The organism is Cryobacterium sp. TMB1-7 (genome assembly GCF_004402435.1).
GTDB lineage: Bacteria > Actinomycetota > Actinomycetes > Actinomycetales > Microbacteriaceae > Cryobacterium > Cryobacterium zongtaii.
In genome coordinates this window covers 229,748-285,524 of the sequence record NZ_SOFZ01000007.1, presented here as the reverse complement: position 1 = coordinate 285,524, position 55,777 = coordinate 229,748, and the positions used below count along the sequence as shown (strand labels likewise).

General features: G+C 68.1%; 55 protein-coding genes and 2 tRNA genes (1 of these 57 only partly in view). 30 read left to right on the top strand and 27 right to left on the bottom strand.

Features of this window, described 5'->3' with window-relative positions; genetic code table 11:
• The first annotated feature begins 128 nt into the window (after positions 1 to 128).
• Positions 129 to 202: transfer RNA gene (locus E3O60_RS02455), tRNA-Met, on the top strand.
• A 44-nt stretch (positions 203 to 246) separates the two neighbouring features.
• On the opposite strand, the gene arsA is transcribed toward E3O60_RS02455, so the two are convergent.
• The gene (gene arsA / locus E3O60_RS02450; protein WP_134497061.1) at positions 247 to 2,136 is read right to left on the bottom strand and encodes an arsenical pump-driving ATPase; all 1,890 of its coding nucleotides are present in this window, start codon (positions 2,134 to 2,136) and stop codon (positions 247 to 249) included.
• Positions 2,136 to 2,540, bottom strand: a complete 405-nt coding sequence (gene arsD / locus E3O60_RS02445) for an arsenite efflux transporter metallochaperone ArsD (RefSeq protein ID WP_088457904.1) — start codon at positions 2,538 to 2,540, stop codon at positions 2,136 to 2,138. Before arsD ends, arsA begins: the two co-directional genes overlap by 1 nt.
• Before the next feature lie 228 nt (positions 2,541 to 2,768).
• Here arsD and E3O60_RS02440 point away from each other — a divergent pair, with 228 nt between their 5' ends.
• Entirely contained in the window at positions 2,769 to 3,203 is a 435-nt protein-coding gene (locus E3O60_RS02440) for an arsenate reductase ArsC (protein WP_088455521.1), read from the top strand.
• A 28-nt stretch (positions 3,204 to 3,231) separates the two neighbouring features.
• Positions 3,232 to 3,900: a phosphatase gene (locus E3O60_RS02435; RefSeq protein WP_088455522.1), complete on the top strand. Its 669-nt coding sequence runs from the start codon at positions 3,232 to 3,234 to the stop codon at positions 3,898 to 3,900.
• A gap of 50 nt (positions 3,901 to 3,950) precedes the next feature.
• On the opposite strand, the gene E3O60_RS02430 is transcribed toward E3O60_RS02435, so the two are convergent.
• From E3O60_RS02430 to E3O60_RS02385, 10 genes are all read right to left on the bottom strand, one after another.
• A complete protein-coding gene (locus E3O60_RS02430; protein WP_134497059.1) occupies positions 3,951 to 4,328 on the bottom strand; it encodes a hypothetical protein in 378 nt (125 codons plus the stop codon).
• Positions 4,329 to 4,476: 148 nt separating this feature from the next.
• Entirely contained in the window at positions 4,477 to 7,230 is a 2,754-nt protein-coding gene (adhE, locus tag E3O60_RS02425; RefSeq protein WP_174776223.1) for a bifunctional acetaldehyde-CoA/alcohol dehydrogenase, read from the bottom strand.
• Between the two features lie 234 nt (positions 7,231 to 7,464).
• Positions 7,465 to 8,607 (bottom strand): cysteine desulfurase family protein, encoded by a 1,143-nt coding sequence (locus E3O60_RS02420; RefSeq protein WP_088455524.1) that lies wholly within the window; start codon positions 8,605 to 8,607, stop codon positions 7,465 to 7,467.
• 28 nt (positions 8,608 to 8,635) lie between these two features.
• Positions 8,636 to 9,496: a carboxylating nicotinate-nucleotide diphosphorylase gene (gene nadC / locus E3O60_RS02415; RefSeq protein ID WP_088455525.1), complete on the bottom strand. Its 861-nt coding sequence runs from the start codon at positions 9,494 to 9,496 to the stop codon at positions 8,636 to 8,638.
• A complete protein-coding gene (nadB, locus tag E3O60_RS02410; RefSeq protein ID WP_088455526.1) occupies positions 9,490 to 11,112 on the bottom strand; it encodes an L-aspartate oxidase in 1,623 nt (540 codons plus the stop codon). The genes nadC and nadB overlap by 7 nt, the downstream gene beginning before the upstream one ends.
• Before the next feature lie 2 nt (positions 11,113 to 11,114).
• Positions 11,115 to 12,446 carry a quinolinate synthase NadA gene (gene nadA / locus E3O60_RS02405; RefSeq protein ID WP_088455527.1) on the bottom strand — a complete coding sequence of 444 codons (1,332 nt, stop codon included), beginning with the start codon at positions 12,444 to 12,446 and terminating at the stop codon, positions 11,115 to 11,117.
• Positions 12,443 to 13,183, bottom strand: coding sequence for an NUDIX domain-containing protein (locus E3O60_RS02400; protein WP_088455528.1), 741 nt, complete (start codon positions 13,181 to 13,183; stop codon positions 12,443 to 12,445). Before E3O60_RS02400 ends, nadA begins: the two co-directional genes overlap by 4 nt.
• Positions 13,184 to 13,267: 84 nt before the next feature.
• Positions 13,268 to 14,827: a glycosyltransferase family 39 protein gene (locus tag E3O60_RS02395; protein ID WP_134497057.1), complete on the bottom strand. Its 1,560-nt coding sequence runs from the start codon at positions 14,825 to 14,827 to the stop codon at positions 13,268 to 13,270.
• A 72-nt stretch (positions 14,828 to 14,899) separates the two neighbouring features.
• Entirely contained in the window at positions 14,900 to 16,279 is a 1,380-nt protein-coding gene (locus tag E3O60_RS02390) for a HAMP domain-containing sensor histidine kinase (RefSeq protein ID WP_165788011.1), read from the bottom strand.
• A gap of 13 nt (positions 16,280 to 16,292) precedes the next feature.
• Positions 16,293 to 16,967 (bottom strand): response regulator transcription factor, encoded by a 675-nt coding sequence (locus tag E3O60_RS02385; RefSeq protein ID WP_088455531.1) that lies wholly within the window; start codon positions 16,965 to 16,967, stop codon positions 16,293 to 16,295.
• A gap of 104 nt (positions 16,968 to 17,071) precedes the next feature.
• Between E3O60_RS02385 and E3O60_RS02380 the strand changes: the two genes are divergently transcribed.
• Positions 17,072 to 17,893, top strand: a complete 822-nt coding sequence (locus E3O60_RS02380) for a carbon-nitrogen hydrolase family protein (RefSeq protein WP_088455532.1) — start codon at positions 17,072 to 17,074, stop codon at positions 17,891 to 17,893.
• A 4-nt stretch (positions 17,894 to 17,897) separates the two neighbouring features.
• Here E3O60_RS02380 and E3O60_RS02375 read toward each other — a convergent pair whose 3' ends face one another.
• Together E3O60_RS02375 and E3O60_RS02370 are read right to left on the bottom strand one after the other, a co-directional pair.
• Positions 17,898 to 18,284 (bottom strand): ATP-dependent DNA ligase, encoded by a 387-nt coding sequence (locus E3O60_RS02375; protein ID WP_240632395.1) that lies wholly within the window; start codon positions 18,282 to 18,284, stop codon positions 17,898 to 17,900.
• Positions 18,285 to 18,377: 93 nt separating this feature from the next.
• A complete protein-coding gene (locus tag E3O60_RS02370; protein ID WP_134497055.1) occupies positions 18,378 to 19,382 on the bottom strand; it encodes an alpha/beta fold hydrolase in 1,005 nt (334 codons plus the stop codon).
• 185 nt (positions 19,383 to 19,567) lie between these two features.
• Here E3O60_RS02370 and E3O60_RS02365 point away from each other — a divergent pair, with 185 nt between their 5' ends.
• Positions 19,568 to 20,641 (top strand): alkene reductase, encoded by a 1,074-nt coding sequence (locus E3O60_RS02365; RefSeq protein WP_103459576.1) that lies wholly within the window; start codon positions 19,568 to 19,570, stop codon positions 20,639 to 20,641.
• 78 nt (positions 20,642 to 20,719) lie between these two features.
• Here E3O60_RS02365 and E3O60_RS02360 read toward each other — a convergent pair whose 3' ends face one another.
• Positions 20,720 to 21,910, bottom strand: a complete 1,191-nt coding sequence (locus E3O60_RS02360; protein WP_088455535.1) for an aminotransferase class I/II-fold pyridoxal phosphate-dependent enzyme — start codon at positions 21,908 to 21,910, stop codon at positions 20,720 to 20,722.
• Between the two features lie 252 nt (positions 21,911 to 22,162).
• Between E3O60_RS02360 and E3O60_RS02355 the strand changes: the two genes are divergently transcribed.
• The 7 genes from E3O60_RS02355 (at position 22,163) to E3O60_RS02325 (ending at position 29,752) form a co-directional block, all read left to right on the top strand.
• Positions 22,163 to 22,744 (top strand): hypothetical protein, encoded by a 582-nt coding sequence (locus E3O60_RS02355; RefSeq protein ID WP_134480744.1) that lies wholly within the window; start codon positions 22,163 to 22,165, stop codon positions 22,742 to 22,744.
• 338 nt (positions 22,745 to 23,082) lie between these two features.
• On the top strand, positions 23,083 to 23,628 hold the full coding sequence (locus tag E3O60_RS02350; RefSeq protein WP_134497053.1) for a hypothetical protein: 546 nt from the start codon (positions 23,083 to 23,085) through the stop codon (positions 23,626 to 23,628).
• Between the two features lie 139 nt (positions 23,629 to 23,767).
• Complete coding sequence (locus E3O60_RS02345; RefSeq protein ID WP_134497051.1) at positions 23,768 to 25,468, top strand: S1C family serine protease; 1,701 nt, start codon at positions 23,768 to 23,770, stop codon at positions 25,466 to 25,468.
• 163 nt (positions 25,469 to 25,631) lie between these two features.
• Complete coding sequence (locus E3O60_RS02340; protein ID WP_241993189.1) at positions 25,632 to 26,693, top strand: glycosyltransferase family 2 protein; 1,062 nt, start codon at positions 25,632 to 25,634, stop codon at positions 26,691 to 26,693.
• Positions 26,690 to 27,502 carry a CDP-alcohol phosphatidyltransferase family protein gene (locus E3O60_RS02335; RefSeq protein ID WP_088455539.1) on the top strand — a complete coding sequence of 271 codons (813 nt, stop codon included), beginning with the start codon at positions 26,690 to 26,692 and terminating at the stop codon, positions 27,500 to 27,502. Before E3O60_RS02340 ends, E3O60_RS02335 begins: the two co-directional genes overlap by 4 nt.
• Positions 27,503 to 27,516: 14 nt before the next feature.
• Positions 27,517 to 28,383: a glycosyltransferase family 2 protein gene (locus tag E3O60_RS02330; RefSeq protein ID WP_134497049.1), complete on the top strand. Its 867-nt coding sequence runs from the start codon at positions 27,517 to 27,519 to the stop codon at positions 28,381 to 28,383.
• 85 nt (positions 28,384 to 28,468) lie between these two features.
• Entirely contained in the window at positions 28,469 to 29,752 is a 1,284-nt protein-coding gene (locus E3O60_RS02325; protein WP_134497047.1) for a hypothetical protein, read from the top strand.
• 43 nt (positions 29,753 to 29,795) lie between these two features.
• On the opposite strand, the gene E3O60_RS02320 is transcribed toward E3O60_RS02325, so the two are convergent.
• The 4 genes from E3O60_RS02320 to E3O60_RS02305 all read right to left on the bottom strand — a co-directional run bounded on the left by E3O60_RS02320 (position 29,796) and on the right by E3O60_RS02305 (position 33,124).
• Positions 29,796 to 30,695: a hypothetical protein gene (locus E3O60_RS02320; protein WP_241993188.1), complete on the bottom strand. Its 900-nt coding sequence runs from the start codon at positions 30,693 to 30,695 to the stop codon at positions 29,796 to 29,798.
• A 119-nt stretch (positions 30,696 to 30,814) separates the two neighbouring features.
• Positions 30,815 to 31,561 (bottom strand): ABC transporter ATP-binding protein, encoded by a 747-nt coding sequence (locus E3O60_RS02315; protein ID WP_088455542.1) that lies wholly within the window; start codon positions 31,559 to 31,561, stop codon positions 30,815 to 30,817.
• Entirely contained in the window at positions 31,561 to 32,361 is an 801-nt protein-coding gene (locus E3O60_RS02310; protein WP_240632398.1) for an ABC transporter permease, read from the bottom strand. Before E3O60_RS02310 ends, E3O60_RS02315 begins: the two co-directional genes overlap by 1 nt.
• A 70-nt stretch (positions 32,362 to 32,431) precedes the next feature.
• Complete coding sequence (locus tag E3O60_RS02305) at positions 32,432 to 33,124, bottom strand: NTP transferase domain-containing protein (protein WP_088455544.1); 693 nt, start codon at positions 33,122 to 33,124, stop codon at positions 32,432 to 32,434.
• Positions 33,125 to 34,834: 1,710 nt separating this feature from the next.
• Here E3O60_RS02305 and E3O60_RS02300 point away from each other — a divergent pair.
• The 3 genes from E3O60_RS02300 to E3O60_RS02290 are packed head-to-tail and all read left to right on the top strand — an operon-like array spanning position 34,835 to position 37,503.
• Positions 34,835 to 35,638, top strand: a complete 804-nt coding sequence (locus E3O60_RS02300; protein WP_134480754.1) for an ABC transporter ATP-binding protein — start codon at positions 34,835 to 34,837, stop codon at positions 35,636 to 35,638.
• Entirely contained in the window at positions 35,614 to 37,188 is a 1,575-nt protein-coding gene (locus tag E3O60_RS02295; protein WP_240632399.1) for a hypothetical protein, read from the top strand. The genes E3O60_RS02300 and E3O60_RS02295 overlap by 25 nt, the downstream gene beginning before the upstream one ends.
• A gap of 18 nt (positions 37,189 to 37,206) precedes the next feature.
• Complete coding sequence (locus tag E3O60_RS02290; RefSeq protein ID WP_088455545.1) at positions 37,207 to 37,503, top strand: DUF3039 domain-containing protein; 297 nt, start codon at positions 37,207 to 37,209, stop codon at positions 37,501 to 37,503.
• A gap of 32 nt (positions 37,504 to 37,535) precedes the next feature.
• On the opposite strand, the gene E3O60_RS02285 is transcribed toward E3O60_RS02290, so the two are convergent.
• Together E3O60_RS02285 and E3O60_RS02280 are read right to left on the bottom strand one after the other, a co-directional pair.
• Positions 37,536 to 38,873, bottom strand: a complete 1,338-nt coding sequence (locus E3O60_RS02285) for a nicotinate phosphoribosyltransferase (protein ID WP_088455546.1) — start codon at positions 38,871 to 38,873, stop codon at positions 37,536 to 37,538.
• A 145-nt stretch (positions 38,874 to 39,018) separates the two neighbouring features.
• Positions 39,019 to 40,320 carry a beta-ketoacyl synthase gene (locus E3O60_RS02280; protein ID WP_198414981.1) on the bottom strand — a complete coding sequence of 434 codons (1,302 nt, stop codon included), beginning with the start codon at positions 40,318 to 40,320 and terminating at the stop codon, positions 39,019 to 39,021.
• A gap of 109 nt (positions 40,321 to 40,429) precedes the next feature.
• Here E3O60_RS02280 and murI point away from each other — a divergent pair, with 109 nt between their 5' ends.
• The 4 genes from murI (at position 40,430) to E3O60_RS02260 (ending at position 43,628) form a co-directional block, all read left to right on the top strand.
• Positions 40,430 to 41,317 carry a glutamate racemase gene (gene murI, locus E3O60_RS02275; RefSeq protein ID WP_103432628.1) on the top strand — a complete coding sequence of 296 codons (888 nt, stop codon included), beginning with the start codon at positions 40,430 to 40,432 and terminating at the stop codon, positions 41,315 to 41,317.
• Positions 41,314 to 42,048, top strand: coding sequence for a ribonuclease PH (rph, locus tag E3O60_RS02270; RefSeq protein ID WP_088455547.1), 735 nt, complete (start codon positions 41,314 to 41,316; stop codon positions 42,046 to 42,048). Before murI ends, rph begins: the two co-directional genes overlap by 4 nt.
• A 1-nt stretch (position 42,049) precedes the next feature.
• Positions 42,050 to 42,640: an RdgB/HAM1 family non-canonical purine NTP pyrophosphatase gene (rdgB, locus tag E3O60_RS02265; RefSeq protein WP_088455548.1), complete on the top strand. Its 591-nt coding sequence runs from the start codon at positions 42,050 to 42,052 to the stop codon at positions 42,638 to 42,640.
• A 67-nt stretch (positions 42,641 to 42,707) separates the two neighbouring features.
• Positions 42,708 to 43,628: a cation diffusion facilitator family transporter gene (locus tag E3O60_RS02260; protein WP_134409490.1), complete on the top strand. Its 921-nt coding sequence runs from the start codon at positions 42,708 to 42,710 to the stop codon at positions 43,626 to 43,628.
• A 29-nt stretch (positions 43,629 to 43,657) separates the two neighbouring features.
• On the opposite strand, the gene E3O60_RS02255 is transcribed toward E3O60_RS02260, so the two are convergent.
• The 4 genes from E3O60_RS02255 to E3O60_RS02240 all read right to left on the bottom strand — a co-directional run bounded on the left by E3O60_RS02255 (position 43,658) and on the right by E3O60_RS02240 (position 46,057).
• Positions 43,658 to 44,392 carry a DedA family protein gene (locus E3O60_RS02255; RefSeq protein ID WP_088455550.1) on the bottom strand — a complete coding sequence of 245 codons (735 nt, stop codon included), beginning with the start codon at positions 44,390 to 44,392 and terminating at the stop codon, positions 43,658 to 43,660.
• Positions 44,393 to 44,499: 107 nt separating this feature from the next.
• Positions 44,500 to 45,177 carry a DedA family protein gene (locus E3O60_RS02250; RefSeq protein ID WP_174845046.1) on the bottom strand — a complete coding sequence of 226 codons (678 nt, stop codon included), beginning with the start codon at positions 45,175 to 45,177 and terminating at the stop codon, positions 44,500 to 44,502.
• A 3-nt stretch (positions 45,178 to 45,180) separates the two neighbouring features.
• Complete coding sequence (locus E3O60_RS02245; protein WP_165788009.1) at positions 45,181 to 45,843, bottom strand: heme oxygenase (biliverdin-producing); 663 nt, start codon at positions 45,841 to 45,843, stop codon at positions 45,181 to 45,183.
• A 132-nt stretch (positions 45,844 to 45,975) separates the two neighbouring features.
• Positions 45,976 to 46,057 (bottom strand) — tRNA-Leu (locus E3O60_RS02240).
• A 119-nt stretch (positions 46,058 to 46,176) separates the two neighbouring features.
• Here E3O60_RS02240 and E3O60_RS02235 point away from each other — a divergent pair.
• From E3O60_RS02235 to E3O60_RS02195, 9 genes are all read left to right on the top strand, one after another.
• Entirely contained in the window at positions 46,177 to 47,409 is a 1,233-nt protein-coding gene (locus tag E3O60_RS02235; protein WP_134480742.1) for a CpaF family protein, read from the top strand.
• Entirely contained in the window at positions 47,406 to 48,266 is an 861-nt protein-coding gene (locus E3O60_RS02230) for a type II secretion system F family protein (RefSeq protein WP_134497045.1), read from the top strand. Before E3O60_RS02235 ends, E3O60_RS02230 begins: the two co-directional genes overlap by 4 nt.
• Positions 48,254 to 49,198, top strand: a complete 945-nt coding sequence (locus tag E3O60_RS02225) for a type II secretion system F family protein (protein WP_240632402.1) — start codon at positions 48,254 to 48,256, stop codon at positions 49,196 to 49,198. Before E3O60_RS02230 ends, E3O60_RS02225 begins: the two co-directional genes overlap by 13 nt.
• 74 nt (positions 49,199 to 49,272) lie before the next feature.
• Positions 49,273 to 49,458, top strand: a complete 186-nt coding sequence (locus tag E3O60_RS02220; RefSeq protein ID WP_088455569.1) for a hypothetical protein — start codon at positions 49,273 to 49,275, stop codon at positions 49,456 to 49,458.
• A 70-nt stretch (positions 49,459 to 49,528) separates the two neighbouring features.
• Complete coding sequence (locus tag E3O60_RS02215; protein WP_370028230.1) at positions 49,529 to 49,888, top strand: TadE/TadG family type IV pilus assembly protein; 360 nt, start codon at positions 49,529 to 49,531, stop codon at positions 49,886 to 49,888.
• Positions 49,857 to 50,333, top strand: a complete 477-nt coding sequence (locus E3O60_RS02210; RefSeq protein WP_088455571.1) for a hypothetical protein — start codon at positions 49,857 to 49,859, stop codon at positions 50,331 to 50,333. Before E3O60_RS02215 ends, E3O60_RS02210 begins: the two co-directional genes overlap by 32 nt.
• A gap of 5 nt (positions 50,334 to 50,338) precedes the next feature.
• Positions 50,339 to 50,800 carry a pilus assembly protein TadG-related protein gene (locus E3O60_RS02205; protein ID WP_134480740.1) on the top strand — a complete coding sequence of 154 codons (462 nt, stop codon included), beginning with the start codon at positions 50,339 to 50,341 and terminating at the stop codon, positions 50,798 to 50,800.
• 55 nt (positions 50,801 to 50,855) lie between these two features.
• A complete protein-coding gene (locus E3O60_RS02200; RefSeq protein ID WP_088455573.1) occupies positions 50,856 to 51,140 on the top strand; it encodes a hypothetical protein in 285 nt (94 codons plus the stop codon).
• A gap of 81 nt (positions 51,141 to 51,221) precedes the next feature.
• Positions 51,222 to 52,106, top strand: coding sequence for a DMT family transporter (locus E3O60_RS02195; RefSeq protein WP_240632403.1), 885 nt, complete (start codon positions 51,222 to 51,224; stop codon positions 52,104 to 52,106).
• A gap of 262 nt (positions 52,107 to 52,368) precedes the next feature.
• Here the strand turns inward: E3O60_RS02195 and rmuC are convergent, their stop codons facing one another.
• The gene (rmuC, locus tag E3O60_RS02190) at positions 52,369 to 53,694 is read right to left on the bottom strand and encodes a DNA recombination protein RmuC (RefSeq protein WP_088455575.1); all 1,326 of its coding nucleotides are present in this window, start codon (positions 53,692 to 53,694) and stop codon (positions 52,369 to 52,371) included.
• 87 nt (positions 53,695 to 53,781) lie between these two features.
• Positions 53,782 to 54,399 carry an exonuclease domain-containing protein gene (locus E3O60_RS02185; protein ID WP_088455576.1) on the bottom strand — a complete coding sequence of 206 codons (618 nt, stop codon included), beginning with the start codon at positions 54,397 to 54,399 and terminating at the stop codon, positions 53,782 to 53,784.
• Between the two features lie 109 nt (positions 54,400 to 54,508).
• Here E3O60_RS02185 and ychF point away from each other — a divergent pair, with 109 nt between their 5' ends.
• Positions 54,509 to 55,582: a redox-regulated ATPase YchF gene (gene ychF / locus E3O60_RS02180; RefSeq protein ID WP_088455577.1), complete on the top strand. Its 1,074-nt coding sequence runs from the start codon at positions 54,509 to 54,511 to the stop codon at positions 55,580 to 55,582.
• A gap of 194 nt (positions 55,583 to 55,776) precedes the next feature.
• Position 55,777, top strand: partial view of a hypothetical protein gene (locus E3O60_RS02175; protein ID WP_134497043.1) — a 1-nt sliver only. The gene runs 800 nt beyond the window's last position; just 1 of its 801 coding nucleotides falls inside the window; only part of the start codon is in view: it crosses the right edge, with 1 base visible at position 55,777; its stop codon lies off the right edge, out of view.

Here is a 55,777-nt window from a genome sequence, read left to right as displayed (position 1 = left end):
ATGCGCGGGTGGTGCGCCGGGGAAACCCGGTCGCACCACCCGCGTTTTGTCTGTGCCGGGTGCGACGCGCCCGGGCGGCGTCCCCGATTCGAGGGCCTTGGGTAACTGTGGTAACTTAGTTCTTGTAGCGCGGGGTGGAGCAGTTCGGTAGCTCGCTGGGCTCATAACCCAGAGGTCGTAGGTTCAAATCCTGCCCCCGCAACTAAAACAAAAGTCCCGGTCTCGAAAGAGACCGGGACTTTTGCGTTAACCGCCTGACAGGCCGGCCAGCGCCGGAATGCCGATCGGCTCCACCGCCAGAAGCGGCACGATAGCGGTGCGGGCGGCGTACCGGGTGCGGACCGCGTCGATCTCGGGCAGCTCGTTGGCCGCCCGGCGCTTCAGCAGCGCCGAGGTCGGTGACGCCGCCGCGATCGAGTTGTTCACGATCCACGCCCACGGTTCGATGCCGGCACGCCTCAGGTCCTCCTGCAAGCCGGCGGCCTCGAGCACCGGAGTGGTCTCGGCCAGGGTCACCAGCAGTACCTTGGTCTGGGCCGGATCCTGCAGCTTCATCATCGGGGTGACGAAGTGCATCGAGGTGCCCATCTGGCGGGCGATCTCCCGGTGATAGGACCCCGCCGCGTCGAGCAGTAGCAGGGTGTGCCCGGTCGGGGCGGTGTCGAGCACCACGAATTTGTTCTTGGCCTCCCGGGTCACCTTGGAGAAGGCCTGGAAAACAGCGATCTCTTCGGTGCACGGCGATCGCAGGTCTTCGCGCAGCATGGCCAGGCCCTGTTCGTCGAGGCGGCTGCCCTTGGTGGTCAGGACGTGCTCGGTGTAGCGCTCGATCTCCACGGCCGGGTCGATGCGGGAGACCTCGAGGTTGGTGAGTTCGCCGGCGAGGGTGTCGGTCAGGTGCGCGGCGGGGTCTGTTGTGGTGAGGTGCACGGCGAAGCCGCGTTCGGCCAGGGCGACGGCGACGGCAGCCGCCATAGTGGTCTTTCCCACGCCGCCCTTGCCCATCAGCATCACCAGCCCGTGGCCGTCGGCGGCGATCTGGTCCACCAGAACCTCAAGGCCGGCATCCCCGAGTTGCCCCGCACCGGACGAACTGCCCAGGTGTGCGGGGGCAACTTGTCCGGACGTGGGCAGCTCGGCGGCGGGCTCGGGGCTCACAGAGCTGCCGTCGTGGGGGAGGAGGCCGCGGAGGGCGGGCAGGCCCACCATGTTCGTGGCCATCAGCGGCAGGTAATCGGTGGGCAGCGCGACCAGCACGGGGTCGCGGGCGTCGAGCGCCCGCTGTTCCCGCAGGCGGATGGCGGCCGCCAGTGGGTCGTCAGCCCCCGCGGGGGGCCCCGTTGCGGGTGAGGGCAGTTCGGCATCCGGGCCCGGCAGCACACCGTTGATCACCAGGTGCTGCCGGTCCATGCCGATCGCGGCCAGCTCGGTGTGGGTGCGGGCGGCCTCGGCCAGGGTGGAATGCTGGGCGCGGGAGACGAGCACCAGACGGGTGCGCTCGGGGTCGCCGAGTGCCGCCACGGCCTGCGCGTATACCGCGCGTTGCTTCTCCAGGCCGGACAGCGGGCCCAGACACGACGGGTCGCCCTTGCCCGCGGTGAGGAACTCGGTCCAGTCGCCGGGCAGCTGCAGCAGCCGGATGGTGTGCCCGGTCGGTGCGGTGTCGAAGACGATGTGGTCGTACGCGGCGGCCCAGGCGGCATCCGTGAGCAGGTCGGTGAACTCGTTGAACGAGGCGATCTCGGTGGTGCAGGCGCCGGAGAGCTGCTCCTCGATCGAGGCGACCTCCGCGGCGGGCAGCAGGCCACGCACCGGGCCCACAATGCGTTCGCGGTACTGCTGAACGGCCTGCTCCGGGTCGATCTCCAGCGCGACAAGCCCGGGCACGGCGTCGATCTGAGTCACGGTGTTGCCGATGCTGACGCCGAACACCTGGCCGACGTTCGAGGCCGGGTCGGTGCTGACCAGCAGCACGGATGCGCCGCCCTCGGCCAGCCGGATCGCGCTTGCGCAGGCGATCGAGGTCTTGCCGACGCCGCCCTTGCCGGTGAAGAACAGGAACCGTGGGGCATCCGCCAGGAAGGCGGTGGAGCTGCGGGTGCCGGTGTCGAGAAGGATGTCGGTGCCGACGGTCATCAGCAGCAGCCTTCGCCGCCGCCGCCGCCGCAGCAGCCGTCAGCGGAGGCACCGGGCTGGGCGGCACTGAGCAGCGACGGCCGGTCTTCGGCCGCGGGGGCGCCCAGGCCGGCCCACTTGGCCAACTCGGGGCGGGACGGGTACCGGCCGGTGAGCACGGTGGCGCCGTCGACCATCGTGACGGGAAGACCTTCCTGGCCAACCGTGTGCAGGAAACTGCGCATGGTCTCGTTCTCGGCGAACGCCAGGGGCTCCTGGGCGAGGTTGAACCGGCGCACGCTGCCGCCGGCCGAGGTCGCCCAGTCGATGTCGGCCGACACCGTCACGAGCTGCTGGTCGACGTCGACACCACAAATGCCAGTGCCGCAGCACAGGCCGGGTTCGAAGATCTGGATGGACGTCATGGGAGCCTCGGTATCCGCCGGGCGATGCGACACGGTGTCGAGCGCATCCGGCCATCCCAGCATATCGACGTGCATCGATTTACACCATTGCCGACCGGCGCCGGGAGTGGGTGAACGGGAGGTGAATGGCGCGTGAGCGGCTCAAGACAATTTCTGCACTGGTGCCGCAGCCGGCGTGAATCGTCTATATTGACAGATGTCGATCAATCACCAGCCGAAGGAATCCCCATGTCTGACCTCAGCGCAGGTACGTCCGCCGCCAAGCCCACAGTTCTGTTCGTCTGCGTGCACAATGCCGGCCGGTCCCAGATGGCCGCCGGATACCTGACGGCGCTCTCCGGAGGTCGCGTCGAGGTGCTCTCGGCCGGTTCCGAGCCGAAGGACCAGATCAACCCCGTCGCCATCGAGGCCATGGCTGAAGACGGCATCGACATTGCACACAACGTGCCCAAAATTCTCACGACCGAGGCCGTCAAAGACTCCGACGTCGTGATCACCATGGGCTGCGGCGATGCCTGCCCGATCTTCCCCGGCAAGCGCTATGAGGACTGGGAGCTGGCCGACCCGGCCGGTCAGGGCATCGAATCGGTGCGCCCGATCCGTGACGACATCAAGGCTCGCATCGAGAAGCTGCTCGCCGAGATCCTTCCAGTCACCGCCTGACCACCCGACACTCGACAAGGCGAAGAAAATGGATGTTTCGGACCGTCGCCCCCTTCCCGGTCTCACCTTCCCGGAGGCGTACCTGCACCGTCTTTCCGACGAGCTCTCGCTCAAGTTCTCCGGTATCTTCGGCCTCGAGACCGTGGAACGATACGTGCTCGAGTCGTACACCAGCCTCCTGCGCGGATCGACGGTGCGCGCACACGTCGCCGCTCGCACGGTTCGGTTCGCCACGGACCGGCTCACCGCGCTCGCCCAGGCCAAGGGCGCGATTGCCCGGGACGTCCCCGAGGTGCTCTTCGTCTGCGAGCAGAATGCGGGCCGGTCCCAGATGGCCGCCGTACTCACCGCGCACCTCTCCGGCGGGCGCGTTCACGTACGCAGCGCCGGCTCGATGCCCTCCGGTGAGATCCACGCCACCGTGATCGCCGCCATGGCTGAAATCGGCCTGGACCTGGGCGAAGAGTTTCCCAAGCCCCTCACCGACGACGTGGTGCAGGCCGCCGACGTCGTGGTGACCATGGGTTGCGGCGACGCCTGCCCGGTCTACCCGGGCAAGCGCTACCAGGACTGGGAGCTGGCCGACCCGGCCGGACAATCGCTGGAAGCCGTGCGTGACATCCGGGACGACATCCGCGCCCACGTCGTCACGCTGCTGACCAGTGTCGGTGTGGAACCCCACTCCCTCCCGGCCTGATCAGACCCGGCTCGCAGCTCAGCCGCCTTGTCGTGGCGCCAGGAATTCGGCTAGTCCGCGTTCGGGGCGTCTTTGTGCTTCGTGAGTTCGGCTCGATCGTCGGCGGAGGACTGACGATCGCTCTTGGCGTGGGAGCGGTCCAGCGCTGCTGCTCGCCGTTCTCCGTGGCCTGAATATATTTCGCTGGTGTCCAAAAAGGCCTCGAGGTCGGCGGCTTCGGCACGCTTGTCAGACTCGACATCGCGGATGTCGGCCTCATCGTCCCGTCGGTGTGCGTCCACCAGGATCTTTTCGATCTTCTGATCCTGGGCGGCTTGGCTGGAGGTTCGAGCCTCGTCCTGCTCGTCCTGCTCGTCCTGAGGGATGCGGGCTGAATCGGGTCCAGCAGCGTCAGCGTTGCCGTGCGGAGTGTCAGTTGGGTTGCCCACAGTGTCCATCTAACACCAATGGGTGGTGAGGAGCGACGGGCGACCGCGACCGCCGGCACCGTTCTCGCAACACAGAACGGCCCCGCACGAGAGTGCGGGGCCGTTGTGGTGGTGCAGGTCGAACGGTTGTTGCTGTGACGCGTGGAGCCTACTTGCCGGCCTTGCGGGCGGGCTTCTTGGCGTCCTCGGTCGGAGCGGCAACCACTGCACCGGTCTCGTGCGCGGCGTCAACCACGGCTGCGCGTCCGGCGCGAACCTCGGCGAACGACGTGCCGTAGTACGCGGCTTCCATGAGGGTCTTCATGTCCTCGAGCATCGGCATCCGCGGGTTGGCGGGTGCGCACTGGTCGCCGTAGGCGCCCATGGCGAGCGAGTCGAGGCGGCTGATGAAGTCCTCTTCCGGCACACCCTGTGCCTGGAAGGACGGCTTGATGCCGACCTGGTCGCGCAGCTTCTCGACGGCCTTGGCGTAGGACTCGACGCCCTCGGCCGGGGTGGAGGCCGGGAGGCCGAGGTGCTTCGCGATTTCCTGGAAGCGCTCCGGGGCGATGTAGTGCTCGTACTTGGGCCAGCTGGTCAGCTTGGTCGGTACGGTGCCGTTGTACCGGATCACGTGCGGCAGGTAGGTCGCGTTGACCCGGCCGTGGATCAGGTGCAGCTGCGCGCCGGTGACGTGAGCCATGGCGTGGACTATGCCCAGGAAGGCGTTACCGAATGCCATACCGGAGATCGATGCGGCGTTGTGCATCTTCTCGCGAGCCTTGATCACGGCGTCATCGGTGCTGCCGATGGTGCCCTTGACGCTGGTCTCGATGTTCTCGAAGATCAGCTTGATCGCGTGCAGGCAGAGGCCGTCGGTGAAGTCGTTCGCGTACACCGAGACATACGCCTCAGTGGCGTGGGTCAGGGCGTCGAAGCCGGAGTCTGCGGCGAGGAACGACGGCATCATGGCCGTGAGCACGGGGTCGATGATCGCGACGGACGGGATCAGCGCGTAGTCGGCCAGCGGGTACTTGACGCCGGTGACGTCGTCGGTGATGACGGCGAACGGGGTCATCTCGCTACCGGTGCCCGAGGTGGTCGGGATGCAGACCAGCTTGGCGAGCTCACCGAGGTCGGGGAACTTGAACGCGCGCTTGCGCACGTCGAAGAACTTTTCCTTCATGTCGGCGAAGTCGATTTCGGGGTGTTCGTACAGCAGCCACATGACCTTGGCGGCGTCCATCGGCGAACCGCCACCGAGGGCGATGATGGTGTCCGGCTTGAAGGCGCGCATTTCCTCTGCGCCCTTCTCGACGGCGGCAACGGTGGGCTCGGGGAGCACGTTGTCGATGATCTGCAGGGCAACGCGGCCCTCACGGCGGTTGAGCACGTCGAGGATCTTGTCGACGAAGCCCAGGCGGGTCATGGTCGAGTCGGTGACGATGGTGACCCGGGTGACGTCGCGCATGTCGGCCAGGTAACGGATGGCGTTCGGCTCGAAGTAGGTCTTCGCGGGGATCTTGAACCACTGCAAGTTGTTGTTCCTCCGGCCGATGCGCTTGATGTTGATCAGGTTGATCGCCGAGACGTTGTTCGAGACGGAGTTGTGTCCGTACGAACCACAGCCGAGCGTGAGCGAGGGGATGAACGCGTTGTAAATGTCACCGATGCCACCGAGCGAGCTGGGGGCGTTGGTGATGATGCGGACAGCCTTGACGCGCTTGCCGAATTCTTCGATGATCGCGGGGTTTTCGCTGTGGATCGAGCCCGAGTGGCCCAGTCCGTCGAATTCCACCATCTGCTCGGAGAGCGAGATGCCCTCTTCGGCGTCCTTGGCGTGCATGACGGCGAGCACCGGTGCCAGCTTTTCGCGGGTCATCGGCTCGTGCGGTCCGACTCCGGACACCTCGACCAGGATGATCGACGTTTCTTCGGGGACGCTGAAGCCGGCCTGCTGTGCGATCCACACCGGCGACTTGCCGACGACGTTCGGGTTCAGCTTGGCGCCGGCGCAGTTCTCCGAGTTGGCCTGCACGCCGAAGATGAACTCTTCGAGGAGGGCCTTCTCTTCTGCGTTGGTGCGGTAGGCGTGCAGGATCTTGAACTCGGCCATGGCCTCGTTGTAGAGGGGCTCTTCGATGATGACGGCCTGCTCGGAAGCGCAGATCATGCCGTAGTCGAAGGCCTTCGAGAGCACGACGTCGTTGACGGCACGCTTGAGCTTGGCGCTCTTCTCGATGAAGGCGGGCACGTTGCCGGCGCCGACGCCCAGGGCGGGCTTGCCGCAGGAGTACGCGGCGCGGACCATGGCGTTTCCACCGGTCGCGAGGATGAGTGCCACACCGGGGTGGTTCATCAGCAGGGTGGAGGCCTCGAGGGACGGCTGTTCGATCCACTGGATGCAGTTGGCGGGTGCGCCTGCTGCGATGGCGGCGTCGCGGACGACGCGGGCGGCGGCTGCGGAGGACTCCTGCGCGGCGGGGTGGAAGCCGAAGATGATGGGGTTGCGGGTCTTGAGCGCGATGAGCGACTTGAAGATCGCGGTGGACGTACAGTTCGTGACCGGGGTGATGCCACAGATGACGCCGACGGGCTCGGCGATCTCGGTGATGCCGGTGAGCTCGTCGCGGCTGATGATGCCCACGGTCTTGAGGTTCTGCATGCTGTTGGTGACGTGCTCGCACGCGAAGAGGTTCTTCACGGCCTTGTCTTCGAAGACTCCACGGCCGGTCTCAGCGACGGCGTGCACGGCGAGCGTGGCGTGCTGGGACAGCGCGGCGACGGAGGCCTTCTTGACGATGTAGTCGATCTGTTCCTGGGTGAAGTCCGCGTAGTCCTTCAGCGCGACGTTGCCGGCGGCAACCAGGGTGTCGATCTTCGTAGCTATGGGAGTGGCGACTGGTTGGTCTGTGATCGTCATAGTTTTCCTCCTGGACAACCCGATCTGGGATCTTTGTCTCTGGTTCAAACATAGGCTGCCGGAACGCCCAAAACACGGGCCAAAGGTCCCACGTGCACTGCCTTTCGGCGCCCGTTCAGCATCCGTTCGCCCTGCACCGCAACTGTGCCCCGTTCGGACAATTGCGCCCGGTGCGCCGGACGCAGTTGTCCGGTTCGGGAACAGTTGCGAGCGAGGGGGCGGCCGGGGCGCTGGTCAGCCGGCCAGGCCGCGCACGGCGGCGACGGCCTCGCGCACCCGGGTGGCTGCCTCGGTCAGCTCCGCGGCGGTGGTGGTGGCCGACAGGGTGAACCGCACAGCGGTCTGGGCGAGATCGGCGGGAATGCCCAGGGCCGTGAGCACGTGTGACGCCTCGTCGCTGCCGGCGGCACAGGCCGACCCGCTCGAGCAGACGATATCGTGGCGTTCGAGCTCGAGCAGCACGGCCTCGCCGCCGGTGCCTGCGAAGGTGAACGAAGCATGGCCGGGCAGCCGGTGCAGCGGGTCCCCGGTCAGCGCCGCGCCGGGGGTGCTCTTCAGGACCGCTGCGACGAAACCGTCGCGGAGCACGGTCAGGGCGGGCGCGAGCTCCCGCCGTTCGGCCTCGGCCAGGTCGAGGGCCACGGCGAGCCCCACGGCCCCGGCCACGTTCTCGGTGCCGCTGCGCCGGCCGCGCTCCTGGCCGCCGCCGTGCAGCACCGGTTCGACCTGCAGGCGACCGCGCAGGTACAGCGCGCCGACGCCCTGGGGCGCGCCGAGCTTGTGTCCGGAGATGCTCAGCGCGTCGACGCCGAGGTCGACGACGTTCAGCTCCAGCCAGCCGGCGGCCTGCACGGCGTCGGTGTGGAACGGTACACCGGCCGCGCGGGCGATGGCGGCGAGTTCCCGGATGGGCTGCACGGTGCCGATCTCGTTGTTGGCGTAGTGCACGGTGACGAGGGTGGAGTCGGGCCGAAGAACCCTGGCGAGCTCGGCGGGATCGACCCGGCCGGAGGCATCCGTGGTCAGCAGGGTGATCTCGAAGCCGTGCAGCCGGCGCAGATAGTCGCAGGACTCGAGCACGGCCTCGTGCTCGAGGGCGGTGCTAACGATGTGCCGGCCGCGCGGGGAGCCCAGGGCGAGGCCCTTCACCGCGAGGTTGGCGGCCTCGGTGCCGCCGCCGGTGAGAGTGATCTCGCCGGGCCGGCAGCCGAGCACCCCGGCGATGCGGGCGCGGGCGGCCTTCAGCGTGGCGGCCGCGGCCTCACCCACCCGGTGGTGGCTGGACGGGTTGCCGAAGCCGCGGGTCATGACCGGCCAGATGGCTTCGGCGACCTCGCGGCGCAGCGGCGTCGTCGCGGCGTTGTCCAGGTAGATCATGGCTGCTCCGGGTTCGGGGAAGGGGTGGTCAATCCTCGGTGAGGATCACCACGTCCAGGCCCAGGTCGAGCGAGCGAACGCTGTGGGTGAGGGCGCCCACCGAGATGACGTCGACGCCGGACTCCGCGATGCGTCTGACGGTGTCGAGCGAGACGCCGCCGCTGGCCTCCACGATGGCCCGGCCGGCGACCAGGCGCACGCCCTCGCGGAGGCTGTCGGCGTCGAAATTGTCGAGCATGATGGTATCGATGCCGGCCGCGAGCACGGGTTCGATCTGCTCGAGGGTGTCCACCTCGACCTCGAAGTGGGTGGTGTGCGAGAGCTTGGCGCGTACGGCCAGCAGCGCCTCGGTGAGGCCGATGCCGCCGGCGCTCAGCACAGCAAGGTGGTTGTCCTTGGCCATCACGGCGTCGGAGAGGCTGAACCGGTGGTTGTGGCCGCCACCGTCGCGCACGGCCTGGCGTTCGAACGCGCGCAGGCCGGGTGTGGTTTTGCGGGTGTCGACGATGCGGGCCGCGGTGCCGGCGGTCTCAGACACGTACCGGGCGGTGAGGGCGGCGATGCCGCTCATCCGCTGCACGAAGTTCAGTCCGATCCGTTCGGCCTGCAGGATGCCGCGGGCCGGGCCGGACGCCTCGGCGAGCAGGTCGCCCGCAGCGAAGGCGGCGCCGTCGGTGACGTGGAGGTGCACCGCGATGCGTGGGTCGACCAGTCGGAACGCCGCAGCGAACACGGCCCCGCCGCTGAACACGCCGGCTTCCCTGGCCACCAGCTGGGCGGTGGCGACGGCGTCGGCGGGGATCAGCATCTCGCTGGTGAGGTCGCCCCACGGGGCGTCCTCGTCGAGGGCGGCCCGCACGACGGTGTCGATGGCGTGTGTGGTCAGCATGCGATGGCCTCCGAAGGCTGCGATGGAACTGTGAGAAGAGGGCGGGTTGACGCCGGGTGCCGGGTGAAGCGCGGCCGGGCGAGTTCCGGGCGGCTGTCTGGGAAGTCAGCGCGGTGGTGGGCGCCGCGGGATTCCTCGCGGGCCAGGGCTGCGGCCACGATCAGGCGGCCGAGGTCGAGCAGGTTGCCCGTCTCGAGCTCGGCGACAGTGGCCCGGCCCCGGTCGACGGCCCGCCACCCGGCCAGGGTCACGGCGGCCCGGGTCAGGCCAGAGCCGGACCTGTGCACTCCGGCGGCCTCCCAGAGCAGCTCCTGCAGGGTGCTGCGCTCGACGAGCGTGCCGGCCTCATCCGGGTCGCTGCCGAGTTCGGCAACTGCCTCGAGGTCGTCGAACAGCGGCGGTAGCTGCTCCTCAGCGTCGAGCGCGCGCACGGCCCGATCGGCGAAGACAGCGGCTTCGAGCAACGAGTTGGATGCCAGCCGGTTCGCGCCGTGCGCTCCGGTGCGGGCCACCTCACCCACCGCGTAGAGGCCGGCCAGCGAGGTGCGGCCCCAGCCGTCGGTGGCGACTCCGCCCATCCAGTAGTGCGCGGCCGGAGCGACCGGAATCGGTTGCACCGCCCAGTCCAGCCCGGCGGCGCGGCAGGCGGCCGTGATGGTGGGGAACCGGCTCTCGAGCAGGTCACGGCCGAGCCCGGTGGCGTCCAGCAGCACCGGGGCGCCGCCCTGCTTTTTCATCTGGGCGGCGATGCTGCGCGCCACGATGTCGCGGGGCGCGAGCTCGGCATCCGGGTGGATGGCCGGCATGAACCGTTCACCGGTGCTGGTGAGCAGCACGGCGCCCTCGCCGCGAACGGCCTCCGACACCAGCGGGGTGCCGGGCACCGCGAGCGCGGTCGGGTGGAACTGGTAGAACTCGACGTCGGCGACGGCAGCGCCGGCCCGCCAGGCGGCGGCGACACCGTCGCCGGTGGCGATGGCCGGGTTGGTCGTGTGCCGGTACAACGCTCCCGCACCTCCGGTGGCGAGGATCACGGCGTCGGCGGCGACCGCGTGCTGGGTGCCGTCCGGCCCGAGCAGCATCGCGCCGGTCACCCGGACCGTGCCGGGGCCGTCGGTCACGATCAGGTCGACGAGCATGGTGTGTTCGTGGATGGTGATCTGGTCGCCGCCGAGGGCGTGGGCGCGCTTGGCCCGCTCCTGCACCGTGGCCACCAGGGCGGTCTCGATGGCGGCGCCGGTGGCGTCGCCGCCGGCGTGCAACACCCTGGACCTGGAGTGCGCGGCCTCGAGCCCACGGGTGATGCCCGATTCGTCGCGGTCGAAATCGACGCCGAACCGGATCAGGTCGCGCACCCGGGCCGGGCCTTCCTCGCAGAGCACCCGCACGGCAGCGGGGTCGCAGAGTCCGGCGCCGGCGCGCAGGGTGTCGAGGATGTGCGCGTCGGTGGAGTCGTCGGGGAACAACGCCGCGGCGATGCCGCCCTGGGCGTAGCGGGTGTTGCTGTCGGAAAGGGCGGCCTTGGTCACCAGGGTCACCCGGTGGCCGGCATCGGTTGCCCGCACCGCGGCGATCAGCCCGGCGAGGCCGCTGCCGACGACCAGCACGCGCGTCATGGTCAGGCTCCGGTCACGACGGGGGCGACGGGACCGGCGGCGGGCGGCTTGGCGGCGAGCATCCGTTCGAGCGCCACCCTGGCGTGCCCGGCGACGTCGTCGGCGACCGTGATGCGGTTGAGCACCTCTGCCGGCACGCCGTCGCCGCCCACGAGAGCCTCGAGTACCCAGGCCAGGTAGCCGGAGTGGATGCGGTACATGGTGGAGCACGGGCAGACGACAGGGTCGAGGCAGAAGATGGTGTGCTGCGGGTACTGGGCGGCGAGGCGCTGCACGAGGTTGATCTCGGTGCCGATCGCGAACGTCGACCCGGCCGGTGCGGCCGCGATGGCCTTGGCGATGTAGTCGGTGGAACCGTATTCATCTGCCGCATCCACGACCGCCATCGGGCACTCGGGGTGCACGATCACGCGCACGCCCGGGTGCTCAACGCGGGCAGTCTCGATCTGCTCGACGGTGAAGCGGCGGTGCACGCTGCAGAAGCCGTGCCAGAGGATCACCTGCGAGTTCTCGAGTTCGGCCTCGGTGTTGCCGCCGAGGGCCTTGCGCGGGTTCCACATCGGCATCCGCTCGAGGGGAACGCCCATGGCCTTGGCGGTATTGCGGCCCAAGTGCTGGTCGGGGAAGAACAGCACCCGCTGGCCGCGCTCGAAGGCCCACTTCAGCACGGTCTCGGCGTTCGAGGAGGTGCAGACAATACCGCCGTGCTCGCCGCAGAAGCCCTTGAGCGCCGCGGAGGAGTTCATGTAGGTGACCGGGATCACCGGGACGCGCCCGTCGGCATCCGGTTCGGTGCCGTAGAGCTCTTCGAGCTGTTCCCAGCACTCGGTGACGGAGTCGATGTCGGCCATGTCGGCCATCGAGCAACCGGCGGCGAGGTTGGGCAGGATCACGGCCTGCTCGGGGCGGGAGAGCAGGTCGGCGGTCTCGGCCATGAAGTGCACGCCGCAGAAGACGATGGCTTCGGCATCCGGCCGGCTCTGGGTGGCCACGGCGAGCTGGAAGGAGTCGCCGATGAAGTCGGCGTGCTGCAGCACCTCTTCGCGCTGGTAGAAGTGGCCGAGCACCACAACACGGTCGCCCAGGGTGGCCTTGGCAGCGCGGATCCAGTCGCCCAGTTCGCCGTTGGATGCCGTGCGGTAGCGCGCGGGCAGCTCGCCCTGGCGGGGGGATCCGGTGGGGATGACGTCGCCCATCGAGGAGCCGGGCCCGTAGCCGGGGGCCTTGTCGTCGAAGTACCACGGGTCGACGGCGAGGTCGGGGGTGCAGGTGCTGCCCGTGCTCTTGCCCGTGCTGATCAGACGGATGGTGCGGTCGACCGATGCGATGGTCATGTCGTGCTCCTCGGGGAGTGCGGGGTGGTTTGGAGGGGAGTTTCGGGCCAGCCGACCGTGGAGCCCAGGGGCCCCTCGGCGATGGAGTGGGAGTCGTTGTAGCGGTAGAGCCGCGGCGGCCGGTGCGGTACCCCGGCCAGGCGGAGCCCGGTGTCGACGACGGTCCCCGTCGACTCGATCATGCGGCGGAAGTTCGCCGGGTCGAGTGCCCGGCGCAGGACCGCCTCGTGTACGTCGCGCAGCTGGGCCAGGGTGAATGTCTCGCCGAGGAAGGCGTGCGCGATGCGGGAGTATTCCACCTTGGTGCGCAGACGCCATAGCGCGTACTCGACGATGTGGTTGTGGTCGAACGCGAGCTCGGGCAGCCGGTCGGCCGGGAACCACTGCACGTTCTCATCGACGGCGGCGAGGTCGGCCTCGGTGGACTGCACCAGAGCCCAGTACACGATCGAGACGACGCGGCTGCCCGGGGAACGGCTGAGATCGCCGAAGGTGTACAGCTGCTCGAGGTACTTGGGGGAGAGTCCGGTGGTTTCCCGCAGGGTGCTGGCCGCGGCGGTGGAGAGCTCCTCCTCGGGCGGCAGCCAGCCACCCGGCAGCGCCCACAGGCCCAGGTACGGGTCCCTGGTGCGACGGACCAGGGGAAGCCAGAGCGTCATGAAGCCGGACTCGACGTCGGGCCGGAGCGCGAAAATGACCGTCGAAACCGCAAGCACAGGCGGGTGTAGATCGGTCATCGGGCATCCCTCGAGTAAAGGTCAATATGACTCTAACGTGAGGTCCATCATATAGTCATCGTGACCAGAAGTCACACCCCGGGCTCACGGCATCGTCAACCTCGTCATTTCGATGAGGATGGTGCGGTTGATCGTGCGGGACGACACGATGGAGAAACCCGCCTCGCGGAGCACGGCAAGGTCGGTTCCGGTCGCCGTTCCCCGGCTCCCGACATTCTGCAGGAGCCAGACTCTGTCGGTTGCAGCCAGCCGGAAGGCGGCCACCTCGAGCGGGAGTGTGCGGTCCCACAGCCCGTCGGTGTTCTCGAACGACTCGTCGCGGGTGATGTCGTTCAGCCCGACGAACGCCGCCGGATAGAGGTGCCCGGCCAGGCGCGGGCGCCGCGATGGCCTGGTGCTCTCGTCAAAGACGACGGCATCGCGTGGTCGGGCCTCTGCGCGCAGGATGTCGGCCGTCTGGCGCCAGTCGCTGCCGTGGTCCTTCGCGAAGTCCGAGCGTTGCGCGAGATAGCCGGGCGCCGCGAGGGTCACCACGAGCAGCAGGGCAATCGCCCGAGCCCAGAACGGCCGAAGCCCCACGATGCCCACGGCCATCAGGATGGCGGCCGCCGGCGCGCAGATCGAAAGGTAGCGATAGGCGTACATCGGCGTGATCAGGTGGGTGCCGATCAGCAGGGTGGTACTCGGCACGACCAGCCAGGCCAGCAGGACGACCAGTTCGGCCCGCGGCACCCGCCCGGGCCCGGCGTTCACGCCGACGCCCTGGAACCGGGGGACGAACGCGGTCAGGCAGCCGACCGCGATCAACAGCCAGGCGAGGGCGGCCAGGGCCGGAGTGTCGAACCACTGCTGGACGGCGGCGTCGAGCGGGCTGGCCTGTGCGCGTCGGGCCAGGAAGGCGATCTGGTCACGCTGGGTGTGGGCCAGGATGATGATCGGTGAGGCCACCGCCAGCGCGGCGCCCACCCCGCCGGCCCACGTCAGCACGGTGACGCGTGGGCTGTGCCGGGTCAGCAGAGTCACCACGAGCCCGTGCACCGGCACCAGCAGCGCGATGTAAACGAACACGGCGATGCCCGCGGCCAGCAGCGCCGCGTAGCCGGCCCAGAGCGCCAGGGTCAGTGTGGCGGTGGTGGGCCTGGACCGCACGATGTGCACGAGGAGCACTGTGCACCACACCGCGATCATGGTGGCCATGGCCGTGGACCGGGCCTCAGCGCCCATATACGTCACTCGGGGGAGCACAGCGAAGACGAGGGCGGCGAACAGGGCGACGCGCGGGTTGACGAGCATCCGGGCCAAGACGGCGGTGCCGGCCGTCGCGGCGCCGATGGACAGGGCGCTGAGTAGTCGGGTAGCGAACTCCGACGCCCCGAACACGTCGATCCAGCCGTGCAGAAGCAGATAGTAGACACCGTGCACGGCATCGACCGTGCCGAGCATCCGAAACAGCGACTGAAGCGACCGCTCGGCGGAGAGCACGCTGGCTGCCTCGTCACCCCAGTAGGACGGCTGCCAGGACCCGGCCACCGACACCAGGAAGCCGACCAGGCCGAGCAGGGCCGCGGTAGCGGCGAAGCCGCGCCGACCGTGTCTCGTCGGCTCCGGGGCCTCGACGAGCGGAGAGGCGAGAACAGTCGTCACCTCCAGACCCTAGAACCCTCCAACGTTTACCGACGAGGGGCCTCGGTGACCTGGAAGGTTCCCAAAGTGCCGCTAGGGAACGTGCCGCGGCAGCCGGATCTCGACTGCGAGTCCGCTGCCGGTGTTGCGCAGCAGGACCGTGCCGTTGGCGCGCTCGACGATGGCGTGCACAATGGCCAGACCCAGGCCCGATCCGCCGGAGCTGCTTGACCGGGCGTTGTCCGGCCTGGAGAATCTGTCGAACGCCAGCGGAATGAAATCCTCCGGCAGGCCGGGGCCGGTGTCGATCACGGTGATCAGCGCGCCGGAGCCTGAGCGGGAGAGTGACACGGTGACGCCGCCGTGGCCCGCCATCGCCGTGACGGCGTTCGAGATGAGGTTGTCGAGGAGCTGGCCCATATTCGTGGCCGAGACGCCGTAGCGACCCTCCGGGTCGTCATCGTCGATGCGGTAGACGACCTCGAGTTCGTGGCCGTCCCGCACCACCCGCGCCCGGTCGACCGACGCCGTGATCTCGTCGACCAGACCGGTCCAGTCCGTCTCGGGCGGCGACTGCACACTCTCCAGCTTGCTCAGCTCGAGCAGATTGGTTGCCAGCCGGCTCAGGCGTCCGGCTGTTGCCGATGCGTCTCGGATGTCGCGCTCGAGAGCAGGGGCATCGCCGGAGTCGAGGTGGGCCAGCTCAAGCTGCGCCTGAAGTACCGCGAGCGGGGTGCGCAGTTCGTGACTCGCATCCGACACGATCTGTTTTTCGCGGTCCACGCCGCGCCGGAGCCGCTTGATGAAGTCGTTGAGGGTTCGGGCGAGCTCGCTCACCTCGTCCTTGCCGGCTGGAACCCGCAGCTGCGCCGAGGAGCCCGTCGTGCTCAGACTCTCGGCTTCCTCACGCAGGCGGGTCACCGGGCGAAGCGCCGCGCCGGTGAGCAGCCAGGAGGCCAGTCCGAACCCGGCGGTGAGGATCACCGTGCCCAGCACGAGCACCCCGGTGAGCTCATCGAGCAGCAGGGTGGGGGCCTGCTGGCTGCGGGCGGCTATGACGAGCCAGTCGCCCGAATCCGAGCTCACCGGCGTCGCCGAGACCAGGTAGGTGGCGGCGGGGGTGGTCACGGTCTGCGGTTCGGCGCCCAATTCGATCAGGGCGTCGAGCTGCCGGTCCAGGCTGCGCGGCAGCGACGACTTCCGTACCGTCCCGGTCGGGTCGACGATGGCCAGCAGCTGGCCCTCGCTCGGGCTCTGGATGGCCTCGGCGGGGTTCGTCGCGAGCTGACCCAGCAGGGACTCGGCGTCGTTGCGCAGCATGGTCTCGTTCGAATCGGTGAGAATCGATTGCACCTCGAGGCGGACGAAGAATGCGGCGGTGCTGAACAACAGGGTCGCGACGAGGAGGCTTCCCAAGGTGATGCGCGCGCGGATCGACAGCGCGGGCAACCAGATGCCCCGGGGGCCACTCACCGGGAGGGCCGCCTCATCCGGCGAGCTCCACGGCGTAACCGGTGCCTCGCACGGTGACGATGCGCACGCCCGCGGCATCGGTATCGATCTTGCGGCGCAGATAGCTGATGTACTGGTCGACGATGTTGGGGTCGATGTGGTTCGTGCCGTTCCAGATCTCTTCGAGAATGGTGGTGCGGTCGACCGTGGTGCCGGCCCTGCTGCAGAGCAGTCGAAGCAACGCCACCTCTTTGGGGCTCATCGACACCGCACGCCCGGCCACGGTCACCCGCAGGTCGCGGGAGTCCAGCACTATGTTGCCGATCTCCACCGTGGTCGGGGCGCCCATCGACCGGCGGCGCAGCAGGGCACGCACCCTGGCGGAGAGCTCGGCGAACGCAAACGGCTTGGTGAGGTAATCGTCGGCTCCGCTGTCCAGGCCGAAAACCCTGTCGTCGACGGTGTCGCGTGCGGTCAGCAGTAGCACGGGCATGGTGTTGCCCGACTCGCGGATGCGGCGGCAGATCTCAAAACCCGACATCTGGGGCAGCATCACATCGATGGCGGCCAGGCCGAAGCCGTCCCCATTGAGGGCGATGAGTGCGTCGACCCCGGTGGAGACCCGCACCGTCTCGTACCCCTCGGCCTGCAGTCCGCGTTCGATGAGGGCACCCATCTGGTCATCGTCCTCCACGACCAAGATCTTCATCCGTCACCCTTCGCTCGCACCAGGGTCTCATGCTGGCACGTTGCGTGACGCTTCGCTCGCGACCTGCCGACGGCAAGCTGGGAAGCCGCCGCTAGGCTGACGACATGGTGGATGCGCGCGCGAGCGACGAACTCGGGGTGGCCGTGGCGCAGTTCGCGCCCGGCGCTGATCAGGCGGCGAATCTGGCCGCGATGCGCTCGCTGGCCGGTACCGCCGTGGCGCGCGGGGCGGGCATCGTGGTGTTCCCCGAGTATTCGTCGTTTTTCGAGAGCCGGTTGGGTGACGCATCCGTTGCCGCCGCCGAAGCGCTCGACGGACCGTTTGTGACCGCGCTAGGTCACCTGGCCGCCGATCTGGGCGTGCACATCGTGGCCGGCATGCTCGAGCGCACCGACGACCCCCACCGGGTGCAGAACACTCTCGTCGCCGTCGACCCCGCCGGGCTGGTCGTGGCGCGGTACCGCAAGCTGCACCTCTACGACGCGTTCGGGTCACGGGAATCCGACAGGGTGCTTGCCGGTGTCATCGAAGCGCCGGAGACCTTCGTCGTTGCCGGTCTCACGGTGGGCCTGCAGACCTGCTACGACATCAGATTCCCCGAGGTCACCCGCCGTCTTGTCGATGCCGGCGCCGACCTTGTGCTCGTCCCCGCGGAGTGGGTGCGCGGACCGCTCAAGGAGCAGCACTGGCGCACTCTGGTCACGGCGCGCGCACTCGAGAACACCGTCTATCTCGCGGCGGCCGACCATGCGCCGCCAAGCGGCGTCGGCGCGAGCATGGTGGTCGACCCGATGGGTGTTGAGCTGGTCACGATCGGGGAAACGACGGATGTGGCCGTCGGCTGGATCTCCCCTGCCCGGCTTGCCGAGGTGCGACGGGTCAACCCCGCCGTTGCCCTGCGCCGCTTCGGCACGGTGCCGCTCTAAGCGCTCATTCCGGCGCGGCCACCGACGACTTCGGCAACGCGGAGGCCGACTTCACCGCGAACGACACATCCATCCCACCCGCGTGATTGGAATCGATGGCGCGTTCTTCGCTGGTGGCGATCAGCCCTTGCGAGCTGTTGGCCGAGCGCGTCAACTGTGCGATCCACTCCGGGTTGAGAGTCGGGGTGTGGCCGCCGGTGAACTTGAAGTACAGCGGTATCGCCGGATTCATCCATGCCGAACTGCGTCCGTCGCCGACCTCGATGGCGTTGCGCCAGGAGAAAAGGAAGCTCTCGCCGCGGCGGAGTTTCTGCACGATCACGACTTGCAGATGTGTCAGGATCCTGTCGTCGAATTCAACGACGACCCGGTCGTAGGACAGGGTGCCCATGAGTTTTCACGTTCACTTCCAGATTGGCCACGCTCGGTGCCGGGAACGGGTGAAAGCGATGATGGGGCACTGACAGAAGAACCGGAGGATCCCTCAACTCTCCTCTGCTGCCCGGCAAAGCGCAAGGAATTCGGGCGAATGCAGAGCCGTGAGCGTGTCGACCGGACGTTCGACGTGGCCGAAGTGGCCGGTGCCGGTGAGTACCGTGACCTCGAGGTCGGCGATCACTCGGGTCAGGCGCCGGTCGTCGTCGTCGCCGACGAAGACATCACGGTCGCCGTGCACCGACCGCACCGGGCACTCGATGCGGGCCCAGGACGCCTCGGCGTTGTAACGACCGGCCCGGCCGGCGGCCAGGGTGAACGAGCGTGGCCGCGTCTCGGCGGCCAAAGCGGACAGTACGCTCCGGTCGACCCGGCGGACGTTGCTGAACAACGGAGCCACCGCGGGGCGCAGCAAGCCCAGCCGATTCAGCCCGGCTGCCAGACCGCGGCCGGCCGCGCCGCACGCCGAGAGAACCCTCATCACGCCGAGCAGGGCCGTGAAGCCGGGCAGCACGGCGAACCGGGACAACGGATGCCGCACGCTGTCGATGACACCGAACGTCGTCGCGGACACCAGCCCGACAAAGGTCGTCTGCCCGGGTCTGCTCGCCGCGAGCTCGAGGGCGACGAACCCGCCCAGCGAGTGCCCGATTACACGCCAACGCCGATACCCCAGGGCGCGCGCGATCTCGGCTACGGCGGCGGCAAGGGATTCAATGGTCTCAGCGTCTTCGTCGATTGCCAGGGGAGTGTCGCCCCAGCCGGGCAGGTCCGGGATGATCAGGTTCTCGAGCGGGGGCGCGGGCAACCGGTCCGCAGCGCGGATCAGCGGCGTCCAGGTGGTCCACGATCCGGCCGCACCGTGCAGCAGGATCGTCGCGGTGCCGGTGGAGCCAGTCGCTGTTCGCCGACCATGCCGCACCGCGACCGGACCGAGGGGTGTGTCGATCAGGCTCGTGCTCAGGCCCAGTCGGCCGGAGTCGTGTGACAGCGCAAACGGGCAGTAGCCCAGGTCGGTGTCGAAACCTGCCGGGACGGCGGTGGCGGTGCTCATAACAGGGGTTCGGTACGGCCGGCGGCCCGGATTGGCGGCCGGCCAAGCCTGAGTTCCGGCTGATCATTTGCCGCGGCCGGAATACCCTGCCCGGTCGCAGAGTTTGCTGAACGGGACGCGTGTTCGACAACGGCGGCACAGCCGCATCCACTGCGTCCCCATCCCACAGATATAAGGAGCACCACGTGAGTCTTTTCACCCCGCTGAACCTCGGCGCCCTCGAACTGCCCAACCGAATGGTCATGGCACCGTTGACCCGGATGCGGTCAGGGGTCGACGGCATCCCGGGTGCGCTCAACATCGAGCACTATCGCCAGCGGGCCACCCTCGGCTTGATCGTGTCAGAGGGTGTCTACCCCGATAAGGCCGGCCAGGGCTTCCCAGGCCAGCCGGGCCTGGTCACCACGGAACAGATCGCCGGCTGGGCCAAGGTCGCCGACGCCGTGCACGCCTCCGGTGGCCGCATCGTGGCCCAGGTCATGCACGCCGGTCGGGTTTCCCATCCCGAGATCACCGGAGGGCTCCAGATCGTCGCCCCCAGCGCCATCGCCATCCAGGGCGAGAGCCACACCTACAAGGGCAAGCTGCCCTACCCGGTGCCGCGCGCACTGACCGGCGAGGACCTGCCCGGCATCATCGACGGCTTCGTGCAGGCGTCCCGCAACGCTGTCGCGGCCGGCCTCGACGGAGTTGAAATCCACTCCGCCAACGGGTACCTGCTGCACGAATTCCTCTCGCCGGCCTCCAATCAGCGCGATGACATCTATGGCGGCTCCGCCGAGAACCGGGCCCGGTTCGTGATCGAGGTCGTGACGGCCGTCGCCGCGGCGATCGGCGCCGACAGGGTGGGCATCCGCATTTCGCCCCAGCACAACATCCAGGATGCCGTCGAGACCGACGACGCCGACGTCCTGGCCACCTACGGTGCGCTGGTCGACGGCCTGGCGCCGCTGGGACTGGCCTACCTCAGCGTTCTGAACCGCGACCCCGCGGGCGAGCTGGTGCGCACGCTGCGCAGCCGGTTCGGCGGCCCGCTGCTGGTCAACACCGGTTTCAGCGCCGTGACCACCCGCGAGGAGGCCATCGCCCTGCTCGACGACGGTCTCGGCGACGGTGTCGTCGTCGGTCGTGCCGTGATCGCCAACCCCGACCTCGTGCGCCGCTGGCTGGAGAACCTGCCGGTCAACGAGCCCAACCCGGCCACGTTCTACGGCCCGGATGCCGTCGGGTACACCGATTACCCGGCCTACGCGAGCTAGCCTCTCCCGCGGCGCGCCCGCGCGCTGAGACCGAACGGCCCCCTGCTGCAGGGGGCCGTTTTGTGCGCCGAGAGGTGACTACAGGTGGGCGAGACGCGCGGCGGCGTCCTCGAGCACGTCGACGCGCTTGCAGAACGCGAACCGGACGAGCGACGCGTACTGCGCCTTGTGCTCGGGCAGGCAGAACGCCGAGATCGGGATCCCGACCACCCCGGCCAGATCGGGCAGCGCGCGGCAGAACTCGACGGCGTCGGGATGGCCGAGGGGCGCGGCATCCGCCACGATGAAATACGAACCCTGCGGCACCGCGAGGGTGAACCCAGCCGCGCCGAGCCCGCCGGCCAGCACATCGCGCTTGGCCTGCAGGTCGGAGGCGATGCCGGAGTAGTAGGCGTCGGGCAGATCGAGTCCGATCGCCGTGGCCGGCTGGAACGGGGCGCCGTTGACATAGGTGAGGAACTGCTTGACGGCGAGGATCGCCGTGACGATGGCCGCCGGGGCGCTCAACCAGCCGATCTTCCAACCCGTCGTGCTGAAGGTCTTGCCGGCGGATGAGATCGTGACGGTGCGCTCACGGGCACCGGGCAGGGTCGCGACCGGCAGGTGGGCGACGCCGAAGGTGAGGTGCTCGTAGACCTCGTCGGTCACGATGAGGGCGTCGTGCTTATGCGCGAGCGCCACGATCAGTTCGAGGGTCTCGCGGGTGAAGACCGTGCCGGTGGGGTTGTGCGGGTTGTTGATCAGGATGATCCGGGTGCGGTCGGTCACGACAGCCGCCAGCTCATCCAGGTCGGGCTGAAAATCGGGGGAGTGCAGCCGCACCGTGTGATGCACGCCGCCGGCCAGGGCGATCAGGCCGCCGTAAGCGTCGTAGAACGGCTCGAAGGTCACCACCTCGTCGCCCGGTTCGAGCAGCGCCAGCAGGGTGGCGGAGAGCGCCTCGGTGGCGCCGGCGGTGACGAGAACCTCGGTGCCGGGGTCGACGGTCAACCCGTAGAAGCGCTGCTGGTGGCGCGCAATCGCCTCGAGCAGCACCGGTGCTCCCCGCCCGGGCGGGTACTGGTTGACGCCGTCGCGGATGGCCTGACGAGCGGCTTCGAGCACGACGGCAGGACCGTCCTCGTCGGGAAAACCCTGACCCAGGTTGATGGCGCCGGTGCGCATGGCGAGCGCGCTCATTTCCGCGAAAATACTGGCCGAGACGGTGCCGTCGGCGGCGAGGAGCCCGGCGCCTCTGGCGGTGCGACGCCAGGCGCCGCCGATCGTCATGTGGTGACCTGCTGCATACCCCAAATTTACGACATCCCGCAGGCCCAACTCACGCACCCGCCCGTCTAGCCAGATTCCCCGCGGGTGTGCGCAACTCCTCCTCTTCCTGATTCCGTGTCAGACCGCACCCCGCGAACACCGGTGCGGATGCGCGACCAGCGACGGGTTGCCGGAGTTATGCAGGTCCACGGCAGGGTTCGGGGTTGTGGATAACTTGCACGCGGGGGAGGGCTGCTGTCATACGGTGGCGGGATGGTGATCGTGGGTGGTGGGCGACGAGGTGTCGGACGGATGGCTAGTGCTGCCTGTGTGGGTGGTCTGCTGTTGGGTGCGGCGGGCTGTACGGCGGCGCCGAAGCCCGCGCCTCCGTCGCCCACGCCCACGATCACCCCCATCTTCGCTTCCGACGAGGAGGCGCTCGCCGCGGCCACCGAGGCCTACGCGAACTACCTCAAGCTTTCTGTCGTGATCGCCCATGAGGGTGGCAACAACTCATCGCGAATGGAAGGTGTAGCGGTGGGAGAGGCGCTTGAAACTGAAATTCATGCTCTTGAGGGCATGTTGGAGGCTGGAACAGCCGGTGTTGGAGTGCTCAAATTCGACACATTAACAATGCAATCTGCTGACCTGGCAACTGGAGAACTTTCGGCCTACGTGTGTCTCGACGTTTCGGAATCGGATGTCGTGGATAGTGCCGGTGTGAGCGTGGTTTCCGTCGACCGAGTGGAGCGACTTCCACTTGAGATTGGTTTTGTTTTCGAACCCGCTACCCAGCGCTTGCTGTTAGAGAGGACTCGGTCATGGGACGGGGAAAACTTCTGCTCGTCACTTTGATCTCGATCACGCTGGCAATGCAGGTCCCGACATCAGCTTCTGCGCTTGTTGACGCTCAGGTTTGCGGAGCCTGGTCTGGTGCCAGCGGGGACTGTCCGAAACCTGGCGCATCGGTCGGCGACGGCGGGGTGGACCTCAGCGCAGACCGGGAGGTCAACACGCCTGGACGTCAGGGGTCTGGTTCCGGCAACGGCCGCGACGGCGGTGGCGGTGGCGGCTCGGGAGGCGGCGAGTGGGATGGGCTCCCTGACGGCGTCAGCCTGGTTCCCGGGGGAGTCCCCGTCGACCGGGGCGACGCATCCGGCGGACTGGGGACTGGTCCGAGGCGCCAACCGATAGTGGCGCCGGCCGACCCCGCGGTGCCGGTGTGCCAGCCTCAGACGCCGTGCGATCCGGATCTGGTCGTGCGTGTCAGTGACCTGGTCAGTATCCCGGCCGACGCGCCCACTCAGGGGATGGAACCCAACGGTTGGCTCGTCGTCGGAGTCCCGGCCAATTTCTTCGCCACGGCGTCGGCCCATGTCCGGTCAGGGACCCTCCTCGGCGCCTCGGCCGAGGTGCGGTTCACCCCGGTGGGATTCCGGTGGGATTACGGCGATGGTGCGTCGCGAACGTCGGCTTCGGGCGGGGCGACCTGGGCGGCCCTGAACCTTCCCGAGTTCTCAGAAACCTCAACTAGTCACGTGTTCGAGAGCACCGGCACGCTGTCGATCGGGCTGGTCGTGTCATATTCGGCCGAGTATCGCTTTGCCGGTGCCGAATGGCGCGACGTGCAGGGTCTGGTGCTGGTGCCCACCCGCCCGATCACCGCGATCGCCGACCGCGCCGGCACGGTTCTTGTGGCCGAGTCCTGCCTCGGCAACCCCGGCGGCCCCGGCTGCTGAGAGGCATCGGGCCGCTGCAGGACCACGTCGTTCCGCGAGCCGGGCAAGGTCACGGCTTCATCATTGATTGCTCCCAGTCTGCGCATATCAAACGTTCAGCTTTAGGCGAGAAGCTAGCTTCGCTTGGAAGGAGCACACCATGACCGACAACACTCAGGACCCGGGCACCACCCCCGACCAGCCTCAGGACAACGCACCGTTCGAGGTCAACTCGTCGGGTGAAGCCGCAGCACAACCCACCGCAGCACAACCCACCGCAGCACAGCCCACCGCAGCACAGCCCGCAGTTCCACGCGACGCCGACAACCAGCCCACCGAGGTGCTCGGTTCGGAAGACGCCACGGTCGCTGCCCCGGCGCCCACGGCAGCTGAGCACCAGGCCGCCGCGCAGCAGGCAGCAGCGCACCAGGCCGCAGCCCAGCACGCTCAGGCAGCTCAGCCGACGCACCCGTACACCCAGGCGCCCCCCGCCTACCCCACGGATGCCTTCGGCCGCCCGATTCCGGGCCCGGACGGGTCCACCCCGATTTACGCCCCCACCCCGGCGCAGCAGCAGGCCTACGCCAACGCGAACGGCTACCCCGCGCAACCGTCGGGTGCACCGAAGGCGCCCAAGGACCCCAACCGCCGCAAAGGCAACGTGGCCTTCGTCGCCGCGCTCGCCATCGCAGCCCTGGTCGGCGGGGTCTCCGCAGCCGGTGTTTCCGCTGTCGTCTACTCGAGCCAGAGCAACGGCACCCCGGCCAGCGAGGCCCAGGGCCCGAGCACGGTGGTCGTCAACAACACCGACAGCGTGAACGAGATCACCGCAGTCGCCGCCAAGGCGTCGCCCAGTGTCGTCACCATCGAGGTCGCCGCGGGCGACTCCGGCGGCTCCGGCTCCGGCGTCATCCTCAGCGAAGACGGTTACGTCCTGACCAACACCCACGTCGTCACCCTCGACGGCGCCGCCGCAGACGCGACCATCCAGGTGAAGGCCAGCGACGGCAAGCTGTACGCGGCCACCCTGATCGGCACCGACCCGGTTTCCGACCTCGCCGTGATCAAGCTCACCGACGCGTCAGACCTCACGCCCATCACCTGGGCGGACTCGAGCGATCTCAACGTCGGCGACACCGCCATCGCAATCGGCGCGCCACTCGGCCTGTCCGGCACCGTCACCAACGGCATCGTGAGCGCCCTGAACCGCAGCATCACCGTGGCGTCCTCCGCCGCACCCACCACGCCCGACGAGACCACGCCAGACGAGGGTGACGGCAACTTCTTCAACTACGACCTGCCCAACCGGGACGGTTCGACCCCCGACACCCCGGACACCCAGGCCGCCCAGAGCAGCATCTCGCTCGCGGTGATCCAGACGGATGCCGCGATCAACCCCGGCAACTCCGGCGGAGCCCTGCTCAACAGCAAGGGCGAACTGATCGGCATCAACGTCGCCATCGCCAACGCCGGTGGCAGCTCGACCGCCACCACCGCCGGGAGCATCGGTGTCGGCTTCTCGATCCCGGCCAACCTGGCCAAGCGGGTGTCGGATGAGATCATCGACACCGGATCTGCCACGCACGGCCTGCTCGGCGCCAGCGTCACCGGCGCCACCAGCACCGACAGCGACACCGTCGGCGCCCTCATCAGCGAGGTGTCGTCCGGCGGAGCCGCCCAGAAGGCCGGCCTGAAGGCCGGTGACGTCGTCACCAATTTCAACGGTGTTCCCATCACCGACGCGACCGACCTCACCGCCCAGGTGCGTACCCTCGCAGCCGGTGCCACCGCCGACCTCACCTACGTGCGTGAAGGTGAATCGGTGACGGTGTCGGTCACCGTCGGCGAGCTCACCAGCTAGCCCGGATCAGCTCCTTCCTTCCTCCTGCGCCGCCGGTCCTGCACCGGCGGCGCAGTTGTGTCCGGGGCCGCGGCCGCCGGCTCGGAGGCCTGCCACAGGTAACGCGGACCGAGTGAAAAGACTCGGCTGCTAGGCTCAGGCGATTGCCCGAATGAGTGGAAAGATGGCCAGCCCAGTGCACGAGAGCGCAGACACAGTGCTGATCGGCGTCTCGTACATCATGCCCGTGCTCAACGAGGCCAGCCATGTACGAGCGGCGGTCCAGAGCCTGCTCGAGCAGGACTACGACGGCCCGTTCGAGGTCACCCTGGCCCTGGGGCCGAGCATCGACGGCACCACCGAACTCGTCGAAGAGATGGCCGCGGTGGATCCGCGCATCCGCGTCGTCGCCAATGAAGTCGGGTCGACGCCGGCCGGCCTCAATATCGCCATTCGCGCCTCCACCTTTCCTGTCGTGATCCGCGTCGACGCCCACTCGGTGCTTCCGCGCGACTACGCCCGCATCGCCGTCGAGACGCTTCAACGCACCGGCGCCGACAACGTCGGCGGCATCATGGATGCCCAGGGCACCGCCCCGTTCCAGCAAGCCGTCGCCCGCGCCTACGGCACCCGCATCGGCCTGGGCGGCACTCCGTTGCACGTCGGCGGCCCCGAGGGCGAAGCCGAGACCGTGTACCTCGGCTGCTTCCGCCGTGACAGCCTGCTGCGGGTGGGCATGTTCGACGAGGGCATCAAGCGCGGCCAGGACTGGGAACTCAACCGCCGCCTGCGCGAGCACGGTGGCTCGGTCTGGTTCACCCCGGCGCTGAAGGTCATCTACCGGCCGCGGCCCAGCCTGTCCCGCCTGGCCCGCCAGATGGTCTCCACCGGACTGTGGCGCGGCGAACTGGCCCGCCGGTTCCCCGAATCCAACGGCCTGCGCTACTTCGCCCCGCCCGTGATGGTGCTCGGCGTCACCATCGGCATCCTGCTCGGCCTCGCCGGCCTGGTGCAGGTCCTGCTGGACGGACCGGGCTGGCTGCTGCTGGGTTTCCTGGCCCCGCTGGCCTACCTGCTCATCGTCGTGGCGGCCACTGTTGCGTCGACCCGGTCCGACGGCGTTCGTGTCGCGCTCTGGTTTCTCGTAGTCTTGCCGTGCATTCACTTCTGCTGGGGTATCGGATTCCTGCTCGGTTACCTCAAGCTCACCACCAACATCTCGGCACACACGGGAAGACATCAATGACGTCTGGTTCGCCCAACACGGCTCGGCCCTCTTCGATCGCCGAGCTTCGTGCCGTCGCGCAACCTCCCGAGGTGCGGATGCGCGCCAACGCCGAGCACTGGACGGCGTCGCTGTACCTGCGTGACCTGTCGCCGTACCTCACCTGGCTGCTGCTGAAGACGCGCATCTCGGCCAACGGCGTCACCGGCCTGATGATCCTCGTCGGCTGGTCCACGGCCGCGGCGCTGCTCATTCCCGGCATCTGGGGTGCCCTGCTGGCCCTGGTGCTCGGCCAGCTGCAGATGCTCGTCGACTGCTGCGACGGCGAGGTCGCCCGTTGGCGTAGGACGTCGTCACCGGCCGGGGTGTTCCTCGACAAGGTCGGGCACTACTCGACCGAGGCCCTGATCCCCATCGCGCTGGGCATCCGCGCCGCCGCCTACCCGTTCGAAGCACCCGCCGACTTCCTGTTCACCACGCTGGGCCTGGCCCTGGCACTGCTGATCGTGCTCAACAAGGCCCTCAACGACATGGTGCACGTTGCCCGCGCCAACGCCGGCCTGCCCAAGCTGGCCGACAACAAGGGTGAGAAGGTGCCGCAGGCCGGCCTGATCGCGACCCTGCGCCGCCTGGCCCGGTTCCTGCCCTTCCACCGCCTGTACCACTCGGTGGAAATGACGATGGTGATCTTCGTCGCCGCCGTTATCGGCCTCGTCCTCGGTCAGCCGATCACCGACCGGGTCTTCCTCGCCGTCCTCGTTCCCCTCGCTTTCCTAGCGCTGATCGGCCACTTCCTGGCGATCATGGCCTCGAAGCGAGTGCGGTCCTGAAGTCAGGCGACAGCGTGCCCGTCACCATCGGTGTGGTCGTGCTCACCCAGGGCCGCCGCCCGGACGACCTCGAGCGCGGCATTCGCAGCCTGCTCGCCCAGGAAGACGTGCAGCTGGACATCATCTGCGTGGGCAACGGCTGGCAGCCCACAGGCCTGCCCAGTGTCGTCGCCGCGCTCGCCCTGCCCGAGAACCTGGGCATCCCCGCCGGCCGCAATCGCGGCGTGGAGCACGTGGGCGGCGACTACCTTTTCTTCCTCGATGACGACGCCAGCCTGCCGGATCCCCGGTTCCTGATCGACGTCGTAGGGGTGCTGCGCGCCGACCCCAGCATCGGTCTGCTGCAGCCTCAGGTCGTCGACCCGGCCGGCCTCACCGCGCCACGCCGCTGGATTCCACGCATCCGCAAGGGCGACGCCGCACACTCCAGCGCGGTGTTCTCGGTGTGGGAGGGTGCTGTGCTTCTGCCCAGACCCGTCTTCGACGCCACCGGCGGCTGGGCCGAACCGTTCTTCTACGCCCACGAGGGCATCGAGCTGGCCTGGCGGGTCTGGGACCAGGGCCTGCGCACCTGGTACGCGGGCAACCTGGTGGCAAACCACCCGGTGATCCTGCCCACCCGGCACGCCGATTTTTACCGGCTCAACGCCCGCAACCGCGTCTGGATCGCCCGGCGCAACCTGCCACTGCCGCTGATACCGCTCTACGTGGGGTCCTGGACGGCGATCCAGGTGCTCCGCGGAGCCCGCAACCCGGCTGCCCTCAAGGCCTGGTTCCGTGGCTGGTGGGAGGGGTGGGTCACCGACCCCGGCGAACGCCGTCCGCTGGCGACCCGCACCATCTGGCGGATGACCCGCGCGGGCCGGCCCCCCGTCATCTGAGCGGGGCCTAACGATTGGCTACCGGTGCGCCCCTTCCGGGGGGGCGGTAGGCCCTAGGTCCCGGCCCGGTGGGTAGGCTGGAGCAGTGGTAAGCAGCAAAGACGTCCGACTCGCAGCAAAGCTGGTGAAGGATGTGCTCGGTTCCCGCAAGGCTCAGCGCCTACTCACCGAGCGCCTCGCCGTACGCGGCCCGCTGCCCGCCAATACTTTCAAGATCGCCGTGTACTTCGCGGATGGCCCGGTGAACCTTTACCAGATGCGCCAGTGGTACAAGCCACTCGCGAAGCTGGCCGAGACCTGGCCCGTGGTCGTCCTGAGCCGCACCGCCGGCGGCACGATGAAGCTGATCGAAGAGAGCCCGATCCCGGTCGCCTACGTGCGCAAGGTGTCCGACCTCGAACGAGTGATCGCCGAGCAGGACATCCGCATCGTCCTGTACGTCAATCAGAACTCCCGCAACTTCCAGATGATGCGCTACGGGCGCCGCTGGCACGTTTTCATCAACCATGGTGAGAGCGACAAGATGTACATGACCACGAACCAGTTCAAGGCCTACGACTACTCGTTCGTGGCCGGTCAGGCCGCCGTCGCCAGGCTCGGCAAGGTGCTCTGGGACTACGACTTCGACAAGCGGGCCATCACCATCGGTCGGCCCCAGGCCGACCACTACTCGGGCCGGTTGCCGTTCATGCCCGACGAGCGCACCGTTGTGCTCTACGCGCCCACCTGGGAGGGCGACCGCGCCGCCGCCGCGTACGGCTCCATCGCCACGCACGGCGTGGCCCTGGTCACTGCCCTGTTGCGCAGCCCCCGGCACCGGTTGGTGTACCGCCCGCATCCGCGATCAGGTGTGGTCGACCACGAATACGGTCTGGCGAACAAGCAGATCATGGCCATGATCAACACGGCGAACAGCCGTGATGCCAGCGCCCAGCACATCATCGACACCGGCGCGGAGCTTGGCTGGCAGCTCTCCGCCGCCGACGTTGCGATCGTCGACATCTCGGCGATGGTCTACGACCGCCTTGCATCGGGCAAACCGCTCATGGTGACGCGGCCGCTGAACCCTCTCGCCGCCATCGACACCAGCGGGTACCTGTCCGACTGCGAGTGGCTTGACGCGGGCGAGACCGCCGGTATCGTCGAGACCCTCGACGAGCTTGTGAACGACGACGGCGCCGACCAACGTCTGCGCGTCTGGGTCGCGCAGTACTTCGGCGATCCCACGCCCGGTGCGCCGACGGCGCGGTTCCATGCCGCGATCGAACATCTGATGACCGAATGGGACCGGTTCGCCCAGGTGCACGCCGGCGACGACGACGGCCTCGCCGAGTTCGTCGAGGAAGTCAGCGAGACCGAAGACGTCTGAGTGATCGGGTGAGACGGGCAGGGTCAGGCCGGTCGGGCTCTGCTTAGAGGGGTTCCGCCCGTGCGGCTGCATCCGGCTTGACCGGGTCCCCGCCGGTCGGCCGGCGGCGGAGCGGCCGGGGGAGTGCCCGGAGTGCGCCGTGGCCCAGCTGAGTGAGCCGGTTGCCGGGAATCACGGCGCCGTCGCGCAGCGTGATGGTGTGCGCCCGCGGGTCGAGCTCCGGGCGGAAGGCGGCGGGCGCCTGACCGAACGCGAGCCTGGACGAACCGATGACCCGCTTGCCGAGAATGTGGTTGCCCATTCCGCCGATCACGGCGCCGATGCCGAACGGCACGGCCTTGCCGATCAGGCTGGCTCCGCCCTTGGCAGCGAACTGCCGGATGAAGGTGCGCTTGAGGCGGTCTGTCAGCGGCCCCATGATGGCGCGGGGCAGGCTGGTGGTTACCAACTCTCCCCAGTAGGCAGTACGGGCCACTCCTCCGCCGGTGACCTGACCGGCCAGCTGACGCACCAGGTCGGAGCCCTCGTGGCCGAGCATCATGGTCATCACGAGCGCCCTCGCGCGCTCAGGATCACTCACCGTGATCCCGTGCACCTCGCTGACGGACTGGGAGAAAAGTGCGGTCGCCTCAAGAAACCCGGCCGTCTCGACGCCGGACAGAGCGAGCGTGATACCGGTGCCGACGCCGGGGATCACGGCCGTCGCGCCGACCGCGGCGCCGCCGCTGGTGACAGCGGCGAGATAACGCCGCTCCAGAATGCGCACAAGCTGTTCCGGCGAGGCATCGGGGTGACGGTGGCGAATGCTGCGGATGTGGGCGAGCACAGCGGGGCGATGGATCGCCATGACCCTGTCGAAACCGGTGGCGACGCCGGATGGCAGCTGGCCGCCCTGCGGCAGCCCGCCGGTGGGCGACAGCAGTGGTGTGGGTTTCTTAGCCATAGTGCGGTCCTCCTCGGGTGCAGAAGCACGAGTTTACGGTTCGAAACTGAGCATCGTCGAGGTAATTCCCAGCCAGATTGATGCGCGTTGGCCGTGACGAATCGCGGTCGGGCGACGTCTCAGGCCTTCTTGATGCCGTACTCGGCGTTGTACCGGTCGAGGACGTCGTTGATCGGGGCGTCGAGGACCAGCTCACCCTTGTCGAGGTAGAGGCCCCTGGCACAGAACCGGCGCAGGTCGCGCTCGTTGTGCGACACGAAGAACAGGGTGCGTCCGCCGGCCAGCAGCTCTTCGATGCGTCGGTAGCACTTCTCGCGGAACGCCTTGTCGCCGACCGCCAGCACCTCGTCGACGAGGATGATCGGCTCCTCGAGCCTGGAGATCACGGCGAACGCGATACGCACCTTCATGCCGCTGGACAGGTGCTTGTACGGGGTATCGATGAAGTCGGCGATCTCGGCGAACTCGATGATGTCGTCGAAGCGGGAATCGATCTGCTTGCGGGTCATGCCGTGCAGACCCGCCGTGAGGTACACGTTGTCGCGCACGGTGAGGTCGTCGACGAAGCCGCCGGTGATCTCGATCAGCGGGGCGACACCCTCGATGACGTTCACGGTGCCCTCGTCGGGCAGCACAACACCCGTGACGAGCTTGAGCAGGGTGGACTTGCCCTGGCCGTTGCGGCCGACGACCCCGATCGCCTCACCGCGTTGAACGGTGAACGACACGTTCTGCAGCGCCCAGAACTCACCGGACCTGGTGCGGCGGCGGGTGCCGGCGAAGAGGTCCTTGAAGCTGCGGCGGCTGCGCCGATTCCGGCGGAACCTGATTCCGACGTCGTTCAGGGAGATGACGGTCTCGGTCATCAGATCTCCTTCAGCACGGCACGCTCAGTGCGGGAGAAGACCAGCAGGCCGATTCCGAGGAATGCCACCGACATGGCTGCGCTGACGGCCACGACGAACCAGTCCAGCTCGCCGGGGAAGAACGCGGCCCTGTAGAGGCTGAAGATGCCGCTGAGCGGGTTGAACGCCGCCCAGAAGTGCAGCTGCTCCGGCAGGTCACTCGTGCCATAGATGATCGGCGACGCGTAGAACAGAAAGCGCAGGATGAGTTTGACGGCTCGCTCGAGGTCGCGGAAGAACACAACCAGTGGGGCCACGATGAGGCCGACTCCGGCCGTGAGCACGGCTTGGATGAGGATGGCCAGCGGGAAGAAAATCGCATCAACGTTGACCTCGGCGCCGGACCAGATCGCAAAGACGATCAGGACCGGAATGGCGGCGATGAACTCGATGCCCTTGGACAGCACGAGCCGGTTGACCCAGATGGTGCGGGGGATCCGGGTGGACCTGATGAGTTTTGCCTCACGCAGGAATGCCCGGGTGCAGTCGGAGACGGCCCCGTTGAACCACATCCACGGCAGCAGCGCGGCGAGCAAAAAGACGATGTACGGTTCGTTGCCGACGGTGCGCTGGAAGACCTGGGTGAAAACAAACCAGTAGATGCCGGCCATCACCAGCGGGTCGAGGATCGACCAGAAGTAGCCGAGCACGGAGGTGGAGTACCGCACCCGCAGGTCCCGCTGGGTCAACAGCCAGAGGGAATGACGGTACCGCGCAAACGGGGTGCGCTGTTCAGGACGCACCTGAGCGTAACTACTCACGCGCTCTATCGTATGGGAGCGGATCGGGGCGCCGCGCCATCGACGCGACCGCCCCACGGCTCCAGGCTGATCAGACGAAGAGGTTGGCGCGCTCGAGGTCTTCGGCGAAGTCGACCTCGACGGCGTAGAAGTCGGAAATGTCGACGGGCTCCACAAGCATGCGGTTCTTCTCGATCGCGAGCTCGATGCCGCGCTCGAAGTAGTCCTGGTCGCCGACCTTGCTGAGGTGGTGGATGAGCATGGGCTTGTCAGCGGCAGACACGTAGTTGATGCCGACAGCCTCGCCGAGCCCGTTCTTCACGGTCTTCGACAGCTCCTTGATGTAGCCCTCGGCGCTCGTCGTGTACTTGACTTCCTCGTCAGACACCTTCGACGTGTTGACCGTGACGAAGGACTGGTCGCGCTTCATCATCGCGGCAGCGCGATCGAGGATAGCGGGATCGAATACGACGTCGCCGTTCATCCACAGCACGCCGCCGCTGGCGGACGCGCGGAGGGCGCGCAACAGGCTCTTCGACGTGTTGGTCACGTCGTACTGCTCGTTGTAGACGAAGGATGCCTGCGGGAAAGCCTCGATGATGTGCTCGAGCTTGTAGCCGACAACGATGGTGACCTTGGTCTTCTTGCCGAAGGCGTGCTCGATGTTGTCGAACTGCTGCTGCATGATCGTGCGGCCGTCGTTGAGTTCGGTCAGCGGTTTGGGAAGGGAGCGGCCGAGGCGGCTGCCCATTCCCGCTGCAAGTATTACTACCTGGGTGGTCACGAATATCTCCTAAGAAAGATCTGGGTGGCCCCGCAGCGGTCGGACGTTTTCGCCGAGTTTGCCTGCGGTTCACCCCTAAGTTCACGTATAGACACACCGTTATGCCACCTTCAGACTACCCGACGACCCCGTTCTGGGGGAAGAGACGGTCAGAGGCGTGTCCTGATCGTGACGATTCGTGCGGCCCTGTGACCTGCGATTCCGGCGCGAGTTTTGGTGAGAATCCGCCTGCGACCGCCGCCGGCCCCAGCGAGGTCAGACGGTCCTTGGTAAGTTAGCGAGGTGACTCCAGTGCCTCCGAACTCCGAGCCTGACGAGCGGACTCCGGTCTTGCCCGTTCCCGATACGGAGCCGGAACGCGAGGGTAGTGCCATCGAACACAACGCCCCTGCGAACCGAGCCCCTGAGCCCGATTCCCTTTCAACGACAGCACCGACCACCGGCGCGCTGCCGCCCCGCAAGCCTCCGGTGCGCCGCACCCCCCGAACCACGACGTCCTCGGCCGGTGGGGCGTCGAACGCGCCCGCCGCATCCGACGCCGACACATCGGTTTCAGCCGACACAGCGACCGCCGACGGCTCGACAACCCCGGTGAAGCCTGCGCGCAGCACGACCCGCGCACCGCGCACCCCTGCGACTCCGCGAGCCACGTCGACGCCCCGCGCTCCGGCCAAGAAGAAGCCGGCCGCCGCCGCGCTGGCGGAGGACGTGTCGGTACCGACGACGACGTCCGTGTCCCCGGCCGCCGCCGAACCCGCAACGGCGCCGGCGCGCGTCACGGTGACGCGCACCCCCGCTGCCCGCAAGGCGCCGGTGAAGCCCGCGGTCGCCAAGGCCACCAGGCTGCCGGCCACGACGACGTCCACGGCCGATACCGCGGAGGCCGTCGAGGCCGCCGCCGCGGTCTCCGAGCTGGACCTGCCCGCCGGCCCCGCGGAGGTCGGCCCCGAGAAGGCCAAGACCGCGGCCGCCCGCTCGAGCAGCGCCCGGACCGCGGCTTCGAAGGCCGCTGCCGCCAAGGCCGCTGCCGCCAAGACCGAATCGGCCACCAAGGCCGGCGCGGCCCGCGCCGCAGCGACCAAGTCCGCCGCGGCGAAGTCTGCCGCCGCCAGGACCGCCGCCACAGCGTCTGCACGTGCCGCCACCGCGGCTGCCGCCGCCGCCGCTGCGGCACGATCGGCTGCCGTTGAGGACGCACCAGCCGCTGCGGAATCCGTCACTATAGAGCCCGTAACGAAAGCGCCCGTCGCCTCAGTGCCCGACACGGCCGCGCCCGCTGCACCCGAGCCCGACGCCACCATGGTGCTGCCGGTCGTGCCGGTCGCCCCCGCGCTCTCCGCCGACGACGAGACCGTCGTCTTGACGATGCCGGCCTCCCCGGAGTCCGGCGACACCGTTGTGCTCACCGTGACCCCTGCGACGAGCGCCCCTGCCTCCGAGCCGGCCCAGCCCGCGAAGCGGCCGTTCTGGCGGCTGCCCAGGTTTGCTCCGAAGCAGACCGAGGCCGTGTCTCCGACCGACCTCGGCGCTGCCGAGCGCACGGATGCCGTGGCAGCCGGGGTACCAGCGAGCCCCGAAGCCCCTGTTGCACCCGCTCGGACTACGGTGCCCGTCGTCTCGGCCGCGGATCGCACCGGCCAGGCCACCGCGGTCCCCGAACCCGTTGTCGGTGCCACGGCGCAGCGCATCCCGCCGGTAGTGCGCAAGCCGATGGCCCCGCGCACCGGCGCATCCGCCGTCATCGGGGCGTCCCCTCGCGTGGAGATCGCGGTCAGCGGGCTGAACAAGAGCTTTGGCCAGAACGTGGCCGTCGCCGACGTCAACCTCGAAGTTCGGGCCGGGTCGTTCTACGGCATCGTCGGCCCTAACGGCGCGGGTAAGACCACCACGCTGTCGATGATCACCGGGCTGCTGCGGCCGGACTCCGGTTCGATCCAGGTACACGGCGTGGACGTGTGGGCCGACCCGATCGCCGCCAAGCGCACCATTGGAGTCCTCCCGGACCGGCTGCGGCTGTTCGACAGGCTCACCGGTGCACAGCTTCTCTACTATTCCGGCGTGCTGCGGGGCCTCGAGAGCGAAACCGTGCGGGCCCGGTCCGCCGACCTGGCCGCGGCGTTCGGCCTTGAGGATGCTCTCAACCGTCTGGTCGCCGACTACTCGGCGGGCATGACCAAGAAGATCGCCCTGGCCTGCGCGATGATCCACTCGCCGCGCGTGCTGGTGCTCGACGAACCGTTCGAATCGGTCGACCCGGTGTCGGCCGTGAACGTCACCGAGATTCTGCAGCGCTACGTCGCTGCCGGCGGAACGGTGATTCTCTCCAGCCACGGTATGGACCTCATCCAGAGGGTCTGCGACCACGTGGCGATCATTGTGCAGGGTTCGGTGCTGGCCGCGGGAACGATCGACGAGGTGCGCGGCAACGTGTCACTCGAAGAACGCTTCGTCGACCTCGCCGGCGGACGAAAGGTTGCGGAGGGCCTGGAGTGGTTGCACAATTTCTCGGACTGAAACTGAGGCTGCTCGCCAATCTGTTCCGGCGTAGCCCCTGGCAGGTCGTGGGAGTGGTGCTCGGCCTGCTCTACGGGCTGCTCGTCGCCGCGGCCCTGGTGGCCATGCTCATCACGTTCCGGTTCGTCGACGACGTCGGCGCCATTCGGGAGGGCCTCATCGTGGCCGGCTCGCTGGTGGTGCTCGGCTTCTTCCTCGTGCCGCTCGTCTTCGGCGTGGACGACAGCATGGACCCGCGCAAATTCTCCACCCTGGGCATCCCGAACAAGCAGCTGTCGTTCGGCCTCGCCGTATCCGCACTCGTCGGCGTACCGGCGACCACCCTCGCGCTGGTGCTGCTGGGCACCATCGTGACCTGGTCCAGGGGTGTGGGGGAGACCCTGTTCGCCATCCTGGCGGCCGCGCTGCTTCTGGCGACCTGCATGCTCGCCTCCCGGGTGAGCACGTCCATCTCGGCATTCCTGCTGTCCACCCGCCGCGCCCGCGAGTTCACCGGCATCATCGGCATCCTGCTGATCGTCATGATCACCCCCGTGGTGGTCCTGCTGGTCAATGTGGACTGGAGCAAATACGGGCTCGACGTGCTCGGCGGTTTCGCGAGCATCCTCGGCTGGACGCCGCTGGGCGCAGCGTGGGCCGTGCCGGGAGACGCCGCTGTCGGCGACTGGGGGATCGCCTTCCTCAAGCTCCTCATCGCCGCCGCGACCGTGTACCTGCTCTGGCTCGCCTGGCAGGGTCTGGTGGCCCGGATGCTCATCACGCCGGGTCGCGAGGCTCAGGCCAAGGCGTACGTCGGCCTGGGCTGGTTCGACCGGATGCCGCACAACCCGATCGGTGCGATCGCCGCGCGCAGCATCACCTACTGGGGCCGCGACCCGCGCTACTGGGTCTCGCTAATCATGATCCCCATCGTCCCGGTCCTGGTGATCCTGCCTCTCGTCTTCGCGGGGATGCCCTTCGAATACCTCGTCCTCGTTCCGGTGCCTCTGATGTGCGTCTTCCTCGGCTGGACGCTGCACAACGACGTCGCGTATGACCACACCGCCATCTGGCTGCACGTGGTCTCCGGACCGCGCGGAGTGGCCGACCGCGTCGGCCGGCTCGTTCCGGCGCTCTTCGTGGGCATCCCGTTGATCGGGCTGGGCTCGGCCGTCAGCGTCAGCGTGCACGGGGACTGGGCGGTGCTGCCCGGTCTGCTCGGCGTGAGCACCTGCATCCTGCTCGCCGGGCTGGGCTTCTCCAGCTTCACGTCGGCCCGGTTCCCCTACCCGGCGACCAAGCCAGGGGACAGCCCGTTCGCGCAGCCGCAGTCGTCGGATACCGCCGCCGCGATCATCCAGTCGTTCACCTTCGTCGGGTCCATCGTGGTGGCCCTGCCGGCCATCGTGTGCGCCGTTCTGGGTGTCTTCGTGGATCCGGTGTGGAACCTGCCGGCTCTCTACTGGGGGCTCGGCATCGGCTTCGTCATGCTGATCGGCGGGGTCTGGCTGGGCTCGCGGACCTTCGAACGCCGTGGTCCCGAAATGCTCTCCTCCGCATTGCGCGCGTAGCTGCATACACTTGATTCCATGACACACGACATTCGCGCGAGCATCGCAGAGCCTGGCCGCGGCCCAGATATCGGTGGCGGAACATCCACCCTCGATCGTGAACTCGAGGAACTGCTCAACCAGGAGCAGATCGAGCCCGGTGACCACGAACGCTTTTCGCACTACGTGCCGAAGGACAAGATCCTCGAGTCGGCGATGACCGGCAAGCCGGTCAAGGCGCTGTGTGGCAAGAAGTGGCTGCCGGGCCGCGACCCGGAGAAGTTCCCGGTCTGCCCGACCTGCAAGTCAATCTACGAAAAGATGAAGCAGGACTAACCCGTTCGTTGGTCGAGCTTGTCGACACCCCGCTAGCGGAACACCGTCGGGATGACGGCGTCGCCGCGGCCGAGCCTGAACGCATCGATCGGCAGCTCACGCATGGCTGCGGCGTTCTGCTCGCGGGCCAGCCGGGTGCCGGCTGCGCCCACGTAGCGTTCGTCGACAACCCCGGCCTCCATGAGCGGCACCAGCAACGACCGTTCCGTGGCTCCGGCGGCGTGGGGTTCGTGGGCGTCAACCGGTGCGTCCGTCGGGCCGTTCGCCGCCACCATAACGATCTCTTCGCGCGCCGTGCCTGTCGCGTCAAGCAGTCGCACGGCGCTCTTGCGCCCGCCGACCGAGGCCTTAGAGGCCGAGGTTTTCGCCACCGAAACCCACTCGTCTGCGGTGTTCCTGTGCGCCACCAGCTTGTAGACCATGCCGGCGGCCGGTGCGCCGGACCCTGTCACGAGTGAGGTACCCACCCCGAACGCATCCACCGGCGACGCGGACAGCGCCGCGATCGAGTACTCGTCCAGGTCGCTGGTGACGGTGATCTGGGTGTTCACGGCGCCGAGCGAGTCCAGCTGGGCGCGCGCGGCGGCGGCGACGGTGGGAAGGTCGCCGGAGTCGATGCGGATCGAACCCAGCCCGGTGCCGGCCACGGAGACGGCCAGTTCGATGCCGCGCTCGATGTTGTAGGTGTCGACCAGCAGCGTGGTCGACGCGCCGAACGCATCCACCTGGGCCCGAAAGGCGTCCTCTTCGGTGTCGTGCAGCAGAGTGAAGGAATGCGCGGCGGTGCCCATGGTGGGGATGCCCCAGCTCCGGCCGGCTTCGAGGTTGCTGGTGGAGGCGAACCCGGCGATATACGCGGCGCGGGCCGCGGCCACGGCGGAGTGTTCGCCCGTGCGGCGGGATCCCATCTCGGCCAGCGGCCGACCCAGGCTCACCGACACCATGCGGGCGGCGGCGCTGGCCACGGCGCTGTCGTAGTTGAGCACGCTGAGGATCAGGGTCTCGAGCACGACGCACTCGGCGAAGGTGCCGTCGACCTGTATCAGTGGCGAGCCCGGGAAGTACGCGTCGCCTTCGCGGTATCCCCAGATGTTGCCGCTGAAGGAGTAGTCCGCCAGCCAGTCGAGGGTGGGCGGGCGCACCACGTTGTTGGCGCGCAGCCAGTCGAGTTCAGCCTCGTCGAACCTGAAATCACGGATCAGGTCGAGCAGGCGGCCGGTGCCGGCCACGATCCCGTACCGTCGGCCGGCGGGCAGCCGCCGGGCGAAGGCCTCGAACATGCACTCCCGGTTCGCGGTGCCGCTCTGGATCGCGGCATCCACCATGGTGAGTTCGTAGCGGTCGGTTCGAAAGGCAGAAGTCTCGGTCACGCGAGAAGCCTAGCCGTCACCGCACTGCCCGGGCTGGACGCCCGGTGCACACCCTCCCGCCGCCCGTTCGCCGAGATACGTCAAACGGCCCCGTCAGATGCACTGAAGGGGCCGTTTGCGGCAACTCGCGGATCCCGGCTGGGGCCTACAGGGCGCCGAAGGCGACGATGCAGTTCTGGCCGCCGAAGCCGAACGCGTTCACCAGGGCGTGCTTGATCGGCTGGATGCGCGCGGTGAGCGGCGTGTAATCCAGGGTGCAGTCCGGGTCGGGGGTGCGCAGGTTGATCGTGGGCGGCACAATGCCGTTCTTGATCGACAGGGCGCCGACCAGGGCGGACAGGGCTCCGGCAGCGCCGATCATGTGCCCGGTCATCGACTTCGGCGCGGTGATGGAGATCTTGTCGGCGAAGTGGCGCAGTGAGTTGCGGATCGCGAGGGTCTCCGCCTTGTCGTTGGCCTGGGTGGAGGTGCCGTGGGCCACGATCATGTCGATGTCGGCCGGGTTGAGCCGGCTCTTGTCCAGGGCGCGGGTGATCGCCTGGCTGGCGTAGGTGCCCGACGGGTCGGGGGCCACGATGCTGAAGCCGTCGCTGGTGAGCGCCCCACCGAGCACCTCGGCGTAGACGCGGGCACCCCGGGCGCGGGCGTGGGAGAGCAGCTCCATGACGAACACCACGGCGCCCTCGCCGAAGACCAGGCCGTTGCGGTTGGCGTCGAACGGGCGGCTGGCCTCGGTGGGTTCGTCGTTGTGGGTGGATGCGGCGTGCATGGCGTTCAGCCCGGCGAACATCACCGGGGTGATGGCGGCCTCGACACCGCCGGCGATCACGACGTCGGCATCGCCGGTGACGAGCATGGTGCGCGCCTCGAGGAGGGCGTAGGCACCGCTCGCGCAGGCCAGGGCGCTGGCGTTCACCGGGCCGTGCACGCCCAGGTCGATGGCGATCTCGCAGGCGGCCATGTTCATCAGCGACTGCGGAACGAAGCGGGGCGAGATGCGGCGGGCGCTGCCTGCGTTGACGTGCTCGGTGGCATCCTGGATCTCGGCGTAGCCGGACACGGCGCTATTGACGATGACGCCGGTGTGGATACCCTCCATTGACGGCCCAAAGCCGGCGTCCGCGACTGCCTCGCGGGCCGCGGCGATCGCCAGCTGGGAGGCGCGCGAGGCCCGCTTGACCTGCTTGATCGACATCCGCGTGGCCGGGTCGAAGTCCTTCACCTCACCGGCGATCTGGGTGGGCAGGTCGGTGGCGTCGAACTGCGTGATGCGGGCGACACCGCTGCGGCCGTTAGTCAGGCCGTCCCAGGTTTCGGTCCACGAATTACCGAGGGGCGTCAGTGCGCCCAGTCCGGTGATTACGACTCGATCATTCATGACGATCATCTCCTCAGACGGCGCGAGGGACGTCTCCGGTGCGGGCTCTGCCTGGTTGGCCTGGCCCATATGCCGAGTGTAGTTACGGCTATATTCCGGCCCACGTACGTTGGGCGGTTCTGGGCATATAGCGGTGTCCAGCGTGGCCGAACGCCGAACCCGGCTAGGCTTGATCGACGTGACTGATGCACCGATTGGGATTTTCGACTCCGGGGTCGGCGGGCTTACCGTCGCCCGGGCCATCAAGGACCAACTGCCCAACGAGTCGATCCTGTATATCGGCGACACCGCGCATTCGCCCTACGGGCCGAAGAAGATCGCCGATGTCCGCGAGTACGCACTCGAGGTTCTCGACGACCTGGTGTCCCAAGATGTGAAGTTGCTGGTAATCGCCTGCAACACCGCTTCTGCGGCCGTGTTGAGGGATGCCAGGGAACGTTACAGCGTCCCGGTGATCGAGGTTATCCAGCCCGCGGTGCGCCGTGCGGTGGGCACCACCCGCAACAAGAGGGTCGGCGTGGTCGGTACGGCGGGCACCGTGAACTCTCGGGCCTACAACGACGCGTTCGCCGCGGCCACCGACATCCAGCTGTTCTCGCAGGCCTGCCCGCGCTTCGTGGAGTTCGTCGAATCTGGAGTCACCACAGGCGCGGAAGTGTTGCGCGTCGCCGAGGAATACCTCGCACCGCTCAAGGCCGCCGACGTGGACACGCTCGTGCTCGGCTGCACCCACTACCCGTTCCTGCGCGGGGTCATCTCCTACGTCATGGGTGACGCGGTGACGCTGGTCTCCAGCCACACTGAGACGGCCAACGACGTCTACAGGGTGCTGGTGGGCCAAGGTCTCGAACGGGTGGATGCCGCCCCGCCCAGCTACCGCTACGAGGCCACCGGCGATAGCGCCGACGACTTCCTCCGCCTCGCCCACCGCCTACTCGGCCCGGAGATCTCCCACGTGGACCTCGTCGCGACCGGCACCATCAGTCTCAGCGAGGTGACCAGACTGGCCGCCTCGACCGCTCCATCCCGCCTCTTCACCCCCCGTCATTCCAAGGAGAACCCGTGACCGACATCCTGCGCGCCGATGGCCGCACCAACGACCAGCTGCGCCCCGTCACCATCGAGCGCGGCTGGAGCGACCAGGCCGAGGGATCCGCGCTGATCTCCTTCGGTCGAACCAAGGTGCTCGCCACCGCGTCGTTCACCAACGGCGTGCCGCGTTGGATGGCCGGCAAGGGCAAGGGCTGGGTCACCGCCGAATACTCGATGCTGCCGCGCTCGACGAACTCCCGCATGGACCGCGAGTCGGTCAAGGGCCGTATCGGTGGCCGCACCCACGAGATCAGCCGGCTGATCGGTCGGAGCCTGCGCGCCGTCGTCGACATGAAGGCGCTCGGCGAGAACACCATCGTCATCGACTGTGACGTGCTGCAGGCCGACGGCGGCACCCGCACCGCCGCCATCACCGGCGCCTACGTGGCGCTGGCCGACGCCCTCGAATGGGGCCGTGAGAAGAAGTTCATCGCCCAGAAGGCCCAGCCGCTCACCGACAGTGTCGCGGCCGTCTCGGTGGGCATCATCGCCGGCGTGCCGATGCTCGACCTCGCCTACACCGAGGACGTGCGCGCCGAGACCGACATGAACGTCGTCGTCACCGGTCGAGGCAAGTTCATCGAGGTGCAGGGCACGGCCGAGGGCGCCCCCTTCGACCGCAGCGAGCTCGACTCCCTGCTCGACCTGGCCCTCGGCGGGGCGATCACGCTCACCGAGCTGCAGAAGACCACGCTGGGCCGCTGACATGCGCGTCGTTCTCGCCACCCACAACGCCCACAAGGTCGAGGAGCTGCGCCGCATCCTCGCGCCCATGCTGCCGGACCTGGAGGTGCTGGCCTACGACGGGCCGGAGCCTGTCGAGAACGGCGCGACGTTCACCGAGAACGCGCTGATCAAGGCGCGTGCCGCCGCCGCGCACACCGGCCTGCCCGCGATCGCGGATGACTCCGGCATCTGCGTCGATGTGCTGGGCGGCGCACCCGGCATCTTCTCTGCCCGCTGGGGCGGGCCGGCGCGGGACTCCGAGGAGAATCTGCGTCTGCTGCTCTGGCAGCTCAGCGACATGACCGACGAACACCGGGCCGGTCACTTCACCTGCGTGGCTGCGCTGGCGCTGCCGAACGGCGTAGAACGGGCTGTCTCGGGGGAGTGGCCGGGTCGTATCTTGCGGGAGCCGGCCGGTGCCGGCGGCTTCGGCTACGACCCGATCTTCCAGCCGGACGGACAGGACGTATCGGCCGCCGAACTGCCCGCCGACGTGAAGAACGCCGAGAGCCACCGGGCAGTCGCCTTTGCAGCCCTCGGGCCGGTACTCACCGAGCTTCTAGCCAGCTGAGAACGGCACTCATTCCCAACTAGCCGCTGGGCTGGCTTTCGCCCGGGCGGGCTCGTAGCGTTGACGCATGGGCCACGATCACGCATCCGCTTCGACGAGCAATCGTTCACGCCTGTCGATCGTGATCGGCCTGGTCGCTGCGGTCCTCGTCGTCGAAATCGTCGGTGCCTGGTTCACCGGCTCGCTGGCGTTGCTCGCCGATGCCGGCCACATGTTCTCCGACCTGGCCGGTCTGATCATCGCTCTCACCGCTACCGTCGTCGCGGCCCGCCCCGCCACCGATCGGCAGACCTTCGGCTACCAGCGGGCCGAGGTGTTCGGTGCGCTGCTCAACGGCCTGATCCTGATCGTGGTGGCGGGCTTCGTGGTCGTCGGTGCCATCAACCGGCTGACCTCCGGCGCCACCGCCGAGGTTCTGGCCGGCCCGATGCTCGTGGTGGCCGTGGTCGGCCTGCTGGCCAACATCGTCGGGATCCTGCTGTTGCGTCCGGCCGCGGCCGGGTCGATCAACATGCGCGGCGCCTACCTCGAGGTGCTCGGCGATGCGCTGGGATCGGTAGCCGTGATCGCGGCGGCCGTCGTCATCCTACTGACCGGTTTCGCGCAGGCGGACGCCATCGCATCACTGGTGATCGCCACGATGATCATTCCGCGGGCCTTCGGTCTGCTGCGCGACGTGGTGCGGGTGTTCAGCGAGTCGGTGCCGGCGGATACCGATGTGCGGGCGATCCGGGAGCACCTCGAGGGCACCGCCGGCGTCGTGGCCGTGCACGACGTGCACGTGTGGGCGATCACGTCGGGGTCACACGTGTTCAGCGCCCACATCGTCGTCGAACCCGAGCTGCTCGCGGCCGGACGGTCGGGCGCGCTGCTTCGCGAGCTGTCCGGATGCCTGTCCGACCACTTCGACGTCGAGCACTCCACGTTTCAGCTCGAGCCGGCCGATCATGCGGCGGATGCCGAACACGAGCACCACTCGCACCGCTGACGTTCTGAGCGTCACGCGCTGAGGAGGGGTCAGGCCTCGTGCTTGCCGTCGTTGTCGGTCTTGAAGGTCTCGGGATCGAGCACCAGGTTCTTCGGGTCAACGGTCACGCCGGACCGGGCCTCGCGGCGGGCTTTCACGGTGGACTGCACGTAGTGGTAGATCGTGGGGAGCAGGGTGAGCACAACGGCGCCCAGCAGGATCAGGTCGATGTAGTTGCGCACGAAGTCGGCCAGCGGCGGGATGTAGCCCAGGAAGTAGCCGAAGAAGGTGAGGCCGGCGCCCCAGATCATGGCGCCGATGAAGTTGTACAGGCTGTACTTGCGGTAGTCCATGTGTCCGACGCCCGCGGCGACCGGGGCGAAGGTGCGCACGATCGGCACGAAGCGGGCGGCGATCACGGCGAATCCGCCGAAGCGCACAAAGAAGGCGTTCGTGCGTTGCACGTTCTTGACGCTGAACAGGCCCGATTCCTTGCGCTCGAACACCCGCGGGCCGAGCCTGTGGCCGATCAGGTAGCCCACCTCGCCGCCGACGAAGGCGGCAGCACCGATGGCCAGGGCCACCCACCAGATGTCGATGGTGATGATGTCGAAGAAGACGAACAGGCCGGTGATGACGAGCAGGGTGTCACCGGGGAGCAGGAACCCGATCAGCAGGCCGGTCTCGGCGAAGACGATCGCGCACACACCAAGCAGCGCCCAGGGTCCGAATCCGTTGATGAGGATCTCGGGGTCGAGCCAGGGGATGAGTGCTGTGTTAATCACGAAGAAAACTCCAGTCGTCGGCGGCTAGATCGGCCAGTCGGCGGTGATCGCTTGCGTCGCTACAGGTTAGCGCGTTCTGGCATCTGAAGGCCTGATGAAGGGGTGGGCTAACCCCCCAATGTGTTGTGAGATCCGGTGCTCGTGCGGGCGTCGAGGCGCATCTGGGCACGATCGGCGAACCAGGTGCGCAGGCCGAAAACTATCGACGCCATGATGAAGAAACCCGCGATGATGTAGGCCGCGCTCTTCACTCCGGGGATCGCTGCGGCGTAGTAGCCCGTCAGGGTGATGCCCACACCCCAAGCCAGGGCTCCGACGATGTTGCTGGAGAGGAATTTGTAGTAGTTCATGCGGCCGACTCCGGCAACGACGGGTACGAAAACCCGTGCCCACGGCATGAAACGCGCCACGACCACCGCCCACCAGCCGTACTTGAGGTAGAAGGACTCGGTCTTCACAATTGCCAATTGGGTGCGCCGGCCACCGCGTTTGTCGAGGTAGCCGCGACCGTATCGTCGACCGAGCAGGAAGCCCACCTGGTCGCCGAGGAACGCGGCGATCCCGACGCCGACGGCGAGCACCACGATGTTCAGGTTGGTCGTGGACGCTGCCACCAGGCCGGCGCCGAACAGGAGCGAGTCACCGGTGACGAACGGGATGAACACCCCCAGGAACAGGGCAGTGCCGGCGAACACGAGGGCCCAGACGAGCAGGTAGAACACCACGACTCCCGCGCTGGAGAGGAAGTCGCTGAGCTGGCCGTCCAGGGCCGCGGCGCGGACCATCGGTTAGCGCGCCAACCCGTCGAAAACGGCGCCGTTGTAGGTGAACGCGGCATCGACCTCCGCGACGAGGGCGTTCACCTCGGCCGGTGCAAGCGACATGGCATTCAGCCGATCGCGGTAGGCACGCTTGTATTGCACGATGTTGTTGATCGCATCGAACCTGTAGAAGCCCAGCTGTTCGGGCGCGGCACCGTAGTACCGGGCCACGAGAGCCGCGATGGCCTGGCCGCCCGACAGGTCACCGAGGTAGCGGGTGTAATGGTGGGCCAGGCAGCGCACCCTGTCGGCACTGGTGAGGGACTGCAAGTGGGCGATGTACTCGGTCGTCGCCGGTAGCGGCGGATGCTCGCGGCGCCAGTCGTCGACGCCCAGCGCGGCGAGGTCGCTTTCGATGGCGGGCAGCCGGTCGAGGGCGGGGTCGAAGACGTCGATGCGGTCGACCTGGGATACCCGGTCGACGAGCTGCTCGAGAGCCTCATAGACCCAGGCGTACTGCCCGAGGTACCGGGTGTAGTCCGCGAGCGAGAGCGCACCGCTCATCAGTTCGGTGATGAAGGACCGCGTTTCGGTATCGCGGTGCTGAGTGCTCGAGCTGGCGCGAAGGTAGTCGGCCAGATTCTGTTGCTGGTCCTGGGGGCGCTGTGGAGAGCTGGGGGTCGCGGTCATGAGAACCGATCTGCTGGGAGACGAGTAAGGCAATCCTAACCACAGCGTATTCAGGGTGGCCAGCATCGAAGAGAATTCTCGGTTACAGCGGAGCCGGACGGCATCTGAGTGCCGACAGCCGGAGCCCGTCGGTGCGGGAGAAGGGACTTGAACCCTCACGCTCGAAAGCACAGGTACCTAAAACCTGCGTGTATACCAATTTCACCACTCCCGCGAGTGAGGCTCCAGTCTAGAGTGCCCTGGTTCTGCGCCGGAGTGGTGGAACGGTCACCCGTCCGGTCAGGCTGTGGATAACTCGCACGCGCGTGCCCGGTTGTGCAGCAGGATTCCTTCATGACCGAGGCCGTGCGCATCATCACCGAGCAGGTGCGGCTGCGCGTGCGCCGCGACGGCGTCGACCTGGCCGCCGACGACGCCCTCGCCGACCAATACGTGCGCGACGAGGTGCGCCGGTACAGCGAACGGGCCCTCGGCGGATCACTGCCGTTGCTCACCGATGAGTTCCAGGCCAGCAGAGAGGTGGTCGCCGCGCTCACCGGGTTCGGTGCCCTGCAACCGTTCCTCGACGACCCCGACATCGAGGAGATCTGGATCAACTCGCCCAGCCGGGTTTTCGTCGCCCGTGACGGTGTGCCAGAGCTGACCCCGATGGTGCTCACCGAGCGGGAGGTGCGCGACCTGGTTGAGCGGATGTTGCAGGCGTCCGGCCGGCGGGTCGACCTGTCCTCACCGTTCGTGGATGCGTCCTTGCCCGACGGCTCCAGACTGCACGTGGTGATCCCTGACATCACCCAGCGATACTGGTCGGTCAACATCCGCAAGTTCACCCGGCGCATCCGGGACCTCACCCAGCTCGTGGCGCTGGGCGCGCTCACCCAGCCGGCCGCGGAGTTCATGCGGGTGTGCGTGCGTGGCGGGCAGAACATCCTCGTCTCCGGGGCCACCCAGACCGGAAAGACCACCATGCTCAACGCGCTTCTGTCGGCCACGCGTCGCACCGAACGCATCATCACGGTGGAGGAGACCTTTGAACTGAGCGTCGGCGCGCGTGATGTCGTGGCCATGCAGTGCCGGCAGCCCAGTCTGGAGGGTGCGGGCGAGATCACCCTGCGCCGGCTGATCAAGGAATCACTGCGGATGCGGCCGGACAGGCTCGTTGTGGGTGAGGTGCGTGAGGCGGAGAGCCTGGACCTGCTCATCGCGCTGAACAGCGGGCTACCCGGCATGTGCTCGATCCACGCCAACAGCGCCAGGGACGCCCTCGCGAAGCTGTCGACCCTGCCGTTGCTGGCCGGGCGCAACATCGACTCCTCGTTTGTGCTGCCCACCGTGGCGGGCTGTATCGACATCGTGCTGCACTGTGAGATGGACCGGCACGGGCGCCGCCGGGTAACCGAGATCATCGCACCGAGCGGTCAGCTGACCGGCTCCACCATCGAAGCCAGCCCGCTGTTCCTCATGAAGAACGGGGTGCTGGAACACACCGGCGGATTCCCCACCAAGCTCGCCAAGTTCCGGGCCGCAGGTCTCGACCCGGCCGAGGTGCTGCGGAGGGGAGCGGCATGACCCTGGTTCTGGGCAGCCTGCTCGGTGCCGGGCTGCTTCTGCTGAGCTCACCGCTGCTCTGGCCGGCCACCGATGGTGCGTCCCGCAGCGGCCGGCTGGTGTCGGGCTGGCGGGCCCGGCTCGCGCAGGCCGGCTTCGGGTCGGTGCCGGTGCCGGTGTTCGCCGCGCTGTCTGCGGTGCTCGCGGTGGCTTCCGCCGCGCTCGCCGAGGCGGTGCTTGGTGTGCGAGCGCTCACCCTGGTCGTCGGTGTGGTCTGGCTGGTGTTGCCCTCCCTCATCGTGCTGTGGCGGGCCAGGGCCAGGCGGCGGTTGAACCGCACGGTCTGGCCCGATGTGGTCGACCACCTGGTCTCCGCCGTGCGGTCGGGGCTGGCCCTGCCCGATGCCGTGAGCAGCCTGGCGCAGGCCGGGCCGGTGGTCACCCGCACGGCGTTCGCCGAGTTCGAGCGAGAGTACCGGGCCACCGGCAACTTCGGCTACAGCGCTGACACGCTCAAAGCCTCCCTCGCCGACCCGTTCGCCGACCGCTTGATCGAGACGTTGCGGATGGCACGGGACGTGGGCGGCAGCGACCTCACCGTGGTGCTTCGCAGCCTGTCGAGCTGGTTGCGGCAGGATGCCGCGGTGCGCGCCGAGGTCGAGGCCAAACAGTCCTGGGTGGTGAACGCCGCCCGGCTGGGCGTGGCCGCACCGTGGATCGTTCTGGTGCTGATCAGCAGCCGTCCGGAGGCGGCCCAGGCCTTCAACACCCCGTCCGGAACCGTCGTCATCCTGGGCGGTCTCACCGTATCGGTGCTGGCCTACCGGGTGATGCTCATCGTGGGGCGGCTGCCCGAGGAACGCCGGTGGTTCCAGTGACGGCGCTCGCCTGGGGTGCCTTCTTCGGGTCGGTGCTCGGCATCGGACTCTGGTCGCTGGTGAGCCTCACCCCGCGGCTGAGCCGGCCCCGGCTCGCGAACCGGTTGGCGCCCTACCTGCTCGACGTGTCGGCCGAGGCCCGGGTCTTCGTGGGCCGCCGCTCCGTCGACCCGATCCCGGTGCTGGGCACCCTGTTCTCGCCGGTGTTCGAGACCCTCGCGCAGGCCCTTGCCAATGCGCTCGGCGGCGCCGACATCCTCGAGCGTCGTCTTGCGCAATCGGGCTCCTCCCGAACCGTCGACGCCTTCCGGTCCGAGCAACTGGCGTGGGCGCTGATCGGCGCCGCCGGCGCGCTGCTGTTCGCCCTCGGCACGCCGTCGGGCCGTAGCTGGCCGCTGATCGTGCAGGTCGCGGCGCCCGTCGTCGCGGCCGGAGCGGGGGTGCTGCTGCGGGACACCCTGTTGAAACGGGCGGCGACGGCACGCCTGGCCCGGATCGACAGCGAGCTGCCCACCATCCTGGAGTTCCTCACCCTGTCCCTCGCGGCCGGTGAGGGCATCCTCGATGCATTGCGCCGCGTCTCCCGCAGTACCTCGGGGGAGTTGTCCCGCGAATTCGCCGGGGTGATCGGTGACGTTCACGCCGGAGTGTCGCTCAGCACGGCGCTGACCGAGCTGTCCACCCGGATGCGTCTCATGTCACTGACCCGGTTCGTGGACCAGGTCGTCGGGGCGATCGACCGCGGCTCTCCGCTCGCCGACGTGCTGCGGGCCCAGGCCCAGGACGGCCGGGAGGAATCCAAACGGCATCTGCTCGAGGCGGCGGGCAAAAAAGAGGTGGCGATGATGGTGCCGCTGGTGTTCCTGATCCTGCCGATGACCATACTTTTTGCGATTTTTCCCGGCTTGTTCGTGCTGCAGGCCGGTTTTTAGACGTCCCCGACCGACACCGTTCCAGCTGCACCGCCCCGCTCCATCCGTGCACCACCGAGAGAAAGCAGGACACCGTGAGCCTCACCACCCAGTTTCAGAACCGTATCCGCATTGGTCTGCACGACGAGAGGGGTGACGTACCGGGCTGGGTGTTGATCACCCTGATGACAGCCGGGCTGGTCATGATCATCTGGGGTCTGGCCGGACCCGCGCTCAGCGGCATCTTCGAGCAGGCCATCGAGCGGGTCAGCGGCATCTAGCGGATGCCCTGATACCGACATGATCCGCAGGTGGCGGTGTGCGCAAGGCGACGCCGAGCGTGGCACGGCGGTGGCGGAATTCGTCATGGTTTCGGCGCTGCTCACCGCTCTCACGTTGGCGGTCCTGCAGCTCGCGCTCGCCCTGCACATCCGCAACACCGTGCTGGATGCGGCAGCGGAAGGCGCCCGATACGCCGCGCTGGCCGACAGCGGCCTCGAGCAGGGCGCCGAACGCAGCCGCGACCTGATCACGGCGGCGCTCGGACCGGTCTACGCCGCCGATGTCACGGCCAGGTACGCCGATGTCGCCGGGCAGACCGGCGTGCAGGTGCGGGTGGTGGCCCCGCTGCCGATGTTCGGTCTGTTGGGTGTGGACCGTGGCCTGGAGGTGAGGGGACATGCGGCCGTGGAGGGGTTGGAAACCGAGTGACCGATGGTGGCTACCGACCGGCGAGCGCGGGTCAGCCTCGCTCGAGTTCATCACCGCCGGGCTGATTTTGCTGGTGCCGCTGGTCTACCTGGTCCTGACGATGTCCGTGGTGCAGGGCGGTGCGTTCGCGGTGGAGGGTGCGGCCCGGCAGGCGGCCCGGGTATACGTTCAGGCGCCCACCGCCGGCGCCGCTGAGGCCCGCGCCGAGCGTGCCGTGTTGGTGGGGCTGGCCGACTACGGCATCGACGCGGCCGCCGCCGAGGTGAGCATCACCTGCCCGGGGTCCGCCGTGTGTCTGTCACGTCGCAGCGTGGTGACGGTGACGGTGCGGGTGGTCGTCGATCTGCCCTTTGTGCCCGCCGTCATCACCCAGTCGCACGGCGGCAGCATCCCGCTGCAATCGTCGGCCACCCAGACGGTGTCCAGATTCTGGCACGAGGGGTGACCCCGATGGCGCACAGGGCCGGCGTCGGCATCGGCCGCAGCACCCGGGGCGAGGACGGTTCAACCCTGCTGATCACCATCTTTTACGGCTTTCTGGCGCTGCTGGTGGTGCTGATCGTGGTCGCCGCTACGAGCCTCTACCTCGAGCGCAAAAAGCTGTTCACGCTGGCGGATGGGGCGGCGCTCGCCGCGGCGGAATCGTTCACCCTCGACTCGGTCGCGATAGAGGCCGGTGAACTGCATGCGGCCCTGACGACCGGCGAGATCCGGGCCGCGGCGACGGCGTACCTGGCCGCCGCGGAGCAGCCGGGGATCGACAACTTGGTGCTGGCCCGCGCCGACACGGCGGACGGCCAGAGCGCCACGATCACCCTGCAGGCCTGGTGGCGTCCGCCCGTGTTCACCCTGTTCGTGCCCGATGGCCTGCCCGTGGAGGTCACGGCGGTGGCCCGGTCGGTGTTCCACTGACGACTCCGAAGGTGGCATCTGCCCGGATGCAGCGAGGCTCGGTAGAGTTCCAGACATGAAACGCATTGACTACTACGGCAGAAGCTTCACCGTCTCGGACCGCTTTGCTGACGCCCTCGTGAGCTACCTCAACGACGCCGTGACCTCGGGCAAGCCGTTGGGGGAGTTCTTCGAGATGCGCTGCTACATCACCGACCCCGGTCAGACGGTTGACGTCACCATCCAGGTGGTGGCGGGCGTGCCGCTGCTGGTCTACCCGGCCGATGCGGTCTTCGACGGGGTCGCCGAGATCGAGGACGACCCGGCCGCCGTTGGTCGGTTGGGCTACCGGCGCAGCTGACCTGCCGAACCGCGCGGCCAGCCTGCGGTGGCTGGCCGGTAGTGTCGTCGGAGTGCCGCATCCGGTCGGCGGGGGAGAATAGTGACAGCCAAGCGTGACCGCCTCACCGGCGCCGGAGCCCAACTCGTCACCGAGGTGACGATCAACTACGGCTCGTCGTTGGCTGGGCTACTAATCCCCGTGGTCGGCTCGCCCGTCGTCGTGGCGGTGCGCCAGCTCGTGATGGCGATCACCGTGCTGCCGTTCTACCGGCCCAAGTTCGTCACCTTCACCTGGGCAAGGCTGTGGCCGGCACTGATGCTGGGCGTTGTGCTCGCGGTGATGAACCTCACCTTCTACGAGTCGGTCGACCGGCTCGGTCTGGGCGTGGCCGCGACCATCGAGTTCCTCGGCCCGTTCGCCGTGGCGCTGGCCGCGTCCCGCCGAGCACTCGACTTCGTCTGCGCGGCCGCTGCCGCCGGCGGGGTGTTCCTGCTCACCTGGTCGGATGGCACACTCGACCCGTTCGGCATCGCCTTGGCGCTCACCGCCGCGGCCGCCTGGGCCGCCTACATCCTGCTCACCCGCCGGGTGGCCACCCAGCTGCCTGGCCTGGAGGGCATCACCATCGCCAGCCTGGTCAGCCTGGTGCTGCTCGTTCCGCTGGCGCTGGTCACCGTGGATTACTCGAAGCTGAACTGGGGCGTGATCGGCCTTCTCGTCGCCGTGGGCGTGCTGTCCTCGGCGTTCCCGTACACGCTCGACACCTTCATCCTGCGTCGGATCACCCCGCGGCTCTACGCGATCATCACGAGCTTCGGTCCGGTCGTCGCGGCGGTCTTCGGCGTGCTGGTGCTCGGAGAGACCCTGCTTCTGCAGCAGCAGGTCGCCATCGTCGTAGTCTGCGCCGCGGCCGGCGCGGCGATCGCCACCCAGCGCGAACAGCCGGTGTCCGACCTCGAGCGCACCGCCCGCGCCATCCCGTAGCGGTGCCGTCGGCGCCATCCGTGCACGCCTTTCGAAGCGACACCCCCGCCGACGAGCCGCAAATGTGCCCTTCGCGCACGCTGAAGGGGCCCATTGCGGCATCTCGGCGGGCGGGCGGCCCGGTGAGTTGCCATTTCACGCCCATTCCGGGTGCCCGAGGGGGCCTGAACTGGCAACTCAGGTGCGAGGATGCCGGCGAGATGGCAGTTGGTGCCCCTTCAGAGTTCTTGAAGGGGCCTCAACTGGCAACGTGTCTGCGGGGTCAGTCGCGGGTGGGGATCGCTTCCAGGGCATCGGTCTCGAGCGCGGCCACGAACTCGTAGGCCACCAGCTCGCGGGGGGTCTCTTCGATGCCCACCAGCGGGGCCAGCACCTTCGACTCGTCGAGGGCGTTGAGCTTGCGGGCGGTGGGCAGCACCTGGCGCTCCATGGAGCCGACGAAGCCGTTATAGTCCTTCACGGTGCGCTCGATCGCCCTGCCGAGCTTCTCGATGTGGGTGGCGGTGGTGGCCAGCCGGGAATACAGCTCACGGCTGAGGTCGAAGAGCACCTGGGCATCGTGGGTGAGCACATCCTGCTGCCAGCTGAACGCCACGGTCTTCAGCACCGACCACAGGGTGACGGGGGAGGCCAGTGCGACGCGCTTGCTGAACGCGAACTCCATAAGCGACGGGTCGGCCTCCAGCGCCGACGACACCAGCGATTCGCTGGGGATGAACGCGATCACGAGCTCGGGGGAGGCCGCCAGGCCCTGCCAGTATGCCTTGCTGCCCAGCGCGGTGACGTGGTCGCGCACGGCCTTCACGTGCGCCTTCATGAACACGGCGCGTTGGGCGCCATCCGCACCGGTCGCCGTCGCCGGAATCTGGCTGGCCTCGAGAAACGCGGTGAAGGGCACCTTGGCGTCCACGGCGATGTTCTTGCCGCCGGGCAGGTGCACGACCATGTCGGGCCGGCCGGCGCCGGCATCCGACGTGATGCTGGACTGCACGTCGAAGTCGACCCGTTCGATGAGCCCGGCGGCCTCGACCACGCTGCGCAGTTGGGTCTCGCCCCAGACACCACGGGTGTTGTTGGCGCGCAGGGCCGAGGCAAGGGATTCGGCGGTGCTGCGCAGGCGCTCCTCGGACTCGGTGGCCGAGCGCAGCTGTTCGGTGAGCTCGCCGTGCTGCAGACTGCGCTGCTGCTCGAGCTCGGCTACCTTCTGCTGCATGTTCGCCAGGCTGTCTTTCACGGGGGCCAGGGCCTGCAACACCTGGCTCTCCTGTCGGTCTCGTTCGGTGCGTGCAGCCTGGTCGTCGCGCTGCCGGTCAACGATCTCGCGGTACTGCCGTCGCTGGTCGGCGATCTGGTCGCGCAGGCCGTCGGCGGTGGCCTGCATCGAGGCGAGCTCCTCCCGCAGCAGCGACTGCACACCGGCCTCCCTGGCGCGGGTGTCGGCGAGCACCACCTGATGCCGGGCCTCGAGCACGGCCGGATCATCGACTGCAGGGCCGGGCGACCGGCGCCGCTGGAGGAACACGGCGCTCACGAGGGCACCGAGCAGCGCACCGAGAAGCAGGCCGAGGAGAAGCGCGAGGAGATCCATCCGGCCAGTCTGACAGCGGCCACCGACACCGCCGGGAGCCGGGACGCGCGTCGTGCGGCCGGAGCTGCCCAGGGCAGTCGGTGCCGGCTAGTTCAAGGCCATCGGGCCGTGCGTGGCGCGGTGTTCCAGGGTGGCGACCGGGCCGATCACGCCGACGTTGACGCCGCAGATGCGGGCCAGGTCTTCGATGGTGTCGGCGCCGTGCCGGTCGGCGGCGTGGATCATGATCGCGGCGCAGGCCTCGGAGTCGGCGAGGGCGTTGTGGTGCGAGAAGTCCTCGAAGCCGGCGGCCATCGCCGCGACCGGCAGCCGGTAGGAGTCGAGGTGATAGGTCTTGCGGGCCACCTGCAGACTGCAGACGTAGCGGAAATCGGGCACCGTCATGCCCGTGATCGCGGATGCGGTCTTGATGACACCCAGGTCGAAGCCGGCGTTGTGTGCCACGAGCACGTCGCCATCGGCGAAGTCGACGAGGTTGGGCAGCTGCTGCGACCAGCTGAGCGCCGCGGCCACGTGCTCGGGGCGGATGCCATGGATCTTGATGTTCCACTCCTGGAACAGGTCATGGCCCAGCGGCGGCTTGATGAACCAGCCGATCTTGTCGACGACGACGCCGTCGCGCACCTTCACCAACCCCACCGAGCAGGCCGAGGCGGCCGAGGAGTTGGCGGTTTCGAAATCGATGGCGGTGAAATTGACGGGCACGCCTCATGGTCTCACGCGCCACCGACGCTGCCGCGCCGCGGGCATCCGCCGGCCGGGCCTGGCGTGAAGGGGCGCGTCCGAACGGGCTGAGCCGGTACCATGGACTCTCGTGGCTCTTACTATTGCAATCGTCGGACTGCCCAATGTCGGCAAGTCCACCCTCTTCAACGCGTTGACCAAGAACAACGTGCTCGCGGCGAACTACCCATTCGCCACCATCGAGCCCAACGTTGGCATCGTCAACCTGCCCGACCACCGCCTGGCGAAGCTCGCCAAGGTGTTCGGCAGCGAGCGTCTGCTGCCGGCCCCGGTGTCGTTCGTCGACATCGCCGGCATCGTGCGCGGCGCCAGCGAGGGTGAGGGGCTGGGCAACAAGTTCCTCGCCAACATCCGCGAGGCCGACGCCATCGCGCAGGTCATCCGTGGCTTCGCCGACCCCGACGTGGTGCACGTCGACGGTGCGGTCAACCCGGCCGGTGACATGGAGACCATCAACACCGAGCTCGTTCTCGCCGACCTGCAGACCCTCGAAAAGGCGATCGTCCGGTACGAGAAGGAGACCAAGGGTCGCAAGCTCGACCCCAGCGTTCTCAAGACCGCGCTCGAAGCGCAGACCTTCCTCGACACCGGCAAGCCGCTGTCGGCGTCGAAGATCGACGTTGAGCCCATCCGCGAACTCGGCCTGCTCACCACCAAGCCGTTCATCTACGTCTTCAACGTCGACGAGGCCGTGTTGCAGGATGCCGAGAAGCTGGCCACGCTGGCCGCCCTCGTCGCTCCGGCCAACGCCGTGTTCCTCGACGCCAAGCTCGAATCCGAGCTCGCCGAACTCGACGAAGAGGATGCCGCCGAGATGCTGGCCTCCACCGGCCAGGAGGAGAGCGGGCTCAACCAGCTCGCCCGCATCGGCTTCGACACTCTGGGCCTGCAGACCTACCTCACCGCCGGCCCCAAGGAAACGCGGGCCTGGACCATCCACAAGGGCTGGACCGCCCCGCAGGCCGCTGGTGTCATCCACACCGACTTCCAGAAGGGCTTCATCAAGGCTGAGGTCTTCGCGTTCCAGGACCTGATCGACGCCGGCTCCGTGGTGGAAGCCCGCGCCAAGGGCAAGGCCCGCATCGAGGGCAAGGAATATGTCATGCAGGACGGCGACGTCGTGGAATTCAGGTTCAACGTCTAGTTCCATCCCGGCAGCATTTCGGCCCCGCCCCGGTTCTTCCGCGGTGGGGCTTTGCTGTACCTCCAGGACAGGAGCAGCGGTGCTGAGCTCGCCTTTCGCCCGCGCCAGCGCAAACCGCGACCGCGGGGAGGTGATCTTGGCTGCCGTGGATGCGGCTTGCCCTGCCCTAGCCTTGTGTACATGGGGGCACTGCTG

What these genes read in the sequence shown, in the direction of transcription:
- E3O60_RS02315 (WP_088455542.1), bottom strand. Translation starts at nt 31,561, where the DNA reads ATGACCGAGACCGTCATCTCCCTGAACGACGTCGGAATCAGGTTCCGC.
- E3O60_RS02375 (WP_240632395.1), bottom strand. Translation starts at nt 18,284, where the DNA reads ATGGGCACCCTGTCCTACGACCGGGTCGTCGTTGAATTCGACGACAGG.
- rmuC (WP_088455575.1), bottom strand. Translation starts at nt 53,694, where the DNA reads ATGGATCTCCTCGCGCTTCTCCTCGGCCTGCTTCTCGGTGCGCTGCTC.
- E3O60_RS02420 (WP_088455524.1), bottom strand. Translation starts at nt 8,607, where the DNA reads ATGATCTACCTGGACAACGCCGCGACGACGCCGCTGCGCCGCGAGGTC.
- E3O60_RS02360 (WP_088455535.1), bottom strand. Translation starts at nt 21,910, where the DNA reads ATGACGATCGGCGGCGCCTGGCGTCGCACCGCCAGAGGCGCCGGGCTC.
- E3O60_RS02205 (WP_134480740.1), top strand. Translation starts at nt 50,339, where the DNA reads ATGGCGCACAGGGCCGGCGTCGGCATCGGCCGCAGCACCCGGGGCGAG.
- arsD (WP_088457904.1), bottom strand. Translation starts at nt 2,540, where the DNA reads ATGACGTCCATCCAGATCTTCGAACCCGGCCTGTGCTGCGGCACTGGC.
- adhE (WP_174776223.1), bottom strand. Translation starts at nt 7,230, where the DNA reads ATGACGATCACAGACCAACCAGTCGCCACTCCCATAGCTACGAAGATC.
- E3O60_RS02385 (WP_088455531.1), bottom strand. Translation starts at nt 16,967, where the DNA reads ATGAAGATCTTGGTCGTGGAGGACGATGACCAGATGGGTGCCCTCATC.
- nadB (WP_088455526.1), bottom strand. Translation starts at nt 11,112, where the DNA reads ATGACGCGCGTGCTGGTCGTCGGCAGCGGCCTCGCCGGGCTGATCGCC.
- E3O60_RS02200 (WP_088455573.1), top strand. Translation starts at nt 50,856, where the DNA reads ATGAAACGCATTGACTACTACGGCAGAAGCTTCACCGTCTCGGACCGC.
- E3O60_RS02290 (WP_088455545.1), top strand. Translation starts at nt 37,207, where the DNA reads ATGACACACGACATTCGCGCGAGCATCGCAGAGCCTGGCCGCGGCCCA.
- E3O60_RS02400 (WP_088455528.1), bottom strand. Translation starts at nt 13,183, where the DNA reads ATGACCGATCTACACCCGCCTGTGCTTGCGGTTTCGACGGTCATTTTC.
- E3O60_RS02230 (WP_134497045.1), top strand. Translation starts at nt 47,406, where the DNA reads ATGACCCTGGTTCTGGGCAGCCTGCTCGGTGCCGGGCTGCTTCTGCTG.
- rdgB (WP_088455548.1), top strand. Translation starts at nt 42,050, where the DNA reads ATGCGCGTCGTTCTCGCCACCCACAACGCCCACAAGGTCGAGGAGCTG.
- E3O60_RS02250 (WP_174845046.1), bottom strand. Translation starts at nt 45,177, where the DNA reads ATGGTCCGCGCCGCGGCCCTGGACGGCCAGCTCAGCGACTTCCTCTCC.
- E3O60_RS02380 (WP_088455532.1), top strand. Translation starts at nt 17,072, where the DNA reads ATGGTGGATGCGCGCGCGAGCGACGAACTCGGGGTGGCCGTGGCGCAG.
- nadC (WP_088455525.1), bottom strand. Translation starts at nt 9,496, where the DNA reads ATGCTGACCACACACGCCATCGACACCGTCGTGCGGGCCGCCCTCGAC.
- E3O60_RS02370 (WP_134497055.1), bottom strand. Translation starts at nt 19,382, where the DNA reads ATGAGCACCGCCACCGCCGTCCCGGCAGGTTTCGACACCGACCTGGGC.
- E3O60_RS02345 (WP_134497051.1), top strand. Translation starts at nt 23,768, where the DNA reads ATGACCGACAACACTCAGGACCCGGGCACCACCCCCGACCAGCCTCAG.
- E3O60_RS02435 (WP_088455522.1), top strand. Translation starts at nt 3,232, where the DNA reads ATGGATGTTTCGGACCGTCGCCCCCTTCCCGGTCTCACCTTCCCGGAG.
- E3O60_RS02335 (WP_088455539.1), top strand. Translation starts at nt 26,690, where the DNA reads ATGACGTCTGGTTCGCCCAACACGGCTCGGCCCTCTTCGATCGCCGAG.
- arsA (WP_134497061.1), bottom strand. Translation starts at nt 2,136, where the DNA reads ATGACCGTCGGCACCGACATCCTTCTCGACACCGGCACCCGCAGCTCC.
- E3O60_RS02280 (WP_198414981.1), bottom strand. Translation starts at nt 40,320, where the DNA reads ATGGGCCAGGCCAACCAGGCAGAGCCCGCACCGGAGACGTCCCTCGCG.
- E3O60_RS02300 (WP_134480754.1), top strand. Translation starts at nt 34,835, where the DNA reads ATGGCCCCGCGCACCGGCGCATCCGCCGTCATCGGGGCGTCCCCTCGC.
- E3O60_RS02440 (WP_088455521.1), top strand. Translation starts at nt 2,769, where the DNA reads ATGTCTGACCTCAGCGCAGGTACGTCCGCCGCCAAGCCCACAGTTCTG.
- E3O60_RS02355 (WP_134480744.1), top strand. Translation starts at nt 22,163, where the DNA reads ATGGTGATCGTGGGTGGTGGGCGACGAGGTGTCGGACGGATGGCTAGT.
- E3O60_RS02245 (WP_165788009.1), bottom strand. Translation starts at nt 45,843, where the DNA reads ATGACCGCGACCCCCAGCTCTCCACAGCGCCCCCAGGACCAGCAACAG.
- E3O60_RS02260 (WP_134409490.1), top strand. Translation starts at nt 42,708, where the DNA reads ATGGGCCACGATCACGCATCCGCTTCGACGAGCAATCGTTCACGCCTG.
- E3O60_RS02340 (WP_241993189.1), top strand. Translation starts at nt 25,632, where the DNA reads ATGGCCAGCCCAGTGCACGAGAGCGCAGACACAGTGCTGATCGGCGTC.
- E3O60_RS02235 (WP_134480742.1), top strand. Translation starts at nt 46,177, where the DNA reads ATGACCGAGGCCGTGCGCATCATCACCGAGCAGGTGCGGCTGCGCGTG.
- E3O60_RS02210 (WP_088455571.1), top strand. Translation starts at nt 49,857, where the DNA reads ATGCGGCCGTGGAGGGGTTGGAAACCGAGTGACCGATGGTGGCTACCG.
- nadA (WP_088455527.1), bottom strand. Translation starts at nt 12,446, where the DNA reads ATGACCATCGCATCGGTCGACCGCACCATCCGTCTGATCAGCACGGGC.
- E3O60_RS02320 (WP_241993188.1), bottom strand. Translation starts at nt 30,695, where the DNA reads ATGGCTAAGAAACCCACACCACTGCTGTCGCCCACCGGCGGGCTGCCG.